Origin of the sequence: Hymenobacter jeollabukensis (genome assembly GCF_005771675.1) — a bacterium.
Classification (GTDB): Bacteria; Bacteroidota; Bacteroidia; order Cytophagales; family Hymenobacteraceae; genus Solirubrum; species Solirubrum jeollabukense.
Map to the genome: position 1 here is coordinate 57,361 of NZ_VAJM01000013.1, position 55,375 is coordinate 112,735.

53 protein-coding genes (2 of these 53 running past the window's edge) are annotated in these 55,375 nt (G+C 64.5%); 20 read left to right on the plus strand and 33 right to left on the minus strand.

The features are described from left to right. On the minus strand, window positions 1-129 hold the start of the coding sequence (locus FDY95_RS20235; protein ID WP_138080367.1) for a GNAT family N-acetyltransferase. It extends 420 nt beyond the left edge of the window; the window shows 129 of its 549 coding nt (coding positions 1-129); its start codon is at window positions 127-129; its stop codon lies off the left edge, out of view. 199 nt (window positions 130-328) lie between these two features. Between FDY95_RS20235 and FDY95_RS20240 the strand changes: the two genes are divergently transcribed. Further along, window positions 329-1,042, plus strand: coding sequence for a DUF1345 domain-containing protein (locus tag FDY95_RS20240; RefSeq protein ID WP_138080369.1), 714 nt, complete (start codon window positions 329-331; stop codon window positions 1,040-1,042). Between the two features lie 150 nt (window positions 1,043-1,192). On the opposite strand, the gene FDY95_RS20245 is transcribed toward FDY95_RS20240, so the two are convergent. The 3 genes from FDY95_RS20245 to FDY95_RS20255 all read right to left on the minus strand — a co-directional run bounded on the left by FDY95_RS20245 (window position 1,193) and on the right by FDY95_RS20255 (window position 2,904). Next, window positions 1,193-1,618 carry a VOC family protein gene (locus FDY95_RS20245; RefSeq protein WP_138080371.1) on the minus strand — a complete coding sequence of 142 codons (426 nt, stop codon included), beginning with the start codon at window positions 1,616-1,618 and terminating at the stop codon, window positions 1,193-1,195. Between the two features lie 92 nt (window positions 1,619-1,710). Then, a complete protein-coding gene (locus tag FDY95_RS20250; RefSeq protein ID WP_138080373.1) occupies window positions 1,711-2,118 on the minus strand; it encodes a VOC family protein in 408 nt (135 codons plus the stop codon). Window positions 2,119-2,208: 90 nt separating this feature from the next. Next, a complete protein-coding gene (locus FDY95_RS20255) occupies window positions 2,209-2,904 on the minus strand; it encodes a helix-turn-helix transcriptional regulator (protein ID WP_138080375.1) in 696 nt (231 codons plus the stop codon). Between the two features lie 382 nt (window positions 2,905-3,286). Here FDY95_RS20255 and FDY95_RS20260 point away from each other — a divergent pair, with 382 nt between their 5' ends. Beyond that, complete coding sequence (locus FDY95_RS20260) at window positions 3,287-4,066, plus strand: MBL fold metallo-hydrolase (RefSeq protein ID WP_138080377.1); 780 nt, start codon at window positions 3,287-3,289, stop codon at window positions 4,064-4,066. Between the two features lie 564 nt (window positions 4,067-4,630). Here the strand turns inward: FDY95_RS20260 and FDY95_RS20265 are convergent. The 8 genes from FDY95_RS20265 to FDY95_RS20300 all read right to left on the minus strand — a co-directional run bounded on the left by FDY95_RS20265 (window position 4,631) and on the right by FDY95_RS20300 (window position 11,114). Beyond that, complete coding sequence (locus tag FDY95_RS20265) at window positions 4,631-5,152, minus strand: DUF6985 domain-containing protein (protein WP_138080379.1); 522 nt, start codon at window positions 5,150-5,152, stop codon at window positions 4,631-4,633. A 33-nt stretch (window positions 5,153-5,185) separates the two neighbouring features. Beyond that, complete coding sequence (locus FDY95_RS20270) at window positions 5,186-5,650, minus strand: outer membrane protein assembly factor BamE (RefSeq protein WP_138080381.1); 465 nt, start codon at window positions 5,648-5,650, stop codon at window positions 5,186-5,188. A 149-nt stretch (window positions 5,651-5,799) separates the two neighbouring features. Next, window positions 5,800-6,252 carry a hypothetical protein gene (locus FDY95_RS20275; protein ID WP_138080383.1) on the minus strand — a complete coding sequence of 151 codons (453 nt, stop codon included), beginning with the start codon at window positions 6,250-6,252 and terminating at the stop codon, window positions 5,800-5,802. Window positions 6,253-6,299: 47 nt separating this feature from the next. Then, window positions 6,300-8,621, minus strand: a complete 2,322-nt coding sequence (locus FDY95_RS20280) for a GH92 family glycosyl hydrolase (protein ID WP_138080385.1) — start codon at window positions 8,619-8,621, stop codon at window positions 6,300-6,302. 54 nt (window positions 8,622-8,675) lie between these two features. Then, the gene (locus FDY95_RS20285) at window positions 8,676-8,978 is read right to left on the minus strand and encodes a hypothetical protein (RefSeq protein ID WP_138080387.1); all 303 of its coding nucleotides are present in this window, start codon (window positions 8,976-8,978) and stop codon (window positions 8,676-8,678) included. A gap of 63 nt (window positions 8,979-9,041) precedes the next feature. Then, window positions 9,042-9,806 carry a hypothetical protein gene (locus FDY95_RS20290; RefSeq protein WP_138080389.1) on the minus strand — a complete coding sequence of 255 codons (765 nt, stop codon included), beginning with the start codon at window positions 9,804-9,806 and terminating at the stop codon, window positions 9,042-9,044. 84 nt (window positions 9,807-9,890) lie between these two features. Beyond that, window positions 9,891-10,457, minus strand: a complete 567-nt coding sequence (locus tag FDY95_RS20295; RefSeq protein ID WP_138080391.1) for a cupin domain-containing protein — start codon at window positions 10,455-10,457, stop codon at window positions 9,891-9,893. A 162-nt stretch (window positions 10,458-10,619) separates the two neighbouring features. Next, the gene (locus FDY95_RS20300) at window positions 10,620-11,114 is read right to left on the minus strand and encodes a nuclear transport factor 2 family protein (protein WP_138080393.1); all 495 of its coding nucleotides are present in this window, start codon (window positions 11,112-11,114) and stop codon (window positions 10,620-10,622) included. 226 nt (window positions 11,115-11,340) lie between these two features. Between FDY95_RS20300 and FDY95_RS20305 the strand changes: the two genes are divergently transcribed. The 5 genes from FDY95_RS20305 to FDY95_RS20325 all read left to right on the plus strand — a co-directional run bounded on the left by FDY95_RS20305 (window position 11,341) and on the right by FDY95_RS20325 (window position 15,759). Further along, window positions 11,341-12,534, plus strand: coding sequence for a lactonase family protein (locus FDY95_RS20305; protein WP_171025769.1), 1,194 nt, complete (start codon window positions 11,341-11,343; stop codon window positions 12,532-12,534). Between the two features lie 376 nt (window positions 12,535-12,910). Continuing rightward, window positions 12,911-13,591 (plus strand): hypothetical protein, encoded by a 681-nt coding sequence (locus tag FDY95_RS20310; RefSeq protein WP_138080397.1) that lies wholly within the window; start codon window positions 12,911-12,913, stop codon window positions 13,589-13,591. Between the two features lie 89 nt (window positions 13,592-13,680). Further along, entirely contained in the window at window positions 13,681-14,304 is a 624-nt protein-coding gene (locus FDY95_RS20315; RefSeq protein WP_171025770.1) for a hypothetical protein, read from the plus strand. Further along, window positions 14,283-15,095 (plus strand): sensor histidine kinase, encoded by an 813-nt coding sequence (locus tag FDY95_RS20320; RefSeq protein WP_138080401.1) that lies wholly within the window; start codon window positions 14,283-14,285, stop codon window positions 15,093-15,095. The genes FDY95_RS20315 and FDY95_RS20320 overlap by 22 nt, the downstream gene beginning before the upstream one ends. Beyond that, window positions 15,082-15,759, plus strand: a complete 678-nt coding sequence (locus FDY95_RS20325) for a response regulator (RefSeq protein WP_138080403.1) — start codon at window positions 15,082-15,084, stop codon at window positions 15,757-15,759. The genes FDY95_RS20320 and FDY95_RS20325 overlap by 14 nt, the downstream gene beginning before the upstream one ends. A 220-nt stretch (window positions 15,760-15,979) precedes the next feature. Here FDY95_RS20325 and FDY95_RS20330 read toward each other — a convergent pair whose 3' ends face one another. From FDY95_RS20330 to FDY95_RS20355, 6 genes are all read right to left on the minus strand, one after another. Further along, on the minus strand, window positions 15,980-16,225 hold the full coding sequence (locus tag FDY95_RS20330; protein ID WP_138080405.1) for a hypothetical protein: 246 nt from the start codon (window positions 16,223-16,225) through the stop codon (window positions 15,980-15,982). A gap of 54 nt (window positions 16,226-16,279) precedes the next feature. Beyond that, window positions 16,280-17,746 carry a TolC family protein gene (locus FDY95_RS20335; protein WP_138080407.1) on the minus strand — a complete coding sequence of 489 codons (1,467 nt, stop codon included), beginning with the start codon at window positions 17,744-17,746 and terminating at the stop codon, window positions 16,280-16,282. A 268-nt stretch (window positions 17,747-18,014) separates the two neighbouring features. Continuing rightward, window positions 18,015-21,221 (minus strand): efflux RND transporter permease subunit, encoded by a 3,207-nt coding sequence (locus FDY95_RS20340; protein ID WP_138080409.1) that lies wholly within the window; start codon window positions 21,219-21,221, stop codon window positions 18,015-18,017. Window positions 21,222-21,552: 331 nt separating this feature from the next. Further along, on the minus strand, window positions 21,553-22,770 hold the full coding sequence (locus FDY95_RS20345) for an efflux RND transporter periplasmic adaptor subunit (RefSeq protein ID WP_138080411.1): 1,218 nt from the start codon (window positions 22,768-22,770) through the stop codon (window positions 21,553-21,555). A 105-nt stretch (window positions 22,771-22,875) separates the two neighbouring features. Beyond that, the gene (locus FDY95_RS20350) at window positions 22,876-23,142 is read right to left on the minus strand and encodes a hypothetical protein (RefSeq protein WP_138080413.1); all 267 of its coding nucleotides are present in this window, start codon (window positions 23,140-23,142) and stop codon (window positions 22,876-22,878) included. 298 nt (window positions 23,143-23,440) lie between these two features. Beyond that, window positions 23,441-24,199 carry an SDR family NAD(P)-dependent oxidoreductase gene (locus FDY95_RS20355; RefSeq protein ID WP_138080415.1) on the minus strand — a complete coding sequence of 253 codons (759 nt, stop codon included), beginning with the start codon at window positions 24,197-24,199 and terminating at the stop codon, window positions 23,441-23,443. A 181-nt stretch (window positions 24,200-24,380) separates the two neighbouring features. Here FDY95_RS20355 and FDY95_RS20360 point away from each other — a divergent pair, with 181 nt between their 5' ends. Next, the gene (locus FDY95_RS20360; RefSeq protein WP_212744938.1) at window positions 24,381-24,680 is read left to right on the plus strand and encodes a winged helix-turn-helix transcriptional regulator; all 300 of its coding nucleotides are present in this window, start codon (window positions 24,381-24,383) and stop codon (window positions 24,678-24,680) included. Window positions 24,681-24,757: 77 nt separating this feature from the next. On the opposite strand, the gene FDY95_RS20365 is transcribed toward FDY95_RS20360, so the two are convergent. Continuing rightward, a complete protein-coding gene (locus FDY95_RS20365; RefSeq protein WP_171025771.1) occupies window positions 24,758-26,134 on the minus strand; it encodes a sensor histidine kinase in 1,377 nt (458 codons plus the stop codon). A 121-nt stretch (window positions 26,135-26,255) separates the two neighbouring features. Beyond that, window positions 26,256-26,933, minus strand: coding sequence for a response regulator (locus FDY95_RS20370; RefSeq protein WP_111479120.1), 678 nt, complete (start codon window positions 26,931-26,933; stop codon window positions 26,256-26,258). 182 nt (window positions 26,934-27,115) lie between these two features. Here FDY95_RS20370 and FDY95_RS20375 point away from each other — a divergent pair, with 182 nt between their 5' ends. After that, window positions 27,116-27,337, plus strand: a complete 222-nt coding sequence (locus tag FDY95_RS20375; RefSeq protein WP_138080421.1) for a hypothetical protein — start codon at window positions 27,116-27,118, stop codon at window positions 27,335-27,337. Window positions 27,338-27,365: 28 nt separating this feature from the next. Here FDY95_RS20375 and map read toward each other — a convergent pair whose 3' ends face one another. Together map and FDY95_RS20385 are read right to left on the minus strand one after the other, a co-directional pair. After that, window positions 27,366-28,133: a type I methionyl aminopeptidase gene (map, locus tag FDY95_RS20380; protein WP_138080423.1), complete on the minus strand. Its 768-nt coding sequence runs from the start codon at window positions 28,131-28,133 to the stop codon at window positions 27,366-27,368. A gap of 128 nt (window positions 28,134-28,261) precedes the next feature. Next, window positions 28,262-29,212 carry a DMT family transporter gene (locus tag FDY95_RS20385; RefSeq protein ID WP_246074091.1) on the minus strand — a complete coding sequence of 317 codons (951 nt, stop codon included), beginning with the start codon at window positions 29,210-29,212 and terminating at the stop codon, window positions 28,262-28,264. 139 nt (window positions 29,213-29,351) lie between these two features. Here FDY95_RS20385 and FDY95_RS20390 point away from each other — a divergent pair, with 139 nt between their 5' ends. Together FDY95_RS20390 and FDY95_RS20395 are read left to right on the plus strand one after the other, a co-directional pair. After that, entirely contained in the window at window positions 29,352-30,662 is a 1,311-nt protein-coding gene (locus tag FDY95_RS20390; protein WP_138080427.1) for a replication-associated recombination protein A, read from the plus strand. A gap of 62 nt (window positions 30,663-30,724) precedes the next feature. Next, a complete protein-coding gene (locus tag FDY95_RS20395) occupies window positions 30,725-31,291 on the plus strand; it encodes a hypothetical protein (protein WP_138080429.1) in 567 nt (188 codons plus the stop codon). A 69-nt stretch (window positions 31,292-31,360) separates the two neighbouring features. Here FDY95_RS20395 and FDY95_RS20400 read toward each other — a convergent pair whose 3' ends face one another. Then, entirely contained in the window at window positions 31,361-33,157 is a 1,797-nt protein-coding gene (locus FDY95_RS20400) for an RICIN domain-containing protein (protein WP_138080431.1), read from the minus strand. A gap of 262 nt (window positions 33,158-33,419) precedes the next feature. Here FDY95_RS20400 and sppA point away from each other — a divergent pair, with 262 nt between their 5' ends. Both sppA and FDY95_RS20410 read left to right on the plus strand, forming a co-directional pair. Continuing rightward, window positions 33,420-35,186, plus strand: a complete 1,767-nt coding sequence (gene sppA, locus FDY95_RS20405) for a signal peptide peptidase SppA (protein WP_138080433.1) — start codon at window positions 33,420-33,422, stop codon at window positions 35,184-35,186. A 68-nt stretch (window positions 35,187-35,254) separates the two neighbouring features. After that, entirely contained in the window at window positions 35,255-36,100 is an 846-nt protein-coding gene (locus FDY95_RS20410) for a purine-nucleoside phosphorylase (RefSeq protein ID WP_246074092.1), read from the plus strand. A gap of 79 nt (window positions 36,101-36,179) precedes the next feature. Here the strand turns inward: FDY95_RS20410 and FDY95_RS20415 are convergent, their stop codons facing one another. The 3 genes from FDY95_RS20415 to FDY95_RS20425 form a co-directional block, all read right to left on the minus strand. Then, window positions 36,180-36,593: a hypothetical protein gene (locus tag FDY95_RS20415; RefSeq protein ID WP_138080435.1), complete on the minus strand. Its 414-nt coding sequence runs from the start codon at window positions 36,591-36,593 to the stop codon at window positions 36,180-36,182. Between the two features lie 93 nt (window positions 36,594-36,686). Then, entirely contained in the window at window positions 36,687-37,499 is an 813-nt protein-coding gene (locus tag FDY95_RS20420; RefSeq protein WP_171025772.1) for a DUF4249 domain-containing protein, read from the minus strand. An 82-nt stretch (window positions 37,500-37,581) separates the two neighbouring features. Continuing rightward, window positions 37,582-39,918, minus strand: coding sequence for a TonB-dependent receptor (locus FDY95_RS20425; RefSeq protein WP_138080439.1), 2,337 nt, complete (start codon window positions 39,916-39,918; stop codon window positions 37,582-37,584). Window positions 39,919-40,356: 438 nt separating this feature from the next. Here FDY95_RS20425 and fabG point away from each other — a divergent pair, with 438 nt between their 5' ends. Further along, window positions 40,357-41,106, plus strand: a complete 750-nt coding sequence (fabG, locus tag FDY95_RS20430; RefSeq protein WP_138080441.1) for a 3-oxoacyl-[acyl-carrier-protein] reductase — start codon at window positions 40,357-40,359, stop codon at window positions 41,104-41,106. 173 nt (window positions 41,107-41,279) lie between these two features. Further along, the gene (locus FDY95_RS20435; RefSeq protein WP_138080443.1) at window positions 41,280-41,960 is read left to right on the plus strand and encodes a YiiX family permuted papain-like enzyme; all 681 of its coding nucleotides are present in this window, start codon (window positions 41,280-41,282) and stop codon (window positions 41,958-41,960) included. A gap of 3 nt (window positions 41,961-41,963) precedes the next feature. On the opposite strand, the gene FDY95_RS20440 is transcribed toward FDY95_RS20435, so the two are convergent. The 3 genes from FDY95_RS20440 to FDY95_RS20450 all read right to left on the minus strand — a co-directional run bounded on the left by FDY95_RS20440 (window position 41,964) and on the right by FDY95_RS20450 (window position 44,814). After that, entirely contained in the window at window positions 41,964-42,665 is a 702-nt protein-coding gene (locus tag FDY95_RS20440) for a hypothetical protein (RefSeq protein WP_138080445.1), read from the minus strand. Window positions 42,666-42,717: 52 nt separating this feature from the next. Next, window positions 42,718-43,875 (minus strand): hypothetical protein, encoded by a 1,158-nt coding sequence (locus tag FDY95_RS20445; protein ID WP_138080447.1) that lies wholly within the window; start codon window positions 43,873-43,875, stop codon window positions 42,718-42,720. Between the two features lie 99 nt (window positions 43,876-43,974). Continuing rightward, a complete protein-coding gene (locus FDY95_RS20450) occupies window positions 43,975-44,814 on the minus strand; it encodes a hypothetical protein (RefSeq protein ID WP_138080449.1) in 840 nt (279 codons plus the stop codon). Between the two features lie 1,011 nt (window positions 44,815-45,825). On the opposite strand from FDY95_RS20450, the gene FDY95_RS20455 reads away from it, so the two are divergent. The 4 genes from FDY95_RS20455 (at window position 45,826) to FDY95_RS20470 (ending at window position 50,513) form a co-directional block, all read left to right on the plus strand. Next, window positions 45,826-47,904 carry a VWA domain-containing protein gene (locus FDY95_RS20455; protein WP_246074093.1) on the plus strand — a complete coding sequence of 693 codons (2,079 nt, stop codon included), beginning with the start codon at window positions 45,826-45,828 and terminating at the stop codon, window positions 47,902-47,904. A gap of 202 nt (window positions 47,905-48,106) precedes the next feature. After that, complete coding sequence (locus FDY95_RS20460; protein ID WP_138080451.1) at window positions 48,107-48,541, plus strand: hypothetical protein; 435 nt, start codon at window positions 48,107-48,109, stop codon at window positions 48,539-48,541. 83 nt (window positions 48,542-48,624) lie between these two features. Next, entirely contained in the window at window positions 48,625-49,551 is a 927-nt protein-coding gene (locus FDY95_RS20465; protein WP_138080453.1) for a pseudouridine synthase, read from the plus strand. After that, a complete protein-coding gene (locus FDY95_RS20470; RefSeq protein ID WP_138080455.1) occupies window positions 49,548-50,513 on the plus strand; it encodes an alpha/beta hydrolase in 966 nt (321 codons plus the stop codon). The genes FDY95_RS20465 and FDY95_RS20470 overlap by 4 nt, the downstream gene beginning before the upstream one ends. A 66-nt stretch (window positions 50,514-50,579) precedes the next feature. Here FDY95_RS20470 and FDY95_RS20475 read toward each other — a convergent pair whose 3' ends face one another. Together FDY95_RS20475 and FDY95_RS20480 are read right to left on the minus strand one after the other, a co-directional pair. Continuing rightward, window positions 50,580-50,948: a DUF4260 domain-containing protein gene (locus FDY95_RS20475; protein ID WP_138080457.1), complete on the minus strand. Its 369-nt coding sequence runs from the start codon at window positions 50,946-50,948 to the stop codon at window positions 50,580-50,582. A gap of 85 nt (window positions 50,949-51,033) precedes the next feature. After that, window positions 51,034-51,618, minus strand: a complete 585-nt coding sequence (locus tag FDY95_RS20480; RefSeq protein WP_138080459.1) for a Crp/Fnr family transcriptional regulator — start codon at window positions 51,616-51,618, stop codon at window positions 51,034-51,036. 326 nt (window positions 51,619-51,944) lie between these two features. Between FDY95_RS20480 and dnaK the strand changes: the two genes are divergently transcribed. After that, the gene (gene dnaK, locus FDY95_RS20485) at window positions 51,945-53,903 is read left to right on the plus strand and encodes a molecular chaperone DnaK (protein WP_138080461.1); all 1,959 of its coding nucleotides are present in this window, start codon (window positions 51,945-51,947) and stop codon (window positions 53,901-53,903) included. A gap of 64 nt (window positions 53,904-53,967) precedes the next feature. On the opposite strand, the gene FDY95_RS20490 is transcribed toward dnaK, so the two are convergent. Then, the gene (locus FDY95_RS20490) at window positions 53,968-54,675 is read right to left on the minus strand and encodes a hypothetical protein (RefSeq protein WP_138080463.1); all 708 of its coding nucleotides are present in this window, start codon (window positions 54,673-54,675) and stop codon (window positions 53,968-53,970) included. Between the two features lie 102 nt (window positions 54,676-54,777). Further along, window positions 54,778-55,375, minus strand: partial view of a hypothetical protein gene (locus FDY95_RS20495; protein WP_138080465.1) — the 3' portion only. 83 nt of this gene lie beyond the right edge of the window; 598 of the gene's 681 nt are visible here — the last part of the coding sequence; its start codon lies off the right edge, out of view — the gene reads right to left on this strand; the stop codon is at window positions 54,778-54,780.

Consider the following 55,375-nt stretch of genomic DNA (forward strand, 5'->3'; position numbering starts at 1 on the left):
CAGCGAGGTCATCGGCGGCATGGGCACGTAGCGCAGCACGGCGGGGTCGGAGTCGAGGGCCAGGATGCCGGGGGCGTCGGCGGCGGTGAAGGGGCGCAGCAGCAGGCGGGGCGTGTCGAGGGTCGTCATGGGCAGGGCGGCCTGGGATGCCGCTGCGGCAAAGATATTCGCCGGAACAAGGCACAGCCAGGGTACGATTTCAACGGTCCCGTCGACCGCCCATGGTCCTGCGCTGCCCGGCGCGGTTCGGGAGAAAATTACAGTACCACAGCCATCCGAAATGGGTTATCTTTAAGTACCGGCCGTTCTGCCCGCGGGCCGCTGCGCCATGAACACGATTTCCCCCGTTGCCCGTAAGCTGCACGCCCCGGTGGTGGCGGCGCAGCTTTCCGCCCGGGGCCGCACCTGGCGGCTGCTGCTGGGCCTGCTGGTGGGGCTGGCCGCCTTTCTGCTGGCCCCGCCCAATTTCAAGCTGGGCGCCCGCCTGATGCTGGCCTGGGACGGCTACGTGGTCAGCGCCCTGGCCATGTCCTGGCACCTCATGGCCCACGCCGATTTGGGCTTCATTCGCCGCTCGGCCCGGGCCCTGGACCCGCACAAGAACTGGACGCTGATGTCGGTCTTGCTGGTACTCGGCAGCGTGGCCAGCCTGGGCGCGGTGCTGCTGCTGCTCCACGGCCTCGACGACCTGGCCTACCAGCAGCGCCTGCAGTACGTGCTCTTGTCGGTGGGCTCGGTGGTGGGCTCGTGGTTTTTGCTGCACACGCTCTTCACGCTGCGCTATGCCCACCTGTACTTCTGCGAAGACCCCGACCGGCCGGGCCACGAGCGGGGCGGCTTCCGCTTTGCCGGCGCGCCGCCGTGCAGCTATTGGGACTTCGCCTACCTGGCCTCGGGCATTGCCATTACGGCCCAGACCTCCGACGTGCTCATCACCACCAAGACCATGCGCCGGCTGGTGATGCTGCACAGCCTGCTCTCCTTCGCCTACAACACCACCGTGCTGGCCCTGGGCATCAACATTCTCTCGGCCCTGCTCTGAGGCAGTGCGCTTGAACATTCAGGGGTGGAGCATACGGGGCCCCGCGAAGCATCCCTCCCGCTTCGTTGTTCGGCAGAGAGCTTCGCGGGGCTTCGCAGGACGTTCAGCCGGCCTTTTAGGTCAAATCCAAACACGCTCTGGCCGGCGCTATCAGCTAGGCTCCCACAGCTCAATTTTGTTGCCTTCCCCGTCCATGATGTGCACGAATTTTCCGTAGTCGTAGCTCGCAATTTCGTCAAGCACGGTCACCCCGTTTTCCTTGAGCTTGCTTACCAGCCCTTCGATATTCTGCACCCGGTAGTTAATCATAAACTCCTTGGCGGAAGGCGCGAAATAGTCGCTGCCTTTTTTGAAGGGAGTCCACTGCAGCGCGTTGACTTCGTCGGGTTTATCCAGGTTTCTGGATTCAAACGTCGAACCCCAGTCGTTGACTTCGATTCCCAGATTGTTGGCGTACCATTCCCGCGTTTCTTTCGGATTATCCGAGAAAAAGAAGATTCCGCCGATTCCCGTCACTTTGGGCGTGGCGGCGGTGGCCGATGGCGTGTTGGCCGGTTCGTTTTCGTGCTCGTTCATGGTGGTTGTTGGTGGACTCGTGGAGCCACAATTTGCAGGATTATGGGGAGAGTTCCAGCGGGCGGGCTGCCAACTTGCCCGCCCGCCGGGGCTTACCCGTCGTAGCGGCGCCGGGCCTCCGGGGTGACGGGCGCGAACAGGTTGACCAGGTTGCCGTCCGGGTCGCGCAGGAGCAGGGAGCGGTTGCCCCAGGGCATGGTGGTGGGCGCCTGCACCACGGCCGCCGGGTCGAGGGCGGCGGCCAAGCGCTGGTAGTCGGCGTCCACGTCGGCCACGCGGAACTCCAGGAACACCGAGCGGTTGGCGGCCGGCTGGACCAGCGCGGCGCTGCCCTCCGGCCCCAGGGTGCGCAGGGTGCCCAGGCCCAGGGTGGCGGTGGGCGTCAGCAATTCGACAAAATCCTCGGTGTAGCGGGTCACCGCGAGGCCGGTGACGTGCTCGTAAAACTGCACCAGGCGCGGGAGGTCGGCGGTGATGATGCGGGCAGAAACAAATTTCATGGGGCTTGAAAAAAGATGGATGATGCTGCAAAGCACCACCCGCCCACTGACAGCCCTATGGCAGTCGGTTTCCGGCCCCGAAAAAAAAGTTTAGCCCGCCGGCGGTAGGTGCAGCTCGGCTATGTACTGGGTGAGCAGCTGGTGCTCGGCGCGGCTGAAGGGCCGGGAGGTGGCCGTGAGCCGGCGGATGCGGGCCACTTTGAAGTCGCGGTAGGCCTGGCGCAGCTGGCACCAGCCGATGAGGTGCCAGGCGAAGTTGTAGAAGGCCAGCCCGATGGGTTCGACGTAGCGCTGGCTGCACTGGCCGGCCTTGTCGCAGTACTCCAGCTCCACCGCCCGGCGCTCGGCCAGGGCCGTTTGCAGGGGGGCCAGGTAGTCGGCCGGGCCGCGGAAGTACTCGGGCAGGTGCAGCTGGATGCTGCTAGTAAACTGCTCCAGCCGGGTGCGGTCGGGCTCCCGCAACACCGCTTTCACCTTGCTGAGGGCCGTGCCCACGTGGGCCTGGATGCTGGCGTCGGTGAGGGTGGCGGCCAGGGCTTCGAGCAGCACCAGGGCGTTGGCCTCGGCCGGGGTGAAGGCCACCGGCGGCAGGAAGTAGCCCTGCACCAGGAAGTAGCCCTTGTTGGGCTCGAAGCTCACCGGGATGCCCTGCTCGCCCAGGGCCTTGATGTCGCGGTACACCGTGCGGACGCTGATGCCGAACTGCGCGGCCAGCTCGTCGGCCGGGACGTATTTTTTGGCCTGCAGGAGGGTGGTCAGGCCGAAGAGGCGCTCAATGCGGTTCATGGCGCAAGGTAGCGGCGGGGCGGGGTTTCGGGCCAGCGCGTGGTCTGGCGCGCGTTTGGCGCCGCGTAACTCGCGCCGAATAAGAGCGTGTTGGGGATTTTAGGTTTTGGTCATGCTGAGCTTGCCGAAGCATCTCTACCGCCTCGTTGAACGAGCCCAGACGAAGCGGTAGAGATGCTTCGGCAAGCTCAGCATGACGCGCTGGAGGCCTGTTCAGCAAAATCCAACCACGCTCTAAGCGGCTCGCGCGAGCCAACGCCGCTCCGGCCGCCGGTCACCCGCAAAACTTGTCACGGCCCACCGGGTTATGGTCAGGCTCGGGGCGGCGCGGAAATCAACGCGCCGTCCGCGCCTCTCCTTACCTCACCACGAACCAAACCCGATGAAGCTTATCCCCCTGCTGCTGGCCGCGCTGCCGGCCCTGGCCACGCCCGTACTCGCCCAGACGCCGGCGGCCCCGCGCGTAGCCCCCGACCAGATTGCCACCAAAAACGGCCCGCTCACGGTGCAGCCCATCACCCACGGCAGCGTGGTGCTGAGCTGGAACCGCAAGACCATCTACGTCGACCCCTACGGCGGCGCTGAAGGCTACGCCGGCCTGGCCGCGCCCGACGTGGTGCTCATCACCGACATTCACCCCGACCACCTGGACCCGAAGACGCTGGCCGGCCTGGCGGTGGGCAAGGCGCTGCTGGTGGTGCCGCCGGCCGTGGCCGAGAAGCTGCCGGCCGAGTACAAAAAGCAGGTGCGCGTGCTGCGCAACGGCCAGAAGCTCGACACGCTGGGCCTGAACATCACGGCCATCCCGATGTACAACCTGCCCGAAGCGCCCGACGCCATGCACACCAAGGGCCGGGGCAACGGCTACGTGCTGGGCCTGGGCGGCAAAAACGTGTACCTCTCCGGCGACACCGAGGACACGCCCGAAATGCGCGCCCTCAAAAACATCGACGTGGCCTTCTTGTGCATGAACCTGCCCTACACCATGGACGTGCAGCAGGCGGCGCAGGGCGTACTGGCCTTCAAGCCCGGCATCGTGTACCCCTACCACTACCGCGGCCAGAACGGGCTGAGCGACGTGGAAGCCTTCCAGAAAACCGTCAACGCGGGCGACAAGAAGATTGACGTGCGGCTGCGCAACTGGTACGCCGGTGCGAAGTAGCTTCGGCGACACCCCAAGGAAAACGCCCTGTCGAGCAACCGCTCGGCAGGGCGTTTTTGCGTGACCTGGACTTGGCGGCTGCCTCATTCAAGAGCCTTACCGCATACGCCCGAACGGCCCCGGCTTGCCGCTGGGGCGGCAGTGGAGGGGCAGCCTCCACGTCAGGGCTGGACACGAGTTAAGCGGCGCTTAACGCGCGCCAGGAGGGGCAGGTGACAATGCGTTTGCACGCGGCGTCAACGCGTTGGAATGGGATGACAAGGCGCTTGCCAAGCACGTCAAGGCGTTGCGCAAAGGTGACAACGCGTTTGATAGGAGCGTCAATGACCTTGCACGAGGTGTCAATGGGTTCAACTGGGCTGTCAATGACTTGGCGCGAGGTGACAAGGCGTTTGACCGGAGTGTCAATGACCTTGCACAAGGTGTCAATGGGTTCACCGCAAGTGACAAGATGTTTGAACGCGGTGGCAAGGCGTCAAGTCGTCTCGTCGACGCCGTCGATCCGGGCTACCACTGCAGGCAGGCTGCGGCGGGTTCCACTACCCGCGCAGCCACGAGGCATTTTTACTCCTGCGCGCTTTCGTACTGGCTGAAGTGCCAGTCGTTGGAGTAGGCGGCGATGAGCCGGCCGTCCTGCATAATGATGCTGCAGCCGTGGCCGGCCCACTCCGGTTCGAAGTCGATGGCGCCGTAGCGGTGGCGCAGCCCCAGCTCTTCCTCCGGGATGGAGAGGTGCTGCAGATTGCTTTTGGCGTAGGCGTCTTCGGCGTTGTAGATGCCGAATTCGCGCCGGTTGACCTGCTGGTAGATTTCGCCCTCACCGGGTTGCACGCCGTAGTCGATGTTGTCGAAGTCGCTCTGGCAGTCGTCCCACAGCAGCTGCTTGACGCGGGGCAGCTCGGCCGGAGTCAGGGCCAGGAAGTCGTTGAGCACGGCCACCATCTGCTCGGTAATAACGCGGCCGGAGTCGAAGGCGGGCATGAAGCGTACGGTGACGGACTGGCCCAGCAGGGCGGAATCGACGGCGAGGGTGGCAAAGTCCAGGTCGTCCCACTGGCAGTGCTTGAGGATTTCGGCTTGGGTCATGGTTGGTTGCGAAGATGCTACGGCAAGGCTTGTTTAAGACTGGTGCTGCTCAACTTTAACCACTTTCCCATTTTCAAAATAGATATCCAGAATATCATAATCAATACCCATTATGCTTGGAACGTAGCCTAAGTAATAGCGCCAGTAATCATCTTCATCCGTGTTGTTGCTCCCAGCCTCGGCGCCCAGTAGCTGCCGAACTTCTTCCTTTGATTTGCCAATCAATAATTTACTATCAATAATATCTTCTGACATTTTATGTCTTTTCTCTTTGTCAGCAAGCCATTTCTTTCTATCAAAGTCATGTTCGGGATAATAGGAGGCAACAGCAAACCAAGCAGCAATTATTCCAGCATAAACTATTGGGGTAATTAAGATGGTAACAACACCAGCAGCTATGTTTCTCGAAGCGGGCTGTTTCGTCCATCTAGTGACTACCCGACGCCAAATCAGGAAAGTAGGCAAGCTTAAGAACAACATTACAACCAGAGCTTCCATACAATTGATTTTTAATCGAGTGTTATGTCCAAATTCCCCACCCGAACGACGCGACGCCGGCTTGCCTCTGGGGCGGCAGTGGAGGCGCAGCTTCCTGATACCGCGCCACGAACTACACTGCGCTGAACTCGCGCCAAGCAGTATTCTTGTCAGTCATTTACGATATACCAGTTAGTTTCCAACTTATAATCATTTGCTGACATTTTTACCTTTGCATCCATTTTTCTTACCTCAGTAGAATCATTTGTATAAACGAATGCCGAGTAATGGCCCATTATTCCACGGTCCAAGTAGTATGTAATCAAAAGTCTTGACGTATCAATTTTCCCATTACCTTTGATAGAAAAGCCTTCATCAAAGGGATATGGAAATCCATCAGCAAAAGCATTATTACCTACTTCATATTTTTCACCCCCGTTTATCTTAACATCCTCCGTGAGCGAAACTAGTTTTCCTCTGTTTTTCACCCACACTTTATGCCAATCAAACTTTTTGGGGCTTCCCATTGGATTGCAAGAATTCAACAGAGAAACAATAGCTAGAGCAGTGCTGGGTAGTAAACTACAGCCGACACGACTAAATTTCAGTTTTCTGATTTTCATTTCTTATGCGCAATAACGATTGTCAATCTTCATAATTCCTTAGTGTCTCACGGCCGCGCGGCCATCGTAAATACCAGCTCCCCGCCGTTCACGATATCCTGATGCGCCAGAAACGGCCGCGTGAGTTTCTGGCCGTTGAGGCGGGCGTCCTTCACGTAGACGTTTTTGTCGCTCTGGTTCTTCACCGTGATGCGGAAGGTTTTGCCGTTTTCCAGGCTGAGCGTGGCGCCGTGGACGGCGGGGCTGCCCAGGGCGTACTCCGGGGAGCCGGGCGCGACGGGGTAGAAGCCCAGGGCGGAGAAGATGTACCAGGCCGACATCTGCCCGCAGTCGTCGTTGCCGCCGAGGCCGTCGGGGGTGGGGCGGTACATCTTGGGCAGGATCATGCGCACGCGGGCCTGGGTCTTGTAGGGCTGGTCGGTCCAGTTGTAGAGGTAGGCGGCGTGGTGGGCGGGCTCGTTGCCGTGCACGTAGTTGCCGATGATGCCCTCGCGGGTGATGTCCTCAGTTTCGGCGAAGAACTTATCGGGCAGGTGCATGGTGAACAGCGAGTCGAGGTGCTCGGTGAAGCGGCGGTTGCCGCCCATCTTGGCAATGAGCGCGGCCGGGTCCTGGGGCACGTAGAGGCTGTAGTTCCAGGCGTTGCCCTCGATGAAGCCCTGGTTGTGGGTGCTCAGCACGTCGAAGCTGGGGCGGAAGGAGCCGTCGGCCAAGCGCGGGCGCATGAAGCCGATGCGCGGGTCGTACACGTTCTGCCAGTTCTGGGCGCGCTTGCTGAACTCCTGGTAGATGTCCTGACGGTTGAGCTTTTGGGCCATCTGGGCGATGCACCAGTCGTCGTAGGCGTATTCGAGGGTTTTGGAGACGGAGGAGCCGCTTTTGTCCTCGGGCACGTAGCCCAGCTGCATGTAGTAGCCCAGGCCGTCGTAGCGGGCGGTGCGGGCGGTGGTCACGCAGGCGTCGAGGGCTTTGCCTGCGTCAAAGGGGGCGTTGCCTTTCAGCACGGCGTCGGCAATGACGGGCACGGAGTGGTAGCCGATCATGCACCAGTTTTCGTTGGCGTAGTGGCTCCAGACGGGCAGCATGTGCTCGGCGCTCTGCTCGAAGTGGGCCAGCATCGACTGCACCATGTCGCCGTTGCGCTTGGGCTGCACCAGGTTTAGCAGCGGGTGCAGGGCGCGGTAGGTGTCCCAGAGCGAGAAGGTGGTGTAGTTGGTGAAGCCCTCGGCGCGGTGGTTGTTCTGGTCGAGGCCGCGGTACTGGCCGTCGGCGTCCATGTAGGTGGTCGGGCTCAGGAAGGCGTGGTAGAGGGCCGTGTAGAAGTTCTCCTTGTCCTCCCGCTTCGGCGACTCGATAACCACCTTGCTCAACTCCTGCTGCCAGAGCTGCTGGGCCTGGGCGCGTACGCGGTCGAAGTCCCAGCCGGGGGCTTCGGCACGCAGGTTCTGCAGGGCGCCGGCGGTGCTCACGGGCGAAAGGGCGAACTTGACTTTCACCTTCTCCCCTGCCGCGGTGGTTCTGAAGTTGAAGTACATGCGCAGCTGCTCGCCGGCCAGGTCGGGGAAGTTCCTGGTCTGGTCGAACTTGCCCCAGAAGCCGCGGTAAGCCTGTTTTTTAGCGTAGTTGCGGCTGCCGTAGTCGGTGAAGGGCCGCGAGAAGCTCATAGCGAAGTACACCGTGCGGGTGCGGGCCCAGCCGTTGGTCTGGCGGTAGCCGGTGACGAGCGTGTCGTTTTCCACCCGCACGAAGGTCCACACGTTCTTATCCGGGTAGTTGTAGATGCCGTGCATCAAGTCCAGGATGAGGTGGGCCTGGTCGGTGGCCTGCGGGAAGGTGTACTGGTGCATCCCCACGCGGTTGGTGGCGGTCAGCTCGGCCAGGATGTCGTGGTCTTCGAGCTTGACGCGGTAGTAGCCGGGCTCGGCCACTTCGGTAGCGTGGCTGAAGCGGGAGCGGTAGCCGCGCTCGGGCTGCTGGGCGGTGCCGGGATTGAGCTGCAGCGGGCCGGCGGTGGGCATCAGGAGGAAGTCGCCGAGGTCGGAGTGGCCGGTGCCGCTGAAGTGGGTGTGACTGAAGCCGACGATGGTGGGGTCCTGGTACTGGTAGCCGGCGCAGTACTTGTACACGTCGGGGTTGTACTTGCCGTCCTGCTCGTAGCTGAGCGTATCGGTATCGGGGGAGAGCTGCACCATGCCGAAGGGCACGGTGGCGCCCGGAAACGTGTGCCCCATCTTGGCCGTCCCCACGATGGGCTTAGCGTATTGCGTGAGGTTTTCGGCGGGTTTGGCGGCTTTGGTTGGCTGCTTCTTCTGGGCGAAGGTTGGGTCGGCGGCGAGGAGCAGGAAGGCTAGGTGGAGCGGGCGGAGCATCAGCTTCAATCTGGCGGGTGGCGGTTGAAGCTGGCAAGGTAGGTAGTTAAGCTACTACAATTGGCCTTTGGATAACTCCTGAATAAAGGCCAGAATGACTTGCGCCCGAGTCACTGTCACATAACAATCCGACCTGTCATACAACAGAAATTCACCTGGTTCATTTGGCGACAAGTAGGGACCAGTGACGTTTACAGCAATGAGTAAATTACCAGATTCGTCTGACAAGATAAAATGGTCGCCATACCAAATTTCATCTACCCTAAACCCTTTTCTGATTTGCTCAGGTGTGGGATTTTCAATAGTGAGATATACATCCGCGCCTGGCTCTTGATGTTCAGCAAGTCTAAATTCCATCCGCCTAACGTTTATCAAAATAGTCTCCCCAGCGGCCCGGGCAGCGGCGGGGCGGTGCTTCCGTTACATTCCCGGTATATCGGGCCGGTCAAACGCAATGGCTTTGCCAGTCCAGGGCGTGGTATTCCCCGAGGCGTCCAGCAGCCCGAACGTCACGGTGAAGTGCCGGCCCTTTTCCAGCTCGAACGCGCCGGAGCACATGTCGTGGCCCACGGCAATGCGGCCGGCGGCGGCGGGGCGCAGGTAGCAGGTGGTGCGCTGGCCCGTGGCTTCGTCGCGCACGGTGGCCCGCACCAGGCAGACCGATTCGTCCTGCGCGGCAGCGGCAAACTCCACCGACACGGCCGGGCCGCAGCCGTATTCTTCGTAGTGCTTGGCTTGTTCGGTCGGCGGGGCCAGCCAGGCGGGCGCGGCGCGGTCGGGGCCCGCCTCCACGGTGTACTTCACCTGAAACGTGCGGGAGCCTTTGTGCCGCCAGATGATGCTTTCCGCGGGCCGGGCCCGCTCCACGACAATCAGCTCGTACTGGGTGCCCACCACCAGCCGGCGGCGGGGCCGCAGCAGGGCCTGGGTGAGCTGGAATTGGCCGACCAGAATTTCCTGCACGTCCAGCGGAATGCGCTGCCCGTCCGCCTGCAGGTAGGCCTGGTGCGTGGTGCGCAGGCCGCTGACTACCGGCTGGCTGGCCTCGAAGCCTTCGATTAAGAAAACGGCATTGGGCCGGATGCTGCCGGATTTGGGCCAGAACTCCAGGTTGACGCCGTAGCATTTGGCCTGCGCCGCCACGGCCGTGGTCAGCACGAGGATAAGGGTCACAAACAGCTTCATCAGGATTAATCGACTGAGCGGCCACGAGGCGGCCAACGTGGCCCAAGATACCAATCCGGCGCCACGTCGGCGGCGCGGCGGCGCTCAGTCCACCTTCAGCGGCGGGCCGACCACCTTCATGTCGTGGGCGGCAAACAGCTGCGCCACTTCCTGCGGGGTCGGCTCGGTTTTGAGGGCGGCCATAGCCACGAAAAACTCTTCCAGCTTGCCGGCGGGCTGCATGGTCACCAGCATGTGGCCGCGGGGGCTCACCTGCGTCCAGGCGTGGGGCACGTGGCGGGGCAGGAAGATGGAGTCGCCGGTACGGAGGCGGTGGCGGTCCTCTCCTACCTGGAAGGCGTATTCGCCATCGAGCACGTAGAAAATTTCGTCCTGGCCCAGGTGCACGTGCAGCGGGGTGCCGCGGCCCTGGGAGCGGCTGGTCTGCTCGAAAATGGCCAGGTCGCCGTTGGTGTCTTTGCCCGACACTTTCACGTCGAGGATGTTCTGGTTGACACCTTTGAGCTGGAGGTGGCCGTGGTAGCGGCCTTCGCCGGCGCTGGCCTTGAAGCCGCGGGTGTTGCGGTCGGCGGCGGGCGGGGCCAGGGCAACGGGCGCGGCGGCCAGCGGCAGGGCCGCCAGGGAAGTCCGAAGGAAGTATCTGCGTTGCATAGCCAGCGGGGTTAGGTCAGATTCGGTTGCCGATACGGCCCTGGCACCTGATCTTATCAACCACGGCAACAGGAGCCAGCCAACTGATAATATAGCACTTACAACGTATTTAGCCGGTGCATGAGCGGATGCCCCGCCCCGCTGCCCCCACGTAATGGCCGCCTAATGGTCGTAGCTGACGACGCGGGTGACCTGCCACTGCCCGTCGCGCAGGCGCCACACCATCATGTTCCGGAAGGTGCCGCAGTCGTCCTTGCCGTTCTCCTGGTGGCAAAAGCGGTGCTGGTAGGTTTCAACGGCCCCGTAGCCCTTAATCGGAAATACTTCCAGGGTGCCGGGCACCAGCTGCCGGTTCAGGCCGGTGGTTTTGTTTTGCTCGAACATTCGGCGGAAGCCCTGCATGGTCTCCCCGAAGTTGGCCAGCCCGCCCTTGTCGTGGTAGAACTCCAGGTCTTCGGCAAAGAACGTCTGCAGCTTAGCCGCGTCGTGCTGATTGAAGGCCACGAACATGGCGCTGTCGAGCCGGGCAATGGTGCGGTACAGGGCCGCATCGACGGGTGGGTGGGGCGCCGGGGCGGCGGGAGGCGCCGTGGCGCAGGCGCTGAGCAGCAGCGGCAGGCCCAGTACCGCGGGCAGCGAAAACGGCGGCTTGTTCATAGCGGCGGGGTGGTATGGGGATGAAGGCGGCACCGACCGGTGATGCAGCCCCGCTGCGGCGAAAATACCGCCTGGCCCGGCACAATGGCGCGTTTCACCTGCATATGTGATGCTCCTGCCGCCGAAGCAGCGGCCCACGGCCGCCGGAACAGGCATGGGGCCGGATTACCACCAGACCTTACCTTGCACCCCGTACCCCGCGCCGGCCGCCGGCCCACCTCTGCCCATGACCCCCTCCCCGACCTGGACCCGCCGCGCCTTTCTGCAACGCACTGCCTTGCTGACGGCCGGCCCGCTGCTGGCCGGCTGCGTAAGCGGCCGCGCCAGCCGCCCGGCCGCCGACTGGCTGCTCTACATCGGCACCTACGGCCCGGCCGAGCAGGACAACCTGTTCCTCTACCGCCTGCACCCCGGCACCGGCGAGCTGACCCGCGTGGCCGGTTTCCGCGGGGGCCTGAAGCCCGGCTTCCTCACCCTCTCGGCCGACCACCGCTTCCTTTACGCCATCAATGCCAGCCTGGAGTTCCAGGGTCAGAGCTCGGGCTCGGTGCGCGCCTTTGCCGTGGATCAGCGCACGGGCGCGCTGAGCGGGCTCAACGAGCAGCCCTCGGGCGGGGCCGGCCCCTGCTACGTCAGCCTCACGCCCGGCGGCCGGGCGGCGCTGGTAGCCAACTATTTCGGCGGTACCGTGTCGGCCCTGCCGGTGCGGGCCGACGGGCAGCTGGACCCGCCCGCCGTGATTGATCAGCACCAGGGCGCGGGCCCGCACAAAAACCAGGACCGCGCCCACGCCCACTGCATCCTGCCCGATCCGGCCGGCCGCTACGCCCTGGCCGTGGATTTGGGCAACGACCAAGTGCTGAGCTACCCGCTGACGAACGGCGCGGCGGCCTTGCAGCTGCCGCCCAAAACGGCCTTCCGCACCCAGCCCGGCGCCGGGCCGCGTCACCTCGCGTTCCACCCCAACGGCCGCTGGGCCTACCTCATCAACGAGCTAAATTCCACCATCACGGCCCTGAGCTACGACGCTACGACGGGCACCTGCGCGGAGCTGCACACGGTGCCGGCCCTGCCGCCCGGTTTCACCGGCCCGAACGCCTGCGCCGACGTGCACGTGTCGCCCGACGGCCGCTTCGTGTACGGCTCGAACCGTGGGCACGACAGCCTGGTGGTACTGGCCGTGGACGCGGGCACCGGCCGCCTCACGCTGGTGGAGCACGTGAGCACCCAGGGCAAAACGCCGCGCAACTTCACCCTCGCTCCCGACGGCCGCCTGCTGCTGGTGGCCAACCAGAATTCCAACAACATCTTCAGCTACCACGTGGATGCGGCCAGCGGCCGGCTGCGGCCTACCGGGTATTCGGCCGAGGTGCCGGCGCCCGTGTGCCTGCGCCTGCTGCCCGATTTTGCGGCGCGCTAAGGCGTCGGACTGCTGCGTGGTGAACAAACAGGCACGACCACGGCGCCACCACGCGCCGCGTGGCCGCGTTTTTCGCCGTACACCCCGGCGCTGCACGGCCAGCCTCCATACAGGAGGCTCTCTGGCAGTGTGTCATTTTGGGATTGAGCCGGACTTTTTCAAGCATTGACGCCCCAACAGGCAGCGTGGCAACGCTTGACAGCTTATACACAGACTACTAGGTGAATCGGGGCTTTTCCCATATTGAAACAACATCCGATATGGCGGCCGAATTCCGGTGAAAAACCGCTTCTGCGGGGTGATATCAAAGAATAATGCCGTTTTGTTACCGCCAAATTCTAACTTTGATCGGTCCAAACAACTCTTCCAAAATCCTATGAACGTTACTGAAACTCCCGGAATAATCACACAGGAGCAGTTCGACAACGGCACCAGCCAATGGCAGCAAGCCGTCAGCACTCACAACCTGGAACTGCTGCAGGGCTGCTTTAGCGGCGGCACGGATCTGCTGCAGTACGTGAGCTTTCCCATTGACCAAATCACCAAGCTCGTATCGACGATAGGCCTGTACCGGATAAAAGCCAAGTTTTGCCTGCTGCCCGACGCGGCAACGAGCCTACTGCATTTCGCCGTCGTCCTGTTTGCGGCCGACAGCAATAACCTCCGCATTTCCTCGTACTACGTCAACTTCCCTTACTGGAGCAGCACCGTGCCGCCCTCGCTGCCCACGGCGGAAGTGCCCCACTCGCTGGCTCAGGTGTGGCTCGACAACTGGAAAGTATTGACGAACGTCGAGCCCAGCATGTTTGAGGTATACGGCAGTCCGCTGGAAGGCTACACCTTCGAAGCCGAAGACTTTATCCGTCCCTTCTTCGGGCTGCAAGCCGGCGCCCAGGCGGACCTGCACGTGCGCTTCGGCCTGCACGAATACTACCAGAACACGCCGACGGGCGACGTGGAAATGCGCACCCTGGGGCTGGTACTGCAGCTCTACAGCCCGGGCCAAACGTCGGAGCCCGTGTTCGACATTTCCATGCCCTGCCCCTATACCTGCTAGCCCGCGGGTTCACAGCTTTTGTTGCACTACAGTTACTTCCCCTACGCATGGTAGCCGGTGTGCTGCTGGGCTCGGTTCAGCTGCTGATTATGAAAGCTTCGGTAGCCCCGGTCGTATTGGCCGGGGCTATTGGGCTGCTGCGGTGGCGGCAGCTGCCGCGCACGCTGCGCTACCTAGTGGCGCTAACCGCGATGACGCTGTTTACCGAAGCCGTGTCGCGCCTGCTTTGGTGGCAGCACCGGCCGAATTTGTTTCTGCAGCCCATTTACGCCGTTGGCGAATTTGGCTTGCTGGTGCTGCTTTACCGGGAGGAGCTGCGCTCGGCCGCTTTCGCCCGGGTGGCCCCGTGGCTGGTGGGCGGGTTTGGCTTGTACATTCTGACGGCGAGCCTGCTCACGGCTGATCTGGCCGCTCTGGGCTCCACGCTGCGCGTGGTGGAAAGCATGCTGGTGCTGGGCATTCTGGGCCTGTACTTCCGCAAGCTGCTTAACGAGCTGGCGGTGGAGCACCTGGAACGCGAGCCGATGTTCTGGGTGTCGCTGGGGCTGCTGCTCTATTTTCTCGGCGACGTGCACATCTTCCTCTTCAGCAACTTTCTGTTTCTGAATTACTCCAAGCAGTTCAACATGACCGTGTGGGCCATTCACGCGGTGCTCTACATGGTGCTGTATTGCTGCATTTCCCTGGCCCTATGGCTACCCCGGAAGAAGTAACCTTCAGCTGGCTGCTGCTGAGCGCGGTGGTGCTGATGCTGCTGCTCGGCGCGGGGCTGGTGGGCTTCCTGGTGGTGTATCAGAAGCGCCTGCTGCGGCAGCAGAAGCAACAGCGCGCCGCCGAAATGGCCTACCAGCACCAGCTGCTGGCCGCCACCATCGAGGCGCAGGAGCACGAGCGGGAACGAATCGGGCGCGACCTGCACGACGGCATCGGCTCCACCATTGCCACGGCCAAGCTGCTGGTGCACCGGCTGGAGCAGATGGCGCCCGAGGGCCACACCGAGCTGTTTACCATGGTCACCGATATTCTGAGCACGGCGGTGCAGGATACCCGGCGCATTTCCCACAACCTTTACCCCGCCGTACTGACCCACTTCGGCCTCGCCGAGGCCTTGCGCCACCTGGCCAAGGTCAGCGACGAGGCGGGCCCGCTCCGGGTGCAGCTCACGCTGGACTACGCCGCTGTGCTGCCCATGCAGCAGGAGTTGGCGCTGTACCGCATCTGCCAGGAGCTGGTCAACAACGCTATGAAACACGCCCGGGGCGCCACCCTGCTCACGGTGAGCCTGCAGCCGCAGGACGCCGGGCTCACCCTCACCGTGGCCGACGACGGCTGCGGCTTCGACCGGGCCACGCTGCCCAGCGGCGGGGCCGGCCTGCGCAGCATCGACGCGCGCGTGCGCATGCTCGGCGCGCAACTGCTCAGCCAATCGGCCCCGCAGCAAGGCACCCGGATTAGCATCGAGATTCCCACAACCACCGCCTACTTAGCCCATGCCCAACATTGATTTTCCGGTTCAAATTGCCCTGCTCGACGACCATAAACTCTTCCGGCAGGGCATTGCCTTCATTCTAAAAACCCTGCCCTACGTGGAGTCGGTGGTGGATACGGCCGAGCTGCCCGAGCTACTCACCGCCTTCCGCCAGCGCGTGCCCGACATCCTGTTGCTCGATCTGCAGATGCCCGGCATCGACGGGCCCGAGGTGGCCCAGCGCCTGTTACAGGAGTATCCCGACCTGAAAATCATCGTGCTGTCGATGTTTTCGGCCGATAAGTTTATCACCCAGATGATCAAGCTCGGGGCGCGCAGCTACCTGCCCAAGGACGTGGACCAGCAGCAGCTTCGCCGCGCCATCGAGGAGGTGCTCACCACCGGCTACCACTTCACCGATCAGGTATCGAGGGCGCTGATGCTGAGCGTGCAACACCCCGCCAAGCCCGCCGCCGAGCCCGCCGTGCGCCGGGACATCATTCAGCTCACCCCGCGCGAAAAGGAAATTCTGCAGCTGATCTGCGAGGGCCGCACGGCCGCCGAAATTGCCGAGCAGCTCTTCATCAGCCGCCGCACCGTGGAGGGCCACCGCCAAAACCTGCTGGAGAAAACCCAGGCCCCCAACGCCGCCGGGCTGGTGCAGTACGCCGCCAAGCACGGGCTGATGGAGAAAAGCTAAAAGCACGGTTGCTGATCCGGTACAGAAAAACGTCCCTCGGTTTACGCCCCGGACTGGCGGCGGGCTTTTTCGGGGCCCGGCGGCGGAATGATGCGGAGCTTGTCGAAGCATGACGTGCTTTTAGGCTTCCTAAACCGGTCATTTTCAGCCGCCCACCCCAGTGCTTATACCCCAAAAACAGCCTGCCGCAGCCGGTGGCGGCAGCACACCGCCGGCCGCGCTACAGCAGGTTCTGCAGTTGCAGCAGCAGCGCGGCCACGCCCTCCAGCGCGCCCACGTAGTGCACCACCGGCTCGAACAGGCTGCCCGAAGATACTTCTACCTCGCCCCCGCCCTCGGGGATGAAGACGCGCAGGCTGCCGCGGGCACTCATGCGCACCAGCAACTCGCCGTGCAGGTAACGGGTGCCGCTGGGAATCCAGTCGGCGGGAAAAAAGCCGGCGCGGGCCAGTTCTTCTCGGCTCATGCGGAAAAAGCAAAAGGAAGCCGGGGTGGCTTCCTTCGGAAAAAAGTAAACGGATCAGAGGTTCACGGGCGCGGCTTCCCAGCCCCCGCCCAGGGCCCGGTACAGGTCGATGAGCAGGCTGAACTGCTCCCGGCGCAGCTGGGTGGCTTCCAGCTCGGCGTCGAGCACGTTGCGCTGGGCCGTAATGACTTCGAGGTAGTCGGCGCGGTTGGCGCGGTACAGGTCGCCGGCGGCCTCCACGGCCTGGCCCAGCGCGGCGGCTTCCTGCTGCTTGAGGGCGTAGGCGCGGCGGTAGTGCGCCAGGCCCCGCAGGTTGGTGTGCACCTCCCGGAAGCCGGTTTGCAGGGCCTTCTGGTAGGCGAAGAAGGCTTCCTGGTCGGCGGCGGTGGCGCGCTGGTAGTCGGCTTTGATGAGGCTGCGGTTGAGCACCGGGGCCGTCAGCCCGCCCAGCACGCCCAGGGCCACCGACTCGGGCCGGAACAGCAGGGCGCCGCTGTAGGCGTTCAGGCCGAGGTAGGGCGTGATGGTGAGCGAGGGCAGAAACGCGGCCCGGGCCGCCGACACGTCGGCGTGGGTGGCGGCCAGCTCCAGCTCGGCCTGGCGCACGTCGGGGCGGCGCAGCAGGGCGCGGGCGGGCAGGCCGGCGGCCACGGTATCGGGCAGGGGCTGCTGGCGGATGGGGGCGCCGCGGCTAATGCGCTGCGGGTAGCGGCCGAGCAGCTGGTTGAGCTGGTTTTCGCGGTCCACCACCCGCTGCAGGGCCTGCTGCTCCAGGCCGCGGGTGCGCAGCCACTGGGCCGTAAACTGCTGCACGGCCAGCTCGGTGGCGCGGCCGGCCCGTTTCTGCACCCGCACGATTTCCAGGGCCCGGGCCTGGTAGTCGGTGTTGCGGCGCAGCACGTCCAGCTCGTTGTCGAGGGCCAGCAGCTCGTAGTACAGCGTGGCCACCTGGGCCACCACCGCCGTCGTGACGAGGTAGCGGCCCTGCTCGGAGGCCAGCACGCGGGCCGTGGCGGCGCGGCGGCGCTGACTCAGCTTGCCCCAGAGGTCCACTTCCCAGGAGCTGCGCAGGCCGAGGAAGAAGTCGGGGGTGTAGGGCGTCGGAATGCGCTGCCGCCGCTCGATGTTGGGCGAGAGGTTGGTGTCGAAATTGCCCACGCCGTTCAGGGTGTAGTCGCCCCACTTGTCGACGCCGGCCGCGGCCACGCCGTTGACGGTGGGCAGCAGGGCGCCGCGGGCGGCGGTGAGGGCGGCGCGGCTTTGCTCCACGCGGCGCACGGCCATCTGCACGTCGAGGTTGTTGTGCAGGGCCGTGTCGATGAGGCCGACCAGCTGCCGGTCATTGAAAAACTCGCGCCAGGGCTTGTCGGCAATGCTGGCCGAATCGGAGGGCGCGAGGGGGCCGAAGGCCGGCGGCAGCGCGGCGCTGACGCGCGGCGGCACCGGCTCGGTGACTTTGCAGCCGCTGAGTAGGCCGAGAACCAGCGCGACGGGAACGATATAGCTTCTTAAACGGGACATGGCAAGAATGTGTAGCGCGGGCTTGGCTGACGCCTTCCTACGGTTTAGCCCGCGTCCGCCCGGCCGATTGTCGCGGCACTTCAAGGGGGCAGACGGGTAGGTTAATAGCTGACGGATGCGGGCTAAAGTCCATGCTATACTGCGCCGAGCCCTTCCGGCCGAAACATCCCCGCCGCTGCGCGTGCTGGCGGTTCCCCAACCGTAACCCTCTGGCGAAGGCGGCAAGGATGCTTCGGCCGGATGAGCCGGATCAGGTGCTGGAGTCAGTTTAGGCATGTTTCGGTTCGAGGCGGCGCACCACGGCGGCCGTTTCAGCTTCCTGCTCGTCGTCCTCCTCCGTGGCCGGCTTGCTCAGCGAGGCAAAAAGCACGTACAGCCCCGGAATGATGACCACCCCGAACAGGGTGCCGATGAGCATGCCGCCCGCCGCCGCCGTGCCGATGCTGCGGTTGCCCAGCGCGCCGGCGCCGGAGGCAATGCAGAGCGGAATCAGGCCGGCAATGAAGGCGAAGGAAGTCATCAGGATGGGGCGCAGGCGCGACACTGCCCCTTCCACCGCGGCGTCGAGCACTGAGGCGCCCTGCTGGCGGCGCTGGTTGGCCACTTCAATGATGAGGATGGCGTTTTTGCCGAGCAGGCCGATGAGCATCACCAGCGCTACCTGGGCGTAGATGTTGTTTTCCAGCCCCAGCAGCTTTAGCGAGAGGAAGGCGCCGAACACGCCCACCGGCAACGACAGCAGCACCGGCAGCGGCAAGAGGAAGCTTTCGTACTGGGCCGCCAGCAGCAGGTACACGAACACGATGACCATCAGGAACACGTACACCGCCTGGTTGCCCGACAGAATCTGCTCCCGCGTCATCCCCGACCACTCGTAGCTGAAGCCGCGCGGCAGCTCCTGCTTGGCCACCCGCTCGGCGGCGGCAATGGCCTCGCCGGAACTGAAACCCGGGGCCGCGTCGCCGTTGAGCATGGCCGAGGTGTACATGTTGTAGCGCGTGAGCTGCTCGGGGCCGTACACCCGCTCCATCGTGAGGAAGGTCGAGTACGGCACCATCTCGCCCCGGTCGTTTTTGACGTAGAGCTTGAGCACGTCCTCGGGCGCGGCGCGGTAGCTGGGGGCGGCCTGCACCATCACCTTGTACATCTGCCCGAAGCGGATGAAGTTGGAGGCGTAGTACGAGCCCAGCAGCGTCTGCAAAGTGCTCATGGCGCGGTCCACGGTCACGCCGCGCTTGGCCGCCATTTCCTGGTCGACGTGGATCAGGTACTGCGGGAAGTTCGGGTCGAAGGTGGTGAAGGCGGCCCCGATTTCGGGCGTCTTGGCCAAGGCGGTGATAAACTTATTGGTGGCGGCAGCCGTCTGCTGCAGGTCGCCGCGGCCGGTTTTGTCGAGGATGCGCAGCTCGAAGCCGCTGCTGTTGCCGAAGCCCGGTACGGTGGGCGGCGAGAAGAACTCGATGCGGGCGTCGCGGATGCCCGCCGTGCGCTTGCGCAGCTCCTGAATCAGCTCGTCGACGGATTCCTCGCGCTTGTCCCAGCTTTTGAGGTTGATCATGCCCATGCCGTAGGAGGCGCCGGCCACTTCGTTCAAGAGGCTGTAGCCGGCCAGCGTCGTCACCGATTCCACCGGCCCGAGCTTGGCCGCCTGCCGCTGAATCTGGTCGAGCACCTGCTCGGTGCGCTCCACGGTGGCGCCGGCCGGGGCCGTCACGTTCACGTAAATCATGCCCTGGTCCTCGTTCGGAATAAAGCCCGAGGGCAGAACCAGGCTGATGCCCCAGGCCGCCGCGCTGAACGCCACGAACAAGCCGATGGTCAGCCAGCGGCGCGGGGCCAGCCGGTAGAGCAGCCGCTCGTAGCCCCGGGCCAGCCGGTCGTAGTAGTGGTTGAAGCCGCCGAAAAAGCGGGCCAGCAGCCCCTTTCGCCTGGCCTCCGGCGCATCGGCCGAGTCGCCCTCGATGGCGTGGGTGGGCTTGAGCATCAGGGCGCACAAAGCCGGCGTGAGTGTCAGCGCGTTGACGCCCGAAATGACGATGGAAATGGCCAGCGTGAGCGAGAATTGGCGGTAGAACACGCCCACCGGCCCGCTCATAAACGCCACCGGCACGAATACCGCCGTCATCACCAGGGTAATGGCCACGATGGCCCCGCCGATTTCCTGCATGGCCGCCAGCGTAGCTTTTCGGGCCGACAAATGCTCCTCGTGCATCTTCACGTGCACGGCCTCCACCACCACAATGGCGTTGTCGACCACGATGCCAATGGCCAGCACCAAGGCGAAGAGCGTGAGCAGGTTGATCGAGAAGCCGAACATCTGCATGAATGCCAGCGTGCCGATGAGGGCCACGGGCACCGCCAGCGCCGGAATGAGGGTGCTGCGCCAGTCCTGCAGAAACAGGTATACCACGATGAACACCAGCACGAAGGCCTCGAACAAGGTCCGCAGCACCTCGTGGATACTCGCGTCGAGGAAGCGCGACACGTCGTAGCTGATGTTGTAGGTCATGCCCGGCGGGAAGCTGGTTTTCTGCAGCTCGGCCATGCGGGTTTTCACGTTTTCGATAACCTCGCGGGCGTTGGAGCCGGGGCGCTGCTTGAGCATGATGGCGGCCGAGGCCCGGCCGTCGGTCTTGGAGGCCATGCCGTAGCTGAGCGTGCCAAATTCCACCTCGGCCACGTCGCGCAGGCGCAGCACCGAGCCGTCGGCGTTGGCCCGCACCACGATGCTTTTGTACTGCTCGGGCTCAAACAGCTTGCCGGTGTAGCGCAGCACGTACTGCAGCATCTGGGCCGAGCGGCCGGAGCTTTCCCCGGTCTGTCCCGGCGCGGCTTCCACGTTCTGGTTCCGAATGGCGTCCACCACCTCGTCGGCCGACACGTCGTAGGCCAGCAGGCGGTCGGGCTTCAGCCACACGCGCATGGAGTACTCGCGGGAGCCCATGATTTCAGCCCGACCCACGCCCTCGATGCGCTTGAGTTCCTGCAGAATGTTGATGTCGGCGAAGTTGTAGATGAACTCCTCATCGGCCGACGGGTCGGTGCTCATCACGTTCAAATACAGCAACATGCTGTTCACTTCTTTCTCCGTCGTCACCCCGGCCTTGATGACCTCCTCCGGCATTTCGTCGATGATGGTCGTCACGCGGTTCTGCACATTCACCGCCGCCAAATCGGGGTCGGTGCCCACTTCGAAGAACACCTGGATGGCCGTGATGCCGTTGTTGCTGGTCACCGTCGACATGTAGGTCATGCCCGGCACGCCGTTGATGGCGCGCTCCAGCGGGGTGGCCACGGCCTTGGCGCACACCTCGGCGTTGGCGCCGGTGTACTTGGCCGTCACCGTCACCGAGGGCGGCACGATTTCGGGAAACTGCGTGATGGGCAGCGAAAAAAACGCCAGCCCGCCCAGCAGCAGGAATATCAGCGAAATAACCAGCGACAATACCGGCCGCTTGATGAACAGTGCGAGCATATTAGGTCAGTTGTCAGTTGACAGTTTTGAGCTGTCAGTGACGTGGAAGGGTAAACCCCAAAAACCTCACCTCCCGGCCCCCTCTCCTCGGGGAGAGGGGGAGCCTGACACCACTCTGCAGGTGGAACGAGTAGGTCAGAACGCACCCCGCTCCACGAAGGAGCGGGGCCGGGGGTGAAGTCCTGCGCCTGCCGGCGGTGCTTTGGCGGCGGCCCGGGCCTCGTTCCGTCCTTTCTCCCAAAAGAGAAGTTCGGCCCGGGGGCAGCCGGCACCACGCGGCAGGCGGACGCGCCGCCCGTTGAGAGCAAGGCGGGCGCGTCGGGGGTGGTTATCAGTGGGCATGGGCCACGGCGCCCGCCCCGCCGCCACCGGTATGGGGCGGCGCGGGCGCCAGCAGGCTATCCATGCCCACGGTTTGGGGCCGGATCAGCATTCCGTCGCGGGCATCCTGCACGCCTTCGTACACCACCCGTTCGCCGGGCTGCAAGCCCGATTCGACGAGGTAGAAGTGTGCCAGGCGGGTGCGCGGCACGAAGTGGCGCTGGTGCAGGCGGTTCTGCTGGTCGACCACGAACACGTAGTTCTTGTCCTGCAGCTCGAAGGCGGCTTTCTGCGGCAGCAGCAGCGCGTCGTCGACGGCGCTGCTGAGCTGCACGCGGCCGGTGGCGCCGTGCTTGAGCAGGTGATTGGGGTTGGCAAACCGCGCCCGGAAGGCAATGGAGCCGGTGTTGGCGTCGAACTCGCTTTCCACCGTTTCGATGCGGCCGGCCTGCGGGTAGGTCGAGCCGTCGGCCAGGATCAGGCGCACATCGTCGGAGCTTTCGGCGCTGCTCACGCCCTTGGGGTGGCGCTTCACGTAGTCGAGGTACTCGCCCTCCGACACGGTGAAGTAAGCGTACACCGAGCGGATGTCCGATACGGTGGTGAGCAGCGTGCCATCATCCACCAGGCTGCCAACTTTCAGCGGAATGCGGTCAATAATGCCGTCGAACGGGGCGCGCACCTGGGTGTAGCTCAAATTCAGCCGGGCCGAGGCCAGCGCGGACTGCGCCTGCGCCACGTGCGACTGGGCCGCCTTGAGCTTGGCTTTGGCCACCTCCAGCTCGGTGTCCGACACGATGTTTTTCGCCACCAGCATGGTCACCTGCTTCACCTCCAGCTCGGCCACGCGGGTATCGGCCTGGGCGCTGGACAGGGCCGCCTGGGCCCTGGTAATCTGGGTGCGGAAGGGCGCGTCGTTGATGCTGAAGAGCAGCTGCCCGGCTTTCACCGGCTGGCCTTCGTCGACGTGAATGTGCTCCAGGAAGCCGGCCACGCGGCCGCGCAGCTCCACGTTGCGCAGGGCCTGAATGTCGGCCACGTACTTGCGAAAAAGCACCGTGTCGCGGGTCACCAGCCGGGTGACGGGCAAGGAGGGCTGTTCGGCGGCAGCCGTCTGGGCGGCCGAGGCTTCGGTTTCGCCCTTGGCCGAGCAGCCGGCGAGCAGGGCGCTCAGGGCCGCCGCGGCCAGCGGCAGGGTCAGGGTTCGGACTAAGGGGCGTATGGGCATTGGCGGGGGCGCCGGAATGGGCTAATTGCGAGAGGTTGTTCCGCAAAGGAGGCGCCGGGGCATTAGAGCCGTGTGAGAACGGCATTAGAAAACATTAAAAGCTGGTTAAAGCTTCACCGCATTGGCGTGAGGGCGGCCGAGCAGGCTCACCAGCACGCTGTCCTTGCGCAGCTGCTCTACCTGGCACTGGGCCAGCTGGGCCTGCGCCAGGCGCAGCTCCAGCTCCGATTCGGCCATGCGGTTATCCGTCTCGAAGGCCTGTTCGAGCGGGGAATGGTCGGCCATGAGCAGGTAGCAGTTCAGGCCGGCCGAGAGGATCAGCGCCACCAGCAGCAGAAAAGCGGGCAGCTGCAGACGGTCGTGTTTCTTCATGGGCACCATGCGTGGGTCGGCTGCAAAACTGGCCGCCGGGCATTAGAGCCGCGTGAGAACGGGATTAGAAAAGATTAGAGCGTCATTCCCTGACTGCTCCCCGCTTCCAAGGCCGCGCCGACTGCGACATGGCTGGCGGGCTTGTGGCCGGCTACTTGGCAGCGCAACGGGGTTTAATGAACAGAAAAATGGCTGGGAGCCGCGGCTCCCAGCCATTAGCTGGAGTTAATAAGAGTACAAGGGGCAAGAACCAGGGCGGGCCTAGTGGTTTGCCGCTACGCCCGCCCTTTTTCCTAGCTTACACCTGCGCTATGCCGCCGTCGACGAACAGCTCCGCCCCGGTGACGAAGCTGCTGTCGTCCGAGGCCAGGAACAGGATGGCTTTGGCCACTTCATCGGCCTCCCCCATGCGCCCCAGCGGCATCACGCTCGTCATCTGGGTTTTAAATTGAGCCAGTTCCTCGGGGGAGCTGATCAGGGCGTTGAGTCCGGGCGTTTCGATGGGCCCCGGGCTGACGGCATTCACCCGAATGTGGCGGGCTTTGAGGTCGACGGCCCAGTTGCGGGCCAGGGAGCGGATGGCCGCCTTCGTGGCGCTGTAGATGCTGCTGTAGGCCGAGCCCTTCACGCCCGAGACGGACGACAGGAGCACGATGGTAGAGCCGTCGGGGAGCAGCGGCAGCGCTTTCTGCACCGTGAAGACGATACCCTTCACGTTGACATCAAACTGCCGGTCGTAGTGGTCTTCCGTAATGGCCTCCACGGGCAGAAACTCGGCAATGGCCGCGTTGGCCACCAGCACGTCGAGCCGGCCTTTCTGCTCCTTGATAGCAGCTACTATCCGGTCCAGATCGGCCAGGTTGCTCACGTCGCCCTGCAGCCCGGCCGCGGCGCCGCCCAGCTGCTGCACCGCCGCATCCAGCTCGGCCTGCCGCCGGCCGGTGATGAACACGAACGCGCCTTCAGCCACGAAGCGCTGGGCCGTCGCCAGGCCGATGCCGGTGCTACCACCAGTGATGAGGGCAATTTTACCGGCTAGCTTTTGGGAAGTTGTCATGGAAAAAGTGGGGGTTATTGATTAGTTTCGGCAAGGAACTATCGATAGTTTCTTTTAGTTACTAATGCCGGCCGTTTTGCCCCACAAACTGGTTACCCTCCCGTAACCAACGGCCTTTACTCCACCATTTCACTAAAGCTACCCCATGCGCGACGCTGCTTTTTGTGGTTCTAGCTGCCCTATGACCCGTACGATGGGCGTGCTGGGCGGCAAATGGAAGTTGATTATCGTTTCCAATCTGGCCGGACGTCGGCTGCGCTTCGGCCAGCTGGCCCAGCGCCTGTACCTGACCTCCCGCAAGGTGCTGACCGAGCAGCTCAAGGAGCTGGAGGAAGACGGCATCGTGCGCCGCGAAGCGTTTGCCGAGCTGCCGCCCCGGGTGGAGTATTCGCTTACCGAGCACGGCCTGGCGCTGCTCCCTATCCTGGAGCAGCTCTGCGCCTGGAATAGCAGCGCCCCCGCGGTTGAAGCGGCCAGCTGAACAGTAGGGCAAGCCACGAGCCGCAGGCACCGCCCCGCCTGATAGCCAGCCTGGTTTCAGCCAGCGGATCGGGTCCGCTAGAGCACCGGGGCAGCCGGCAGCTGTATCGTGGCCGTCGTGCCCTCCCCTACCTGGGACTCCACCGTCAGCTCGCCCCCGTGCAGGCGGATGATTTTGCGCGTCATGGGCAGGCCCAGGCCGAAGCCGCTGGCGGTGGCCCGGCCGCCCTCGGCCCGAAACAGCGGCTCGAAGATGCGCGGCAAGGCCGCCGGCTCGATGCCCACGCCCGCGTCCTGCACCGTCACCTGCAGGGTGCGGGCGCCGGCGTAGCTCAGCTCCACCTGCACCGGCGCCTGGGAGTACTTGCAGGCGTTGTCGAGCAGGTTCAGCAGGGCCGTGGTGAGCAGCGGGGCGTTGCCGCGCACCTGAAACGGCTCGTCCAGCTCCTCCGGCACCTGCCCGAAGGACAGGCGCACCGAGCGGCCGGGGTACTTGGCGGCGCAGTGGTCGAGGGCTTGGGTGAGGCAGTCGTCGAGGCGCACCAGCTGGCGGCTGAGGGTGGTTTCGTCGGCGCGGGCCAGGGCCAGCAGGCTGTTGGTGAGGCCGATGAGCCGGCGAATTTCCTCCTGCGCCGACTGCATGCTGCGCTTGGCTTCGGCCAGATCCTGGTCGTAGAGCACCGAGGTTTCCAGCGTGCCCAGGGCGTTGGCCAGCGGGGTCCGCAGCTCGTGCGAGGCGTGCGACACGAAGCTTTTCTGGCTTTCGAAGGCCTGCTCCAGCCCCGCCAGCATGCGGTTGAAGGTCATGGCCAGCTGGGCAATTTCGTCCTTCTGGTTGCCCTCCGAGAGGCGCTGGCTGAGGTTGGACGCCGTGATGCGCCGCACCTGCCGCACGATGCGCGCCATGGGCCGCAGCGTATCGGCCGCGAAAAACCAGCCGGCCACCACAATCAGGGCCAGGGCACCGAGGTTGCCGGCCAGCAAGATCAGGCGCAGCTTGTCGAGCTGCTGAAAGCCCTCGTCGTCGCGGGCGGCCACGAAAATGCGGCTGGGGTAGCCGGCGTAGTGGTACTCGGCCCCGATGACCTCGCGGCCGGCGTAGCGGAAGCTCACCGGCTGCGGCCCGCTGATGCTGCTCAGGTGGGCCAGGTTGCCGCGCTGGTCGATGTGGTCGTCGCTGGCGTAGAGCAGGCGGCCGTGGGGCGAGTAGATGCTGATCTGCTCCCGGGGCATGGTCAGCAGGTCGCGGCGGCGCACGGTGCGCAGGATGCCGCTGCGCAGGTTGGCCCGCTGAATGAGGATGCGCCCGGTCAGGTCCACCTTGCCCGCCAGCCGCGCGTGAAACCGCTGCTCCCGCGTGGCGGCGTGGAAGTAGTACACAAACAGCGAAAAGCACAGCTGAATCAGCAGCACCAGCAGGGTAAAGCGCAGGATAAGCTTGTTGCGAATCAGCACGGGACAGTGGTGAAATGGTGAGGTAGTGAACTGGTGAGTTTGATGGTCAGGAGGCTCTGCATTGCGCATTCCGCGCCGTCAGAACAGTACTCACTAGCTCACCACCTCACTATTTCACCTCTTATCCTTCCCGCATCACGTAGCCCATGCCCACCACGGTGTGAATCAGCTTGGGCTCGAAACCCTTGTCGATTTTCTTGCGCAGGTAGCTCACGTACACGTCGATGACGTTGGTGTTGGTGTCGAAATTCAGCTCCCACACGCGCTCGGCAATGTCGACGCGCGAGACGGTTTTGCCGCGGTTGAGCAGTAGATATTCCAGCAGCGAGTATTCGCGGGTGGTCAGCTCGATGCGCTGCCCGGCGCGGGTCACGGTTTTGGCGTCGAGGTTGAGCTCCAGGTCGGCCATGCGCAGCAGGTGCTTCACGGCGGGCGCGTCGGTGCCGCGCTTGGCCAGGGCCCGGGTGCGCAGCAACAGCTCCCGAAACTCGAAGGGCTTCACCAGGTAGTCGTCGGCGCCGGCCTCGAAGCCCGTCACTTTGTCATCGATGCTGTCGAGGGCGGTGAGCAAGAGCACGGGCACCTGCCGGTCGTGCTGGCGCAGGCGGCGGCACAGCTCGAAGCCGTTGACGTAGGGCAGGTTCACGTCGAGAATGACCACGTCGTAGCGGTTTTGCTCTAGCAGGGACTGGCCCACGCGGCCGTCGTAGGCCACTTCCAGCTCGTAGGCCTCGTTTTCGAAGCCTTTTTTGATGAACGAGGCCAGCTTGGGCTCGTCTTCGACCAGCAGTAGTTTCATACGCAACGGGCGGGCCGCCCCGGGGCCACAGTGGCCCAAAGTAACGGCGCGCTGGGCTTGCATACGCAGCCCGGCACAATAAGCCGCCCCACCTCGTGCGTTAACGCAGGAGTTGCCGGCCCCGGCTGGCACGCTTCCTGCAAAGCTCCGCTCCCGTCATCACCACCCCAAAACGCCCGCTGATGCAACCGCTACCCCGCTTCCGTCACCTACTGTTTCTGCTGCTCGGCGGCCTCGTGCTCGTCGGTCTGGGCGGCTTCTTCAAGGTCGCCCGCCTGCATCCGCTCTGGGCCGACGGCGGCCTGCTCGTCGGTATGGTGGGCGTGCTGCTGGCCCAGGTGCTGCTGCTGATGCAGGCCGTGCGCTGGGCCGTGCAGGTGAATCGGCGGCTGGAGGAGGCGTAAGCCGGCCTTTTGGGGGCACATCGGCCCGCTAGTCCCAGATACGGTTGTCGGCGGTGAGGATGATGGGCTGCCCGTCGGTGACGACGAGCGTGTGCTCGTGCTGGGCCACGAAGGACCCGTCCTTGGTAGCCAGCGTCCACCCGTCGTTGTTGAGCTGATGGGCCAGGCTGGCGCGGGTGGAAATGAACGTTTCCACGGCCACCACCGAGTTTTTCTTGAAGCGCTTCAGGTTGTGGCGGTCGTAGTAGCAGGGAATTTCCGAGGGCTCCTCGTGCAGGCTGCGGCCCACGCCGTGCCCGACCAGGTTTTTGATAACCCGAAACCCCGCTTTGCGCGCCTCCGCGTCGATCAGCCCGCCGATATCGGCGATGCGCACCCCGCCGCGGATGCGGCTGATGGCCGTGCGCAGAATCTGCCGCGAGGCGTCGACCAGCGGGCGGTGGTTGTGCAGGTCGGCGCCGAGCACGAAGGAGCCGCCGTTGTCGGCCCAGAACCCGCCCATTTCCGCCGACACGTCGATGTTCACCAGGTCACCTTCCTGCAGCACCTTGCGGGCCGAAGGAATGCCGTGGGCCACTTCCTGGTTGACGCTGATGCACGTCCAGCCCGGAAAGCCGTAGGTCAGCCGCGGGGCCGAGCGGGCGCCCATGGCCGTCAGCAGGCTACCGCCGTACTCGTCCAGCTCCAGGGTGCTCATGCCCGGCTGGGCGTATTCGCGCATCTGCCGCAAGGTGGACGCCACGGCGGCGCTAATCAGCTGCAGGCCGGTCAGTTCGGCTTCGGAGGTAATGGACATCGGGAAGGGAGTGTTCGACCGGGCCCTGCCGGGCGCCGAACGGTGTGGAGGAACAAAGATAATCGGCCGCTCAATCAGGCGCGGCGGCGCGGCGGCTAGCCAGAGCCGGCTTTATCGTCGGGCGGCGCTTAGTCCGGCACCGGCTCCAGCGGCACCGGCGCGGCGGCCACGGGCTGCGGCTTGGGCTTCTGGCTGACCAGCCACACGCCCAGGAAAATCAGCAGCCCCTCGCCGGCCCGTTCCCAGGTCAGATGGTCGCGGCCCAGGCTCACGGCGATGAGCACGGCCAGGATGGGCTGCAGGTAGATATACACGCCCAGCAGGGCCGGCGAGGCGTACTTCAGGGCCCAGTTGTTGAGCAGATAGGCCACAATGGTGAGCATCACCACCATGTAGACGATGTCGGCCCAGATGCGGCCCGGCAGGTGGGCGTAGTCGATGGCCAGGGCCTCGTGCCAGCCGAAGGGCACCACGATGAAGGCGCCCACCAGAAAGCTGCGGGCCAGCACCGTGAAGGCGTGGTACTTCTTCATCAGCGGGGCGGCCAGCACCAGGTACAGGCCAAAAAACGTGGCGTTGAGCAAGATGAGCAGGTTGCCCAGGGCCACCTGCTCACCGGCCGCCCCGGCCGGGCCGCGGCTGAGAATCACCAGCGCCGCCCCTACCCCGGCCACCAGAATGCCCGCGGCGCGCAGCAAGGTCACCCGCTCGCCCAGCAGCAGCACCGAGGCCAGCACCACCACGATGGGCGACACCGTCTGAATCAGCGAGGCGCTGATGGGCGTGGTCAGGTTCAGCCCGCCGAAGAACAGCAGCTGGTTCAGCCCGATGCCCGAGATGCCGCAGAGAATGGAGCGAATGGTATCGGCGCGGCCGGTAATGGGCGTTTTGGTGACGAGCTTATCGAGCAGGCCGAAGACCAGCGCGGCCGTCACCACGCGCAGCACCACGATGCCGTTGGGGTGGGCGAAGCGGGGCATTACCTCCTTGGCCAGGGAGTAATTGGCGGCGTAGATGGCGGCCACCACGAACAGGGCAGCGTGCACGCGCAGGGCGGAGGTGGAGGGAGGCGTTGTCAAACCAGGAAGAGGAAGCGGGCGTCGCGCAGAACCGCCGGTCGGCGGGTCTACCTTTGTAGTTCGCGCATTCAGGTCGACTTCGTCTTCCGACTCATCGTACTTGAATGCGCGAACTACAAAGTTGGCGCTACTTCTGTTCATGGCTTCCCTTTTCGATCCGCCCGCCGACCAGCCCCGGCCCGGCGCCCCGCTGGCCGAGCGCCTGCGCCCCCGCACCCTGGCCGAGTACGTGGGCCAGCAGCACCTCGTGGGCGAGGGCGGCGTGCTGCGTCGCTACCTCGACGCCGGCCGCCTGCCTTCCCTCATCCTCTGGGGCCCGCCCGGCGTGGGCAAAACCACCCTGGCCCACCTGCTGGCGGCGCAACTGAAGCTGCCCTTCGTGGCCCTGTCGGCCATCAACGCGGGCGTGAAGGACGTGCGCGACGTGATTCAGCAGGCCAAGTCGCGCCGCGGCACCCTGCTCTTCATCGACGAGATTCACCGCTTCAGCAAGTCGCAGCAGGATGCCTTGCTGGGCGCGGTGGAGCAGGGCATCGTCACGCTCATCGGCGCTACTACCGAAAATCCCTCATTCGAGGTCATCCCGGCCATTCTGAGCCGGGCGCAGGTATACGTGCTCGAAGCCCTGGGCAAGGACGACCTGACCGGCCTGGTGGACCGGGCGCTGCGCGAGGACGAGGCCCTGCGCCGCCGCCCGGTGCGCGTGGAGCAGTACGACGCGCTGCTGCGCATCAGCGGCGGCGACGCGCGCAAGCTGCTCAACCTGCTGGAAATCGTGGTGCAGTCGGCCCAGGCCAACCCGGAGACGGGCGTAGTGGTCATCACCGACGAGGTGGTGCAGCAGCTGGCCCAGCAGAACCTCTCGCGCTACGACAAGGGCGGCGAAATGCACTACGATGTCATTTCGGCCTTTATCAAGAGCATCCGCGGCTCCGACCCGAACGCGGCGCTCTACTACCTGGCCGTGATGCTGGAAGGCGGCGAAGACCCCAAATTCATTGCCCGCCGCCTGCTCATTCTCGCCTCCGAAGACGTGGGCAACGCCAACCCCAACGCCCTGCTGCTGGCCCAGAGCACCTTCCAGGCCGTCACCGTCATCGGCATGCCCGAGTCGGACATTATTCTGGGCCAGGCGGTGGTGTACCTGGCCACGTCGCCCAAGAGCAACGCCTCCTACAAGGCCATCCGCGAGGCCCGCGCCTACGTGCGCCAGCACGGCGTGGCCGCGGTGCCGCTGGGGCTGCGCAACGCGCCCACCAAGCTGATGAAGCAGCTCAACTACGGCGACACCTACCAGTACTCCCACGACGGCGCGGGCGGCTTCATCTACCAGGAATTCATGCCCGAGGGCCTGGGCCATCACCGCTTCTACACCCCCGGCGACAACGCCGCCGAGCAGAAGATTCAGGAGCGGCTGCGCTATTGGTGGGGCGAGAAGTACGGCTATTGACCACGGATTCGACGGATTTTTCGGATTGCTCGGATTTTGTGGACGATTCACGACTGCGCGGTATGCTTGACTTCCAGCCCCTGCGGAAACACCGCACCGATTTTCCATCCTACTCCTTTATGGGCAGCGCAGCGGAAGTTGCTTTGCTGCCGGCGGAGCATCAGGCGCAGATGCACTTTTTGGACGCGGAAGGCAGCCGGTTTGTCGACGCGTATTTGGACGCATCGTATCTGATGCGCAGGGCCACGGACCAGGGCAACTCCCGGCCGTTCCGCACCGGCTATTTCAAGCACCTCGAAACGCACCAGAATGAGACGCCGGCAGCCCTGAAGAAGTGGCTGTACGAGCGGGGTATTCCCTTTAGGCATGAAGTTCTGTTGCATGGATGCACCAGCAACCAAGACGTGTTGCTGACCTGGAAAATGCTCATCAAATACGCCAAGCGGATTTTCCGGGTGCACGACTGGCTGGTATTTGATGAAACCTTGTACTGGGCGCTGTTCTATCATCACGACGGCTTATTCACCTTCGGACGTGACCGGTCGTTCGCCCCAGAAGAGCAGTTCCAGCAGATGTACGCGCAACAGGAGCTACGGCGGCGCTACCCGTTTCTGAAGTTTCCGTACTGAGCGCCCCGAACCAACGCGGCCCCGCCCGGATTGTCCGGGCGGGGCCGCGTGCTTCGGCCCAAGCCGCGCTTACTTCTGCAGCGTGTACTGCCAGTGGAAGGTGAGCGTGTTCAAGGCGTCGGCGGTGTGAGTGCCGGAGATGCCCACCAGCTGGGCATTCACCGCGTCGTCGAGGCCGGCCTCGAAGAACGAGTGGTGCCCCAGTTGTCCGCCTTCGATCAGGTGGCCGTGGTTGGTTTCCAGCATCAGGCCGTGCACCCGGTCCCACTCGTAGCCACGAGCGTTGGCGACGTACTCCCCGTCGGCCAGCGTCAGCGCAGCCTGTTGGTTGCCCTTCTTGCCGTAGGTATGCTCCACGCCGTCGGCGTAGGTGAGTTGCAGGCCGCATACGTGGGCTTGCCCCGCGTCCGAGCAGATGACAATCTTCTTCAGGCCACCGGTACCCGCGCCGAACGTGGTACCGCCCGGCCGGCCGCCGAAGGGGCCTACCTCGGCGGTGATTTTCTGAGCCGAGGGCTTCTCCGTCTTGGTAGGGTCGAAGTAGGGCCAGAGGTAGGCCGCGGCCAGCATCGCATCCAGTTCGGCGCCAAACTGCGCCTGTACCTGCGCTTTACGGGCCCGGAAGGCGTGGGCAATGTTGGCTTCGCAGTCCGGGTCGCCGGGGTTGGAGTTCGGGCGGCGGTAGCCGCGCTCCATGCGCCAGCCGTCGTAGCTGTCCGTCACCCAGTCTTTGCGCCAGTCCACGATGGACATCCGCCCGTTGCCCAGATCCACGTATTCCCGGTCGCCTTTGAAATCATGCCTGATTTTGCTGAGCCGCCACGCCATGGCCGCTTCGCGGCTGCGCTGTACCGCCTCGCCGTAGCGCTTGATGGCGGCGCGCAGATGCTTCAACTCGCTGGCTTTGCCCTTCTCCTGCTCCTGCGGATCCGTTACCGCCGGGTGCAGGCGCACAAACTCCTTGACCATGTCGGCGCGCAGCGTCATGACCAGCGTGCCCCAGGCGGCCAGCAACGACAGGATTTCCACGCCCTCCTGCTCGCGCAGAAAATTATCTTCCCGCTGCGTGGCCGCCGAAATGGCGGCAATGAGCTTGGTGCGCTGGTTTTCTAAGTCGTAAGTGTCGAGGTATTCGTCCGCGTTGGTGCGGGCACCTTGCAAGTCGCTGCGCAGGTTTTTCAGCTTTTCCTCCTTCAGCAGCTCCTTCACGCGCTGCTCCACGTACAGGGTCGTCTGGTTCCAGAAGTCCTTGTCGTGACCATCGGGCCACAGCACGCCCAGCACGCCCTTGACGGCGCCGCCCACTTTGGGAATGGCCCCGATGACGCCCAGCACCGCGTCGCGCACCAGGTCGCTGTACTGGTGAAACGTGTGAGCCTCGTTGGCCACGTAGTCGGGCGAGGACGGCACCACCCGGAACAGCTGAAAGTCGCGGTTGTTAGCCGGGGCCAGGGTGCCCTGCTTGATGGTATCCTGGCCGCGGGTCGCGTTGGGTACCTCCAGCACGCGGCCGCTGTGCACCGGTCGCAGATAGTAGTACCCGTTGCCGGCGTGCATGAAGCGGAAGCGCTGGTTGGGCGAATTCTGGCCGTCCCGGTCTTGCATGTGCCACTGGATCAGATCGGCGCCTACGTTCGGCGACACGCCCGCAATGGCCCAGTGCAGGTTATCAAAGGGCAGATACACGTGGTATTCGCCGCGGCCGTTTTTCTGCAGCTGAAACTGCTGGGCGGGGTTGTTTTTGTAAGGCTCCTGCTGCTGAATGGCATTGCCCGGGTGCCGCTGATGGTGCACCGGAGCCAGCGGCAGGTTGCTGTGCTTGGGAATAATGGCGAAGGAACGGTCGCCGGGAACGATAAACGTCATTCGAAAAGAGAAAAGGGTGGATGATGCGTCTCGGAAAGCTAAACAGAATCAAACTATATCTGACAAATACCATAAAATAATAATCACCGAGTTTCAGCCTGTACCGGGAGTGGGCGCCCTGGTGGCGGCCTTTCACGCCGCAGAACAGCCCGGTTGTCGATTAGGCCGGGCCAGCTACCGCGCGCCGAGCGTACTTTGGCGAGCAGGCCACCAAAGCCCGCCTACTTTTGTTTACGGAACGCTGATTCTCATTTCCTCAACAATGCTGCAATTCCTCAAGTACGTGCTGGCCACCATCGTGGGGCTGGCGCTGTTTTCCTTCGTCGGCTTCCTGATTTTCGTCGGGGTGGTGGCCGCCATCGGCTCTTCCTCCGACGAGGTGACGGTGGCCAGCAACTCGGTGCTGGAGCTGAAGCTCGACCGCCCGCTCACGGAGCGCAAGCAGGAGGGCGAATTCACGCCCTTCGGCCTGCGCAGCTCCTCCATCGGGCTGACCACGCTCAAAGAGGCCATCAAACGCGCCAAAACCGACGACGACATCAAGGGCATCCTGCTCGACCTCGACGTGGTATCGGGCGGACTGGCTTCGCTGGAAGAAGTGCGCGACGCGCTGCTGGACTTCAAGAAGTCGGGCAAATTCGTGGTGGCCTACCACGAAACCGGCTCCGAAAAAGGCTACTACCTCTCTTCGGTGGCCGATGAGGTGTACCTGCACCCGCAGGGCCTGCTGGAGTTCAACGGCCTCTCCTCGGAGGTGTTCTTCTACAAGCGCCTGTTCGACAAAATCGGCGTGGAGCCCTTCATCTTCCGCGTGGGCTCGTTCAAAAGCGCCGTGGAACCCTACTTCCGCGAGAATTTCAGCGACTCGGCCCGCTTTCAGACGGTGTCGTTCCTGAATTCCATCAACAACCACTCCGTCGAGCAGATTGCCGCCGCCCGCAAGCTGCCGGTGGGCCGCCTCAAGACGGTGCAGGACTCCATGCTGGTGCACAACGCCCAGGACGCCAAGCGCCTGGGCCTGGTAACCAAGCTCGGCTACTACGACGAAGTGCTGGATTACCTGCGCGAGAAGCTGCACCTCGACGGCGACAAGAAGCCCAGCCTGGTGAGCCTGAGTACCTACGAGAAGGCCGATAAGGACGACAAGGAAGTGTCGGGCAACAAGATTGCCGTGGTGTACGCCGAGGGCGACATCGTGGGCGGCAAGGGCGGCGAGGAAAGCATCGGCGGCACCAAGTTCGCCGAAACCATCCGCAAGGCCCGCCTCGACAAGAAGGTGAAGGCCATCGTGCTGCGCATCAACTCGCCCGGCGGCTCGGCCCTGGCCTCCGACGTGATTTACCGCGAAGTGATGCTGGCCAAAAAGGTGAAGCCGGTCATTGCCTCGATGTCGGACGTGGCGGCCTCGGGCGGCTACTACATTGCCATGGGCTGCGACACCATCGTGGCCCACCCGAACACGATTACCGGCTCCATCGGCGTGTTCGGGGTGCTGCCCAACCTGGGGCCCCTGCTGTCGGATAAGCTCGGCATCACCGTGGACCGCGTCACGACCGGCAAGTTCTCGGACATTCCGACGGTAACGCGCCGCCTCACGCCCTTCGAGCAGCAGAGCCTGCAGCGCGAAGTGGAGCGCACCTACGCCGACTTCACCTCGAAAGCCGCCATCGGCCGCCACATGCCCGTGGAGCGCCTGCGCCGCCTGGCCTCGGGCCGGGTGTGGTCGGGCACCGAAGCCAAGCAGCGCGGCCTCGTGGACGTGCTCGGCTCGTTCGACGACGCGGTGGCCATTGCCGCCCGCCGTGCCCACCTCAAGGCCGACGACTACCGCCTGCAGGCCCTGCCCCGCCGCAAATCGGCCATCGAGAGCTTTATCAGCCTGCTGTCGGGCGGCAACTCGGAGGAAGCCGAAGCCAAGGCCCTGCAAAGCAAGCTGGGCCCGCTGTACCCGGTGTTTCAGCAGTACCGCACCGTCACGCAGATGCAGGGCGTGCAGGCCCGCCTGCCCTACGAGCTGACGATTCAGTAAGCCGGAGCTTTGCGCTTCTTACGCTACTTTTACCGCGCCGCCGACACCAAAGTCGGCGGCGCTTTTTTATGCACCTCTCCGCCGCCCAACAGATGGCGCAGCTCCGCGAAGCCGCCGCCCACATCCAAGCCCAGACCCAGCAGTTTCAGCCCGACTTCGGCATCATCCTTGGCACCGGCCTTGGGGCGCTGGCCAAGGAGGTGCAGGTGGAGCACAGCCTGAGCTACGCCGATATTCCGCACTTCCCCGTCTCGACGGTGGAAAGCCACGCCGGGCGCCTGCTGCTGGGCACCCTGGGCGGGCGCCGCGTGGCGGTGCTGCAGGGCCGCTTTCACTACTACGAGGGCTATTCCATGCCCGAGGTGGTGTTTCCGGTGCGCGTGCTTAAGCTGCTCGGCATTCAGAAGCTGCTGGTGAGCAACGCCGCCGGCGGCCTGCACCCCGATTTTGCCATCAGTGACCTGATGCTCATCGACGACCACATCAACCTGCAGCCGACCAACCCGCTGGTGGGCCCGAACCTGGACGAGTTGGGCCCGCGCTTCCCCGATATGTTCGAGCCCTACGACCACCAGCTGCTGGCCCAGGCCGAATCGGCGGCGCGGGAGCTGGGCTTCGGCCCGCGGGTGCGCCGCGGGGTGTACGCCTCCCTGCCCGGCCCCATGCTCGAAACGCCCGCCGAGTACCGCTACCTGCGCACCATCGGGGCCGGTGCGGTGGGCATGAGCACGGTGCCCGAGGTCATTGCTGCGCGCCATATGGACTTGCCGGTGCTGGCCATTTCCGTCATCACCGACCAGGCCTCGCCCGCGCACCTGAAGCCGGTAAACATCCAGCACATCCTGGCCGCCGCCGCCGACGCCGAGCCCCGCCTGACGGCCCTGCTCAAGCGCGTGGTGGAGCAGCAGGCGTAGTTTCGGCGCGCCACCAAACGACAACGCCCCGGCTCCGCTGCGTGCGGAGCCGGGGCGCCTTGTGTTCAGACCAAACGGGCTATTTCGCGGTGTAAATATCCTCGTGCCGCTCGCCGGCCCGCTCTTCCCAACTGAGGCGCAGCGTGGTGTTGTCGAGCTGCTGAATGGCGTAGTCGTGCGCGTCGCCTTTGTGGTCGACGACGTGCAGGTTGTTGGGGTTGCTTACCTGCCACTGGCCCTGCACCATCGAAGCGTCGGCCAGGTACGTGAGGTGGTAGCTGCCGCCGCTCACGAAATGCCAGTCGTACTGGTCCTTCACGGTAGCGCCGCTGCCGGTTACCTGCCCGTTGAGGCGGGTTTCGGAAAGGCGCCACTCGTGGGCCACGAGCAGCTGGTCGTTGGAGGTGACGGGCTTGGCGTCGTCCTTTTTACAGGCGCCGAGGGCCACGGTGGCCGACGCCAGGGCGCCGAGCACAAAACGGGAACGAATCATAGGAGAAAGAGAATAGGAATGATACCGGCAAGATAACGGCCGGGCCCGCCGCGGTTGCAGGCCCGGCCGCCGGCCGCACGTAGTAGCTCAGGCTCAGCGCACAATAATCTGGCGACGCTGGTAATTCAGGATGGTGAATACGCCGATGCCGCCCTGCACCGTGCTCTGCACCGCGGCGGGCTGCCCGAAGGGGTTGCCATTGGCCGATTGCGCGTCGTCGACGGACTGCAGGAAGCGGGCGTAGGGCCGGTCGAGGTGGTAGAGCGTAACGAAGAGCGTGTCGTCGGGCTCGAACTCGTAGCTGGTGCCCAGGGTGATGAGCTGCCCGTCGAGCAGGCGGTCATCGGGGTTGTAATCCACCTCGCGCGCCCCCGAAATACTGTCCCGGTGGATCTGAAAGCGGTAGTAGTCGCCCACGCCGGGCGGGTCCTGAAACTTCACCGTTACCAGGGCGCGGCGCTCATCGGCGGGCCGGTCGTTGAAGCGCCACTCCACCGCATCGAGGGGCACGGTGGCGGGCATGGTGGCCGCACCCGTCACCACGCGGCCCTTGGTGTCCTTCACCGAGAGCTGCCAGGTGTCGCCGGGCTGGATGCGCAGGGGCCGCAGGCCTCGGTGGGTGTAGAACTTGCGGGTGACCAGGTTGCGCCCGGGCCGGAACAAGAGCGTCTCGACGCGGCCGGTGGGCCCGGTCAGCGTCACGGTCACGTCGGTGAGCACGGTGGGGGCGGGCGCGCTCAGGTAGGGCACCGTTTCCGACACCGTCAGTTCCGGCGCTTTGCCGTTTTCGAGGTAGCACTCCACCACCAGCTGCGCCGGCTCGGCGGGCAGCTCCACGTCCACGTCTTTCTGCAAGCCGCAGCCCGTCAGCAAGGCCGGCAAAGTCAGCAGCAGTAACCCAGCCAACAGATTCCGCCAGGAGCCTGCACCGCTAAAGCCAATCGTCCACGAAATCCGTGCAATCCGAAAAATCCGCATAAATCCGTGGTCAGAATTTGAAGTTGTAGGTCAGCGAGGGAATGACCGGGAACAGCGACACCTGCCGGGCGCGGTACCGCTCGGGCAGCCCGGTTTCCTCGTTTTTCACTTCGTCGATGTAGATGAAGTAGGGGTTGCGCCGGTTGTAGGCGTTGTAGATGCTCAGCGTCAGGTCCGACTCGCCGCCGATTTTGCGCCAGGGCTTGAGCTTGTACACCACGCCCAGGTCGAGGCGGTGGTAGCTGGGCAGGCGGAAGGAGTTGCGGTCGGGGTAGATGGGCACGGCCTGCAGCTCGCCGCCGTACACGTCCTGCACCCCGATGCGGGCCGTGGGCAGGGTGGTGGGGTTGCCGGAGGTGTACACGAAGGAGCTGGTCAGGTTCACGCGCTTGTTGAGCTTGTGGAGCACCACCAGCGTGAGGTTGTGGCGCCGGTCGTAGGTCGGGAAGAAGGCCCGCCCGCCGTTGATGCCGGTGGTGCCGCGCTGGGGCTCAAACTCGCGCTTGGTCCAGGCCAGGGTGTAGCCCAGCCAGCCGGTGGTCTTGCCCTGCTTTTTCTCCAGGTAGATTTCGTTGCCGTAGGCCCAGCCCCGGCCGAACAGGAACTCCTGGTCCAGCTCCGGATTGACGAACAGCTGAGCCCCGTCGCGGAAGTCAATCTGGCGCTGAGCCCACTTGTAGTACACCTCGTCGGTGAGCAGAAACTGGCCCGAGCCGATCAGCCAGCTGAAGCCGGTGGACACCTGCTGGGAGCGTTGGGGCTTCACCGAGAGGCGCGAGGGGTACCAGATGTCGGTGGGCAGCGAGGCGCCGGAGTTGGTGACCAGGTGCACGTACTGGTACATCAGCGCGTAGCTGGCCTTCACGGAGAGGCGGGGCGTGAGGCTGTAGCGGGCCGCCGCGCGCGGCTCCAGCCCGCCGTACTCGTTGGTGCCCGACTGAAAGCCCGTCAGGCGCAGGCCGTAATCGAGGGCCAGCTTGTCGTTCACCGTGAAGTTGTCGGCCGCGTAGAGGCCGCCCTCCAGCCCGTCGTACTCCACGTTCTGGCCGATGTTGAACGAGCCGCCGTTGGCCTGCAACCGCCCCACGCCGAAGTGGTGCAGGGTGCCCGAGCCGCCGAAGCGGATGATGTGCTTGTCGTTGGGCCGCCACTCCCAGTCGGAGCGCAGGTTCCAGTCGCGGATGTTGCTGCCCAGGCCGAAGCTGAACTGGTCGAGCTTGTTGGCAATGTTGTAGGTGTAGTACGACCAGGTGGCGGTGCTATTCGTGAACAGCTTGGGCGAAAACACGTGGCTCCAGCGGGCCGTGGCCGAGCGGTTGCCCCAGTGAAAGTCAAAGTTGAAGCCGCGGGTGGAGTTGAAGCCGAACACGTCGTTGCCGAAGTACCCGCTCAGGAACACCTGGTCCTTGTCGGTGAGCTGGTAGTTGGCCTTCAGGTTCAGGTCGTAGAAGTAGTAGTCCGGGATGGGGTTGTAGTCCTTGGTGTCCTTGTTGAGCTTGTTGATCTGGCGCGTAAACACGTCGAAATACGTGCGCCGCCCGGCCAGCAGAATGGAGCCTTTGCCCTTGGCAATGGGCGTTTCAACCGCCAGGCGCGAGGAAATCAGCCCGATGCCGCCCGACACGCCGGCCGAGTCGCGGCTGCCCTCGCGCAGCTTCACGTCGACCACCGAGGAGAGACGCCCGCCGTACTGGGCCGGGAAGCCCGATTTGTAGAGGTCCACCGACTGCACCACGTCGGAGTTGAAGGTGCTGAACAGGCCGAAGAGGTGGTTGGGATTATACACCACCGCGTCGTCGACCAGGAACAGGTTCTGGTCGGCCGAGCCGCCGCGCACGAACAGGCCGCTGGTGCCCTCGCCCCCGTTTTGCACGCCGGGCTTGAGCTGCAGGGTTTTCAGGATGTCGACCTCGCCGAACAACGCCGGCAGCAGCTTAGCCTCGCGGGCCGAGAGCCGCTCCACGCCCATCTGGGTGGTTTGCAGCTTCTGCTCCAAGGTGCCCGAGCCCTCGATAACCACTTCCTGCAGCTCGTTGCCGGCCCCGAGCACCAGGTCGAGGCGCTGGTTGGCGCGCAGGTTCAAGTCTTCGGTGGCGGTTTTGTAGCCGATGAAGGAGGCCACCACGCGGTGGCGGCCGGCGGGCAGGCGTAGCTCGTAGCGGCCGTCGGCGTCGGTGGCGGTGCCCAGGCCGGTGGCGGGCACGGCCACGTTGGCGCCGGGCAGGGCCGAGCCGTCGGTGCCGCGCACGGTGCCGCGCAGCAGGTACTGCACCTGAGCCAGCAACGACAGGGGCGCCAGCAACAGCAGGAGCAGCGCCAGCGCGGCCCGGAAAGAGGAAAAACGCATCATCAAGGGGTGGATTGGCCCGCCGCAAAGGTCGGGGGCAGGTCCGTGGCTAACGCCGGGGCGGACCGATTAGTTTGAGGCCGCCGAAAGCAAAATGGTTGCCTGCCGGGCCGATTTCTGCCGCAAAAGTACCCCCTAACGGCCGGGGTGGCCGTACAGCTTGGCTCGCCGGCCCTTACGAAATTCGGCGGTATGCACGGTTCGGGTGGCCGTCATTGCGAGGAGGCACGACATTCCGCGCATCAAGCGGCGTCAATCGGTCCTGGCCAACGTGCCAACCCCCAAGTGAGCACCGCCCGAAACTCGCATCTGCCGGTCCGGGTGGTAGCGTTTTTCGGTTGGCAGGTATTGAGTCGGCGGTACTGCTGGAGGAAGGATTGCTTCGTCGTGCCTCCTCGCAATGACGCATGGTGTCACCGGGTTGTTTAGCTTTGCCTCATGACCAAACTGCTCGACGGAAAAGTAGCGCTGATTACCGGCGCTTCGAAAGGAATTGGCCGGGCCATTGCCCAGCATTTTGCCCAACTGGGCGCCCAGGTGGCTTTCACCTACCTCTCCAGTGTGGAGAAAGGCCAGCAGCTCGAACAGGAGCTGGCCGCCCACGGCTCCAAGGTGAAGGGCTACCGCTCCGACGCCTCCGACTACGCCCAGGCCGAAAAGCTGGTGGAAGACGTGGTGGCCGAGTTCGGTAAGCTCGACATCCTCGTCAACAACGCCGGCATCACCAAGGACGGCCTGCTGATGCGCATGAGCGAGGAGCAGTGGGACCAGGTGCTGACGGTGAACCTCAAGTCGGTGTTCAACCTCACCAAAGCCGCCACCAAGCCCATGATGCGCGCCAAACAGGGCAGCATCATCAACATGACCTCGGTGGTGGGCATCAAGGGCAACGCGGGGCAGGCCAACTACGCCGCCTCCAAGTCGGGCATCATCGGCTTCACCAAGTCGGTGGCCCTGGAGCTGGGCTCGCGCAACATCCGCTGCAACGCCATTGCCCCGGGCTTCATCGAGACGGAAATGACCGGCGAGCTGGACCAGAAAGTGGTGGACGAGTGGCGCAAGGCCATTCCGCTCAAGCGCGGCGGCACCCCCGACGACATTGCCAAAGCCACCGCCTTCCTCGCCTCCGACGACTCAAGCTACATCACCGGCCAAGTGCTGCAGGTAGATGGCGGCATGCTGACGTAGTAGCGGCTTTAGTGCCGAACAACCATAACAGAACGTCATGCCGAGCGCAGCCGAGGCATCTCGCGTGCTGATGTTAGATAGTAAATCCTTCGTTGAGTTGCTATCGGAAGTCAGCACGCGAGATGTCTCGACAAGCTCGACATGACGTTCTTTCGTTTTTGCTTTCTGCACCTATGCGTCGCCCGCTTTCCATTATCCTGGCCGTCCTGTTCATCGTGCTGGCCGTGTGGGCTTGCCCGCGCCGGAAGAAGCGGCCGGGCTACTTCAAGCGGGCCCGACGGGCGGAGCTGACCACGATGCTCATCACGCTGAAGCTGCACGAAGGGGACCTGATTTTCCACACCTCGCAGTCGGCGCAGAGCCGGGCCATTCAGCTGGCCACGCACTCGCCCTACAGCCACTGCGGCCTGCTGCTGCGGCAGGGCGGCGAGTGGCAGGTGCTGGAGGCGGTGCAGCCGGTGCGCCTCACGCCGCTGGAAGAGTGGATTCCGCGCGGCCAGGGCGGGCACTTCGTGGTGAAGCGCCTGCGCGACGCCGACCAGGTACTCACGCCCGCCACCCTGCGCCACCTTTTACGCGCCGGTCAGCAGTACCGGGGCAAAGACTACGACCTGTACTTCGGCTGGAGCGACGAGCGGATCTACTGCTCCGAGCTGCTCTGGAAGGTGTACCACGAGGCCACCGGCCGCCAGATCGGGCGGCTGCAGAAGCTGCGCGAGTTCGACCTCTCCCACCCTGCCGTGCAGGCCAAGCTGCGCGAACGGTACGGTGACAAATTGCCGCTGGACGAGCCGGTCATTTCGCCGGTGCGCATGTTCGACAGCCCGGAGCTGGTGACGGTGGTGGAGAAGTAGGGCTCAGAATTCCATTAGGCCGCCATCATAATCGGCAAAGCGTACCCGACCAAAGTTGCGGGGCGTTTCCCGCTGCTCGTGGTAAGCATCAATTACATAATCAGTCCGGATGCGGCGGTATAGGAACCAGTCCCGGCGCTTTTTGTCGTAGCGAAATACGGCTTCATAGCCCGTGTGCGGCTGAGAACCGTGGAACGTGAAGGTGCGGGCCTGGATATTGACGTATTCGTAGCCTTCGTACGTGTCATGGTAGCAGCGTACGTTATTTACCAGCCCATGCTCATTGACGGCCCCGATGCGCAGCCGGGCCGCACCGTCGCGTAGCAGCAGCAGCGCCATCCGCCGACGATACGTCGTGGTATCGAAGCCGGGCAACGGGATGCAGCGCGTCTCAACGACTACGACTATATCCCGCCGACCGTCCGCGTTGATGTCCCCGCTCACAAAGTCCAGCACCCGGAACTGCGGGTAGCGGACCTGAATCACGGCGTTAAGCTGGTTCGTGGTATCCTGCCGGGCCCGTACCTCAGCCTCCTGCTTCTCATGCACACGCTGTCGGGCCAGTTCAACGGCCGATAAAACCGGTGGCGCCACGGTATCGGGAGCAACAACCGCTACGGGTGCGGCCGGTGGTGCGGCTTTTTCGGCCGGCCCGGTGCAGGCGGCCAGCAACGGCAGGGCAACCAGTAGCGGGCGTGGATTCATGGGCAGCAGGGAGCAGTGCATCACTCATTGAGGCAATAGGGCTAACCAGGGCTCAGGGCTTCACTTCCTTGAAGCCCATCTTCTTCACCTCTTCCTCCGAGAGGTTTTTCACCTCCGAAATCACGCCCACGTCGGACTTCTGCACCAGCGAGGCGTCGGTAGCGGCGGCTTTGGCCTGGGCCTGCTGCTGCTCGGAGTTGGCCAGCACCACTTTGGTGGTGTTTTCCACCTGCTTGAACTCGATGTTGACCTGGTTGACGCGGGCCTGGGCCGTTACCAGGTCGCGGCGCAGGGCTTCCACCTGGTTGCGGTAGTCATCGGTGGTAATGGCCTGGCGCTTCAGGCTTTCCTGGATTTCGGCCACCTTCTTCTTCAGGTCGTCGGCCTCGGCTTTGGCCGATTTCAGCTCGCTTTCCTTCTGGCGCCGCTCCTGCTCGGCGCGGTCGGCCTCCTGCTTGGCGCGGTCCTGCTGCTGGCGGCCGGCCAGCTCGTTGCTGCTGATCAGGTTGTCGCAGTTCTTGGTCAGCAGCAGGTTAGTCAGGCTCACCAGGTCCACGCTGACCACGTAGTCGGTCTTGAACTGATCCGAGGAGCTGTAGACCTTGCCGCCGGCGCTGAATACGGTGCCGGTAATACCCGATTCGGCGTTGACTTCCTGGTAGGCGCGGCTGTGCACGCTGGTGAGCTTGGCCGAGCGGATGTAGTAAATCTTCTTTTTCAGCTCCTTATCCACGTTTTTGGCCGCCCGGCAGATGTCCAGGTACGGAATCGAGGCCTCGGGCACCAGCACCCCGTTGATGTCGGTGACAATCAGCTCGACCACCGACGAGGTGCTGGCCGCCACCGAGGCAATCATGTAGCTGCCGTTCATCTTGAAGGTCGCGCTGATTTTGGAGCTGTAGAGCACGTCCGACAGGGCCTGGTTTTTCAGCGGCGGCTCCCCCGATTTCACGTACTGCCCGATGATGCTGGCTTTGTCGCGGTCTTCGAGCAGGATCAGGCAGCCCGCCAGGTCCTCAATTTTGTTGCGGTACATGGCCAGGCCCTTGATAAAGGTCCGGTCGGTGTAGTCCTTGGGAAAGTTGGCGTTGAGCGTGGCTGCCCCGTCGCCGAGGCGCACGCGCACGATGCGGCCCTGGGCGCGGGCGGAGGCAGTAAGCAGCAGCGCCGCGAAGAGCACGGCGAGGGTGGCGAGTAGCCCTTGTTTCATGTGGGTAGACGGCCGGGCGCCGGTGGACGCGCGTCGGGCCTAAGCAAAATTAGGGAATCGGCGGCGGCGGCTCATGCCTGTACTCTCCTGAAACGGCCTTCAGCGGTTTAGGCGGTAAGCGGCCGTCCAGCAAAATGCCACCGGCCGCAGGCTGTACTGAAACCCGGTGGAGTAGCGCGTGATTAGCCCGGTCTGGCGGTCGGCCGGAAAGCTGAAGACCGAATTATCGTCCATGTACAGCCCGTACCAGGTGTGCCGGTAGCTCCACGTCAGCGACCAGCGGCCCCGCGCGGCCCCGGCCTCGAAGTACAGCCCGCCCACGGGGTGAAACGAACCGAAGCCGTGGCCGCTCTGCCACTGCCCGAGAAACTGCCCGTCGGTGGGCAAGCTCAGGCCGTTGGCCTCGCGGTAATCGACGCCGTTGTAGTAGCTCCCGGCGCGTAGGCCCAGCAGCGTGAGCCGGCTCAGCCCCAGGCCCGCAAACCATTGCACGCGCCGGTAGGTGAGCAGGTAGCGCACGCTCAGCACGCTGGACAGGGCCGCGCCGCGGGCGTAGTAGGTCTTTTCCGGGAAGTCGGGGTGGCCGGTTTCGAAGGTCTGCTGGTAGGTGCCGAAGCGGCGCAGCTCGTGCTCGGTGTGCAGGGCCAGGTGGCCGTGGGCCAGCACCACGCCGCCCTGCGCGCCCAGCAGCAGGCGCGCCCCCCGGTCCACATCCTGCCCGCTGAGGTAGCTGCGCTCGAACACGCGGTCATCGGCGCCGGTGTAGCGCCGCAGCCGCAGGTGGGTGAAGGCCACGCCGGCGCTGGGCGCCACGTACCAGCGCGGGTGCCGGAAGAAGCCGCGGCTGGAATCGGACGGGGCAAGCGGGGCCGTTTGCGCGAGGCTCGGGGTGGTGGCGCAGGAGGCGGCAGCGACGCAGAGCGCGTAGAGAAGCTTCATAAAGCGAGGACTGATAAACGTACAAGGATGTCGTTTTTCGGTCTTCGCAAATCTGCCGCCAATTATGGGGGCTGGCTTGGAGCGGGGCTGTAAAAAGTGGCGCTGTGCGTGCCAAAAATGGTAAGTAGCCATTCCTTCACGGAGCAGAGGGTCCGAGCAGGGAAAGACCCACCGGGCCGGGGTCATGACCGTACTATGCAGCGGGCCAGCACTTACCTAGCTTGCTTTGGTCTAAAAAGCTCGTTCCGCAAATCATCAAATGCGGTCCAGGCTTCGGCCGGGTCTCTGTATTGCAACTTTAAATCTCCTTCTGCCGTGTTGGCCCGGAAGTACCGCCCGGCATGTGACGGTCGAATTGCTTTCAAACTGGCGGACAACAGCAGCCGCAGATACTGCATAATTATCTGCTCGTCACTACGCTTAATCAAGCGCCGCCCGGCCACGACAAACATTCGCGGGCGCCGAGGACAGGTTACCGTATCCAGAAGCCATGTAACAGCAAGCGGACCGTTACGTTGCGCATCTAATTCGTCCAGAGACTCCGCTTTCTGCTCTTGGCTTCGCCTATGCACCAGCAGTTTCTCCCGGTGTCCACCCCATTCACCGCACTCCGCATAGGTGGCCGACAGTACCAGTGTATCACCTAGGGCTATATTTTCGAATAGGTGGGCGGGTTCATCTTGCTCCAATTCGCACCTTAAGACCCCAAACAGACGAACAGGCTCAGTTAGCTGCTCGTTTTTCGACTTGCAGGACCTAGCCCCCAGCAAAAACAGCCCGCAAACGGCCGCAAAAGCGCCAAGTGTCCGTAGCATCTGATGATTCTATATTTAGCGTGGCGTTTCCTGTGCTGACTCAGCCATAACGGCTAAAGTTACTGGCTTAGCGCCCCGACGCTACTTCCCCGCCTGCATCTTTCTACCTTCGCCTACTTCGTGCCCAAGCTCGCCCCGCGCAACTGTTTAGCCGGCGGCGGGGTTCTTAGGCTCTCCATCTGCTGACTTCCGGTCCTTGCTGACTACTGCCTACTCTTCCTGGTTTATCCTGCTGTGCCTGGCCGTCGGGGCCGGCTACGCGGCGCTGCTCTATTCCAAAAAAGCTCCCTGGAGCCAGGCCGTCAACCTCGGCCTGGCGGCCTTGCGCTTCGTGCTGGTGAGCCTGCTGTGCTGGCTGCTGCTGGGCCCCATCTTCCGCCGCGACACCACCTCGCAGGAGGCGCCCACCGTGGTGCTGGCCGTCGACGACTCGCGCTCCGTGCCCCTGTACTCGCCCGATTCTACCGCCCTGCGCAACACCCTGCGCGGCCTCGACGGCCTGGCCGAGCGCCTGCGCCAGGCCGGCTACGCGGTGCAGCTGCGTACCCTCGATACCGTCGCGCCGGCCCAGGTGGCGCGGGTGCGCTTCCAGCAGTCGGCTACCAACCTCGACGCTCTGCTCACCGATCTGCAGGACAGCTACCAGGGCCGCAACCTCGCCGCCGTGGTGCTGGCCTCCGACGGCCTGGCCAACCAGGGCCGCCCGCCCGTCTACGCCGATTTCAGCTACCCCATCTACCCCGTGGCCCTGGGCGACACCGTGCCCCGCCGCGACCTGCGCGTGACCGACCTGCGCTACAACCGCGTGGCCTTCGCCGGCAACCGCTTTCCGCTGGAGGCCGAAATCGGCTACGACGGCTTTCCGCGGGGCGGCACGGCCACGGTGCTGCTGCGCGAAAACGGCCGGGTGCTGGAGCGGCGGCAAGTGGCGCTGAGCCCCAACCAGCGCCTGCAGCGCACCCGCTTTCTGCTGAGCGCCGCCGCGCCCGGCAAGCACCGCTACGAGGTGCTGGTGGAAGCCCAGCCCGGCGAGTTCACCCAGCTCAACAACACCCGCAACGCCTACATCGAAGTGGTGAAGGGCCGCCTGCGGGTGCTGCTGGCCGGCGCCGCCCCCCACCCCGACCTGAAAGCCCTGCGCACCGCCCTGCTCGGCAACGACAACTTTGACGTGACGCTGGTGCTGCCCGGCATCGAGCCCCTGCGCGCCCAGCAGGACTACGACGTGGCCATTCTGCACCAGCTGCCCAGCCGCACCGGCGAGGGCCGCGACGTGCTCAACTACGTGCGCAGCCGCCGCCTGCCGGCCCTTTACATTCTCGGCGCGCAGTCGGATCTGGCGGCCTACAACGGCCTCGGCACCGGCCTGCGCGTGTCGGGCGGAACGGGCGCGGAAGTTGCGCCGGTGGTCAACGGCAACTTCACCCGCTTCACCCTCGACGCCGACGCCCAGGCCCGCGTGGCCGACTACCCCGCCGTGCCCGTGGCCGCCACCGACGCCCAGGTGGGCGGCGGGGCCGAGGTGATTCTGCGCCAGCAGCAGGGCCGCACCCGCACAGCCCGCCCGCTGCTGCTGGTGGCCGGCCCGGCCGGGCAGCGCCAAGCCACCCTGCTCACCGAGGGCAGCTGGCAGTGGCGCCTGCACGAAGCCGCCACCCATCCCGACGACCGCGCCCCCGCCTACGACGGCCTCATCACGCGCCTGCTGCAGCTGCTCACCCAGGATTCGCGCCGCAAGCGCCTCGACGTGTACCCCACCCAGGACGCCTTCAACACCCCGGACGACGTGACCCTGGGCGTGGAAACCTACAACGCCGTGTTTGAGCGCGTCTACGACCAGCAGATCAGCCTCACCCTCACCGACGAGCAAAACCGCCCGCGCACGTTCCGCTTCACCAACCGCCCGAACGGCGGTCCGCTGCGCCTGGGCCCGCTACCCGGGGGCGTGTACCGCTACACCGCCCGCGCCACCGTGGCCGGTCAGGCCCAGGAAGACCGCGGCGAGCTGCTGGTGCAGGAGCAGCAGCTGGAAGCCGGCGCCGCCCACGCCGACCACAACGCCCTCTACCAGCTGGCTCAGCGCAGCGGCGGCCGCCTCTACTACCCCCAGCAGCTGCAGCAGCTGGAGCAGCAATTGTTGCAGGCCAAGTTCAAGCCGGTCATCTACTCGCAGGAGGAGCTGAAAGACCTTATCGACGAGCCTTGGCTTTTCCTGCTGCTGGTGCTGCTGGCCTCGGCCGAATGGGCCATCCGGCGGTATTCGGGCAGTATTTAGCAGCGCCCGTTGTTTTTCCCGTCATCCTGAGCACAGCGAAGGACCTTCCTCGAACCCTGCACCGACGACGGAACGCGGCTGCTGACGCTCTTTCAGCAGAACGTCTGCTCGTTGTTGGCAGCGGCGGTGCGCGGCACGAGGAAGGTGCTTCGCCCTGCTCAGGATGACGTTCTTTCTTACCGCTGCTTCTATCTTTCCCTCTATGGACTACCCCACCGCCCTCGAAAAGCTCCTGCGCCACGCGGGCCTCAGCAAGCAGAAGCCCTCGGCCGAGGATTTTCAGTACGTGCTCTACCTCATCAGCGACAAAAAAGCCTTCCGCCCGGTGCAGCCGCTGGCCGACGACGTGCTGGCGGCGCTGGAAGTGGCAAATCAGCACCTGAACGGCGACAAACCGGCCGACACGGACGATGCCGCCAAGGCCCCGACGCTGGACCGCCCGCTGGTGTACGCCCTCAACAGCCTGCTCACCACGGGCCGAAAATATGCCGCCTGGATGGCCGCAGAGTCCGGTTTTGCCCCGGCCGACGTGGCCGAAATGCAGCGGGCCGTGCAGGCTATCGAATTAGGGTGGAACTTTGTGCTGGCCGGCGACTCCAATTCCATCCGGAAGGACGTCGAAACCTGGCTGGATTAGCGGCGCCACGTAGCCCGCACCAAAACCACGGCTTCGGCCGTTATTCCCCGCTGGGCTCCTCAAGGCGCCCCTACCCTGCTCCCATGCGCTACCTGCTCGTCAACAAGCCCTTCGAAGTCCTGCCCCAGTTTACCGACGAGGCGGGCCGCGCCACCCTCAAGCAGTTCGTGCAGGTGCCCGAGGTCTACCCCGTCGGCCGCCTCGACTACGACTCCGAGGGCCTGATGCTGCTCACCGACGACAAGCAGCTGCAGCACCGCCTCTCCGAGCCGCGCTACAAGGTGCCCAAAACCTACTGGGTGCAGGTGGAAGGCGAACCAACCGAAGAAGCCCTGGAACAGCTGCGCCGCGGCGTGCAGATCAAGGACGGCTTCACCTCGCCCGCCGACGTGGAGCTGCTGCCCGAGCCGCCCGCCGGCCTCTGGGAGCGAAGCAAGCCCGTGCGCTTCCGCGCCGCCATTCCCACCAGCTGGCTGGCGCTGACCATTTCGGAAGGCATGAACCGGCAGGTGCGCAAAATGACCGCCGTGGTGGGCTTTCCCACCCTGCGTCTGGTGCGCGCCGGCATTGCCTCGCTCACCCTCGGCAAGCTGGAACCCGGCCAGTGGCGCGAGCTGACCTCGGCCGAAGTGCAGGAGCTGAAAAGCCTGACGGCCGCCGCGCTGCCCGGCGAAATTGCTCCTGCCCGTAAGAAGCCCACGGTGAAGTACGACCCCAACTACGAGCAGAAAGTAGCCGCCGAAAAAGCCGCCCGCGCCCGCCGCGCCGCCGAACGGGCCGCTTCCGGCCGGGGCCCCAAAAGCGGGGGCCGCTCGGGTGGCCGTTCAGCCGCTGCTTCGGGCAGTGGCCGCCCCGGCGGCAGCCCAGCTGGTAGTGCACCGCGCGGCAGCAAGCCCGCTGGCAGCACCGGCACTCCGCGCACTGGCGGCAAAACCGGAGGTACGGGCCGCCCCGCCTCGTCCGGTCGGCCTTCGTCGCCCGCGAGCCGCACGCCGCGCAAGGGCAAATGAAGCCCGCGGTGAAGCGCCGTCGGCTGGGCCTGCGGCTGTTGCTGGCGGCTTTGCTGCTGTTGTTGCTGGCCAACGTCGTCGCGTTCAACCACGCCTGGCGCTTCACGCACTTTTCCGCCGAGCCGGGCACGCACACGGCCAACCCCGAGCAGCTTTCCCTAGCCGATAAGCTGTGGGTGCTGGGCACCGGCATCAAGAACCCCAAGCCCCGCAACGGCAAGGCACCCGCGTTTTTCTTCCAGACGGTCGGCATCAGCAGCGCCAACGGCCGGCTGGAAAGCTGGTACAGCCCCGTGGAAGAAGCCCACGGCACCGTGGCGCTGTTCCACGGCTACGCCTCCGACAAATCCAGGCTGCTGACTGAAGCCGCCTACTTCCGCCAGCTCGGCTTCTCGGTGCTGCTCACCGACTTCGCCGGCAACGGCGGCTCTGAAGGCTACCGCACCACCGTGGGCTACCGCGAGGCCGACGACGTAGCCGCCGTGGTGCAGTGGCTGCGCGAGCGGCAGCCCGAGGCCCGCCTGGTGCTCTACGGCGTGAGCATGGGCGCCGTGGCCATCCTGCGCGCCGAAAGCGAGCTGGGCGTGCAGGCCGACGCCAACATCGTGGAGTGCCCCTACGGCAGCATGCTGCAAACGGCCCAAAACCGCTTTCAGTCGATGGGCGTGCCGACCTTTCCGATGGCTAACCTCCTGGTATTTTGGGGCGGTGTGCAAAACGGCTTCCCGGCTTACGACCTCTCGGCGGAAGCCTACGCCCACCGGGTCAAAGTGCCGACCCTGCTGCTGTGGGGCACCGCCGACCCGCGCGTCACCCGCCAGGAAACCGACGCCATCTACGCGGCCCTGGCCGGCCCCAAGCAGCGCCGCGACTTTCCCGGCAGCGGCCACGAGCCCTACTGGCGCCGGCACCAAGCGGCCTGGCAAAGCGCCATCTGGGAATTTCTGCGCCAGCCCGAATAAAACCACATAGGTTGTTCCGGGCTCCGGCGGGTTCCGGCGGCCCACCGGAAACTCCGCGTCCAACCCTTAGGCTACCGGCCCTGCGGCGCGGCCGATGCGGCCCAGGTGCGTATGTTGAAAACTTGTTGGGTACTTCAGCCCGTAGCCCAGCAGGCGGTCGAAGGCGGCGTGGGCGAGCAGCACGGCGCCGGCTAGTAGCAGTACCGGAATGCCGAGCAGCCAGCCGGCCACTCCGCAGGCTACGGCGAGGGCCTTGTGGTGAAACAGGTTGTAGCTCACGGCTCCAACGCGCGGCCCGGCCAGATAGCCCAGGGCGCTCAAATCGGGCAGCAGAAAGGTGGCCGGCAATACCCACCAGGCGAAGGGCAGGTAAGCGAATACGACCACGGCCAGGAGCAGTTCGGCCAGTTCTTCGATTTTCAGCAGGGTTTTCATGGCGTTGCGGGGTGTAGATTGACAGCTCAAAGGTCTGCCCGCCCGCCGCCTGCTGACGATAACAAAAGCTAAGAAACGCGCCGCCCTACCCGCCCCGCGCCACCCGGGCCCGGATACGGCTCAGCGACACCGGCGTAATGCCCAGGTAATTGGCCACCAGGTGCTGCGGAATCCGCTCCAGAATCTTGGTTTTACCCGACACCAGCAGGGCCCGGTACCGCTCCTCGGGCGAGAGCAGCAGCTGCTCGGTCAGGCGGGCGTCGGTGCCGAGCAGGTGGTACTCGGCCACGAGGCGGCCGAACCGCTCGTACACCGGAAACCGGTCGTAGAGCCCGCGCAGCACGGCGTAATCGAATACCAGCAGCTCGGCCTCAGTCAGGGCCTGAATGCTGAGCTGACTGGGCCGGCCAGTCAGGCAGCCGGGGTAGTCGGCCAGCAGGCGGTTCTCAAAGAAAAAGTAGGTGGTGCGCTCCTCGCCGTCGGGCCGCGGGTAGTACAGGCGCAGCGCTCCGCTGAGTACCAGCGCTAAGGCGGGCCGGTGCTGCCCCGCCCGCACGAAGTGGGCGCCCCGGGCCAGTTGCTCCGTGCGGAGCGCGGCGGCCAGCGGGGCCCACTCCTGCTCGGTGAGGCCCGGTACGAAACGGAGCAGATACGCGCGCAGTGGATTCATACGGCAAACATAAGCGGCGCCTGCGGCCGGAGGACGGGACATTGTCTGCCGCTGCGCCTTCCGCGACCTGGCTGCCCGACCGCCTGCCAACGCTGTCAGCCAGACCCAGCCAAAAAAACCAGCCGAACCGGAATATCTGTCCGCCTGCGTCTTCCGTACAACCTCATCCGGCAGAAAACCGCCCGCGGCGTCTGCCGTACGGTGACATTGTGGCAGCCAAAAAGCCAATTATCGGCCTTGGTACGCTGCTTGTAATCAGCCCCGCAGCTGCCCCGAGCGGGGCGGCGCTGAACTAAGACACCTTCACCCTACTCACCACCATAACAATGGGAAAAATTATCGGTATTGACCTCGGCACGACCAACTCGTGCGTGGCCGTGATGGAAGGCAACGAGCCGGTTGTAATTCCGAACAGCGAAGGCCGCCGCACGACGCCGTCGATTGTGGCTTTCCTCGATAACGGTAAAGGCGAGCGTAAAGTGGGCGACCCTGCTAAGCGCCAGGCCATTACCAACCCTACGAATACCATTGCCTCGATCAAGCGCTTCATGGGCCGCCGCTTCTCGGAAGTCGCCGGCGAAGCCGCGCACGTGGCCTACAAGGTAGTGCCCGGCGCCAACGATACCGCCGTGGTGCAGATCGGCGACCGGCAGTACACGCCGCAGGAAATTTCGGCGATGGTGCTGCAGAAAATGAAGCAAACCGCCGAAGACTACCTCGGCCAGCCCGTCACCGAGGCGGTTATCACCGTTCCGGCTTACTTCAACGACGCCCAGCGCCAGGCCACCAAGGAAGCCGGCGCCATTGCGGGCCTCGACGTGAAGCGCATCATCAACGAGCCCACGGCCGCTGCCCTGGCCTACGGCCTCGATAAAGACCACTCCAACCACAAAGTCGCGGTATATGACCTCGGCGGTGGCACCTTCGATATTTCGATCCTGGAGCTGGACAACGGCGTGTTCGAAGTGCTGTCGACCAACGGTGACACCCACCTCGGCGGCGACGACTTCGACCAGGTTATCATCAACTTCCTGGCCGAGACTTTCTCCTCGGAAAACGAAGGCCTGGACCTGCGCAAGGACCCGATGGCCCTGCAGCGCCTGAAAGAAGCCGCTGAAAAGGCCAAGATTGAGCTGTCGTCCTCGAACGAGACGGAAGTCAACCTGCCCTACATCACCGCTACCGCCTCGGGCCCCAAGCACCTGGTGGTAAAAATCAGCCGCGCCAAGTTTGAGCAGCTGGCCGATTCGCTGATCCGCCGCTCGATGGAGCCCTGCAAGAAAGCCCTGCAGGACGCCGGCCTCTCGGCTGCCGACATCAACGACGTAATCCTGGTGGGTGGCTCGACGCGCATTCCGCGCATCCAGGAAGAGGTTGAGAAGTTCTTCGGCAAGAAGCCTTCGAAGGGCGTGAACCCCGACGAAGTGGTGGCCGTGGGCGCTGCCATCCAGGGCGGCGTACTCACCGGCGAGGTGAAGGACGTGCTGCTGCTGGACGTGACCCCGCTGAGCCTCGGCATTGAGACGATGGGCGGCGTAATGACCAAGCTCATCGAGTCGAACACGACCATCCCGACCAAGAAATCGGAGACTTTCTCGACGGCTTCGGACAACCAGCCCTCGGTGGAAATCCACGTGCTGCAGGGCGAACGGCCGCTGGCTTCGCAGAACCGCACCATCGGCAAGTTCCACCTCGACAGCATCCCGCCCGCACCCCGTGGCGTGCCGCAGATCGAAGTAATCTTCGACATTGACGCCAACGGTATTCTGCACGTGACGGCCAAGGACAAAGGCACCGGTAAGGAGCAGAAAATCCGCATCGAAGCCTCGTCGGGCCTCTCCGACGCCGACATCGAGCGGATGCGCCAGGAAGCCCAGTCGAACGCCGAAGCGGACAAAGCTGAGCGGGAGCGAATCGAGAAGCTGAACCAGGCCGACTCGATGATCTTCCAGACCGAGAAGCAGCTGAAGGAGTACGGCGAAAAACTCAGCGCCGGCAACAAAACGGCCATCGAATCGGCCCTGGCGGATCTGCGCTCGGCCCACGAGAGCAAGGACGCCGCCCGCATCGATTCGGCCATGACGGCCATCAACGCGGCCTGGCAGGCGGCTTCGCAGGAAATGTACGCCCAGGGCGGCCCCGAAGGTCAGCCCCAGGGCTACCCCGGCGGCGAAGGTGGCTTCCAGGGCGGCCAGCCCGGCGGCAACGGCCAGCAGGGTCAGCCCGGCGCCGGCCACGACAACGTGACCGACGTGGACTACGAAGAAGTGGACGGCCAGAAGTAACTCGGTCCGTTTCGATAAGTAAAAAGGCCCTGCAGCTAACGCTGCGGGGCCTTTTTTTTGCGGCTTAGTCGAAGAAACCCGGCGGCAGCCAGGCGGGTATGGTTTTACGCAGGTTCACGTCTTCCAGGTACAGCTGGGGCACGTCGACGGCGCGGGTAATTGGTTTTTCCATGGTGGTAAACCAGCGGCCCCGGCCCCGGCGCACAATCTGCTGCCCGGTCAGGAAATACGTCGTGGCGCTGACGAATCTCGCCTCGGCGCGGTTGAGGCAGCTGTAGTCTTCCATCACCAGGCGGACGTGGCCGGTGGCGCTTTCGTAGCGGTAGTGCTGCGTTTGCGTCAGCCGCTGATTGGTACCGGATATGTGCTTTACCAGCACGTCGCCCCGTTCCAGGCTCACGCCGGGCGTTCCGACCTGGGAAGAGTCCCGGGCAAGGCACTTGGTGCAATACAAAGCCCCCACGCCCACCCCCACGCGCTGAAGCGCCCCGTTTGGCTCAGCCAGGATGATCAGCAACGCCCGGTGGCGGTTACTGTCTTCGTCGCCGTCCGGGCTGACGTCCCCGGATTTCTCCACCAGTACCAGCACCGAATCGGGCCGCTGGTCGCCGTTCAGGTCGCCGCCGATGCGGCTGTCGATGCGCCAGCCGGCGGGCACGAACGCGGCGGTTTGCCGGGCGCGGGCGGGCAGCTGCGCGATGAAAATGATCTGGCTTTGGCGGCTTTGGGCCGCCACCGCGCCGCTGAGCAGCGGCAATAGTCCGATGAGCAATCCGGCAGCCCGCATAGCCTTCCTAAGATACGCTGCTGGCCGGTCACAACAAAGGCCGGAACCAGGTTCCGGCCTTCGCCTTGTTATGTGAGCAGAACGGTATTACAGATTCAGGCTGGCCACGTTCACGTCCTCGAGGAAGCGCGGCGCGGTGGGCACTTTCGCCTCTTTGCGCGTGACCAGCTGCTTGGCGCCGTTCGGATCGGCGGGGTCGGCCACGATGTGCTCGGTTTGCTGCTGGCCGGTGAGATAATCGGTGCGCTTGTAAGTGGTATCGAGCTTGAGGCGGCTGCTCTGCATCACGCTTTCGCCCACGAGGCGCACGCGGCCGGCCTCGAAGCGGTAGCGCTGGGTCACGTCCAGGGTCTGCGCCACGCCCGAGAGGTGGCGCACGGCCAGGGTGCCTTTGGTGATGGCCAAGTCGGGGGCGGCGGTGCGGTCGGAGTTGAAGCAGCCGGTGCAGTAGAGGGCCGTGCCGGAAGCGGCCACGCGGCGGAGCTGCCCGCTGGGCTCGTTGATGAGCACCACCAGGGCCCGCTCGCGCCGGGCTTCGGGGGCCGAGGCGCTGGGGCGCTCCACCAGCATCAGCACCGGGTCGGGGCGGTTGTCGCCGTTCAGGTCGCCGCTGATCTGCTTTTCGAGCAGCCAGCCGGTGGGCACGAAGGCCGCCGTGCGGACGGCCGTGGTGGGCACCATCTCG

Excerpts from the sequence above, each read along its gene's own strand:
- FDY95_RS20240 (WP_138080369.1), top strand. The coding sequence starts at position 329 with ATGAACACGATTTCCCCCGTTGCCCGTAAGCTGCACGCCCCGGTGGTG.
- FDY95_RS20245 (WP_138080371.1), bottom strand. The coding sequence starts at position 1,618 with ATGAACGAGCACGAAAACGAACCGGCCAACACGCCATCGGCCACCGCC.
- FDY95_RS20250 (WP_138080373.1), bottom strand. The coding sequence starts at position 2,118 with ATGAAATTTGTTTCTGCCCGCATCATCACCGCCGACCTCCCGCGCCTG.
- FDY95_RS20255 (WP_138080375.1), bottom strand. The coding sequence starts at position 2,904 with ATGAACCGCATTGAGCGCCTCTTCGGCCTGACCACCCTCCTGCAGGCC.
- FDY95_RS20260 (WP_138080377.1), top strand. The coding sequence starts at position 3,287 with ATGAAGCTTATCCCCCTGCTGCTGGCCGCGCTGCCGGCCCTGGCCACG.
- FDY95_RS20265 (WP_138080379.1), bottom strand. The coding sequence starts at position 5,152 with ATGACCCAAGCCGAAATCCTCAAGCACTGCCAGTGGGACGACCTGGAC.
- FDY95_RS20270 (WP_138080381.1), bottom strand. The coding sequence starts at position 5,650 with ATGGAAGCTCTGGTTGTAATGTTGTTCTTAAGCTTGCCTACTTTCCTG.
- FDY95_RS20275 (WP_138080383.1), bottom strand. The coding sequence starts at position 6,252 with ATGAAAATCAGAAAACTGAAATTTAGTCGTGTCGGCTGTAGTTTACTA.
- FDY95_RS20280 (WP_138080385.1), bottom strand. The coding sequence starts at position 8,621 with ATGCTCCGCCCGCTCCACCTAGCCTTCCTGCTCCTCGCCGCCGACCCA.
- FDY95_RS20285 (WP_138080387.1), bottom strand. The coding sequence starts at position 8,978 with ATGGAATTTAGACTTGCTGAACATCAAGAGCCAGGCGCGGATGTATAT.
- FDY95_RS20290 (WP_138080389.1), bottom strand. The coding sequence starts at position 9,806 with ATGAAGCTGTTTGTGACCCTTATCCTCGTGCTGACCACGGCCGTGGCG.
- FDY95_RS20295 (WP_138080391.1), bottom strand. The coding sequence starts at position 10,457 with ATGCAACGCAGATACTTCCTTCGGACTTCCCTGGCGGCCCTGCCGCTG.
- FDY95_RS20300 (WP_138080393.1), bottom strand. The coding sequence starts at position 11,114 with ATGAACAAGCCGCCGTTTTCGCTGCCCGCGGTACTGGGCCTGCCGCTG.
- FDY95_RS20305 (WP_171025769.1), top strand. The coding sequence starts at position 11,341 with ATGACCCCCTCCCCGACCTGGACCCGCCGCGCCTTTCTGCAACGCACT.
- FDY95_RS20310 (WP_138080397.1), top strand. The coding sequence starts at position 12,911 with ATGAACGTTACTGAAACTCCCGGAATAATCACACAGGAGCAGTTCGAC.
- FDY95_RS20315 (WP_171025770.1), top strand. The coding sequence starts at position 13,681 with ATGAAAGCTTCGGTAGCCCCGGTCGTATTGGCCGGGGCTATTGGGCTG.
- FDY95_RS20320 (WP_138080401.1), top strand. The coding sequence starts at position 14,283 with ATGGCTACCCCGGAAGAAGTAACCTTCAGCTGGCTGCTGCTGAGCGCG.
- FDY95_RS20325 (WP_138080403.1), top strand. The coding sequence starts at position 15,082 with ATGCCCAACATTGATTTTCCGGTTCAAATTGCCCTGCTCGACGACCAT.
- FDY95_RS20330 (WP_138080405.1), bottom strand. The coding sequence starts at position 16,225 with ATGAGCCGAGAAGAACTGGCCCGCGCCGGCTTTTTTCCCGCCGACTGG.
- FDY95_RS20335 (WP_138080407.1), bottom strand. The coding sequence starts at position 17,746 with ATGTCCCGTTTAAGAAGCTATATCGTTCCCGTCGCGCTGGTTCTCGGC.
- FDY95_RS20340 (WP_138080409.1), bottom strand. The coding sequence starts at position 21,221 with ATGCTCGCACTGTTCATCAAGCGGCCGGTATTGTCGCTGGTTATTTCG.
- FDY95_RS20345 (WP_138080411.1), bottom strand. The coding sequence starts at position 22,770 with ATGCCCATACGCCCCTTAGTCCGAACCCTGACCCTGCCGCTGGCCGCG.
- FDY95_RS20350 (WP_138080413.1), bottom strand. The coding sequence starts at position 23,142 with ATGAAGAAACACGACCGTCTGCAGCTGCCCGCTTTTCTGCTGCTGGTG.
- FDY95_RS20355 (WP_138080415.1), bottom strand. The coding sequence starts at position 24,199 with ATGACAACTTCCCAAAAGCTAGCCGGTAAAATTGCCCTCATCACTGGT.
- FDY95_RS20360 (WP_212744938.1), top strand. The coding sequence starts at position 24,381 with ATGACCCGTACGATGGGCGTGCTGGGCGGCAAATGGAAGTTGATTATC.
- FDY95_RS20370 (WP_111479120.1), bottom strand. The coding sequence starts at position 26,933 with ATGAAACTACTGCTGGTCGAAGACGAGCCCAAGCTGGCCTCGTTCATC.
- FDY95_RS20375 (WP_138080421.1), top strand. The coding sequence starts at position 27,116 with ATGCAACCGCTACCCCGCTTCCGTCACCTACTGTTTCTGCTGCTCGGC.
- map (WP_138080423.1), bottom strand. The coding sequence starts at position 28,133 with ATGTCCATTACCTCCGAAGCCGAACTGACCGGCCTGCAGCTGATTAGC.
- FDY95_RS20390 (WP_138080427.1), top strand. The coding sequence starts at position 29,352 with ATGGCTTCCCTTTTCGATCCGCCCGCCGACCAGCCCCGGCCCGGCGCC.
- FDY95_RS20395 (WP_138080429.1), top strand. The coding sequence starts at position 30,725 with ATGCTTGACTTCCAGCCCCTGCGGAAACACCGCACCGATTTTCCATCC.
- FDY95_RS20400 (WP_138080431.1), bottom strand. The coding sequence starts at position 33,157 with ATGACGTTTATCGTTCCCGGCGACCGTTCCTTCGCCATTATTCCCAAG.
- sppA (WP_138080433.1), top strand. The coding sequence starts at position 33,420 with ATGCTGCAATTCCTCAAGTACGTGCTGGCCACCATCGTGGGGCTGGCG.
- FDY95_RS20410 (WP_246074092.1), top strand. The coding sequence starts at position 35,255 with ATGCACCTCTCCGCCGCCCAACAGATGGCGCAGCTCCGCGAAGCCGCC.
- FDY95_RS20415 (WP_138080435.1), bottom strand. The coding sequence starts at position 36,593 with ATGATTCGTTCCCGTTTTGTGCTCGGCGCCCTGGCGTCGGCCACCGTG.
- FDY95_RS20425 (WP_138080439.1), bottom strand. The coding sequence starts at position 39,918 with ATGCGTTTTTCCTCTTTCCGGGCCGCGCTGGCGCTGCTCCTGCTGTTG.
- fabG (WP_138080441.1), top strand. The coding sequence starts at position 40,357 with ATGACCAAACTGCTCGACGGAAAAGTAGCGCTGATTACCGGCGCTTCG.
- FDY95_RS20435 (WP_138080443.1), top strand. The coding sequence starts at position 41,280 with ATGCGTCGCCCGCTTTCCATTATCCTGGCCGTCCTGTTCATCGTGCTG.
- FDY95_RS20440 (WP_138080445.1), bottom strand. The coding sequence starts at position 42,665 with ATGAATCCACGCCCGCTACTGGTTGCCCTGCCGTTGCTGGCCGCCTGC.
- FDY95_RS20445 (WP_138080447.1), bottom strand. The coding sequence starts at position 43,875 with ATGAAACAAGGGCTACTCGCCACCCTCGCCGTGCTCTTCGCGGCGCTG.
- FDY95_RS20450 (WP_138080449.1), bottom strand. The coding sequence starts at position 44,814 with ATGAAGCTTCTCTACGCGCTCTGCGTCGCTGCCGCCTCCTGCGCCACC.
- FDY95_RS20460 (WP_138080451.1), top strand. The coding sequence starts at position 48,107 with ATGGACTACCCCACCGCCCTCGAAAAGCTCCTGCGCCACGCGGGCCTC.
- FDY95_RS20465 (WP_138080453.1), top strand. The coding sequence starts at position 48,625 with ATGCGCTACCTGCTCGTCAACAAGCCCTTCGAAGTCCTGCCCCAGTTT.
- FDY95_RS20470 (WP_138080455.1), top strand. The coding sequence starts at position 49,548 with ATGAAGCCCGCGGTGAAGCGCCGTCGGCTGGGCCTGCGGCTGTTGCTG.
- FDY95_RS20475 (WP_138080457.1), bottom strand. The coding sequence starts at position 50,948 with ATGAAAACCCTGCTGAAAATCGAAGAACTGGCCGAACTGCTCCTGGCC.
- FDY95_RS20480 (WP_138080459.1), bottom strand. The coding sequence starts at position 51,618 with ATGAATCCACTGCGCGCGTATCTGCTCCGTTTCGTACCGGGCCTCACC.
- dnaK (WP_138080461.1), top strand. The coding sequence starts at position 51,945 with ATGGGAAAAATTATCGGTATTGACCTCGGCACGACCAACTCGTGCGTG.